Here is a 54,322-nt window from a genome sequence, read left to right as displayed (position 1 = left end):
CGATCGCCATCCTCCCTTGCGTAAAAACCGCCGGCTACTCAGCAGCATCAAGGGAGTTGGCCCGGTGGTATCCCGTGAAATGACCTGTTTGTTTGCCGGCAGGGTCTTCGTCAGCGCCAAGCAGGTGGCCGCCTACCTCGGCCTGATCCCCCGGCAGGTGGAATCGGGCAAGTTCAAGGGCTGCACCAGACTCAGCAAGTCAGGTCCGGCAAGGCTGAGGGCCAAGTTGTACATGGCTGCGGTCGTTGCTGGCACACATAACCTGGATATAAAGGATCAAAAGCAACGTCTGCTAAAGCAAGGTAAAAACAAGATGCAGGCGCTGGGCGCAGCGATGCGCAAGCTGGTGCAAATTTGTTATGGAGTTATCAAGCACCAGCAGGAATATCGGCCTCAAGCAAGCATGCAAGTGAGCGCTTGAGGCCGGTTATGAGAGATGGTATCTACATCAAGTTAGTTCAGTTTTCCAGCGTGGCCAGAATAACCTGATCCGGGCTGAAGCAGGCGGTGGCGCGCTCGCCTTCAGCGGGCAATGGCTCGTTAACGGGGCGCAGGGCGCAGATGTCGCCGCCCTGATCCAGAGTGAGTATTACTTCATTAAACCGGTCACCGGCAATCACCTGCTGCACTACACCCGACAGGCTGTTACTGCTGTGCACCGGATCCCTTTCAATGCTGACCCAGGGCGCCTTGATCAGCGCCAGCACCTCCTTGCCCGGCGCCAGCCCCAGACGCTGGCAACTGCGCTCGGTAACATCGGCCAGAATATGTGCACCGCCATTCAGCGTCAGGCTCACTTGATGGCTGAGGTCGTCTCGTCCCACCGACTGCACATAAGCAAAAAACTGGTTGCGGGCACTGGTTTGCAGGCCAAAGCGGGACACCACCGCCAGCAGGCTGTCGAGAGACGCATTTTCATCCTGCAGGGCATCCACCGCCATGCGTTCAATGCGGTTCAGCAGTCCGTAGATTTTCAGAACACGGTTGCCATAATCGGTTAACCGGGCACCACCGCCGCCCTTGCCGCCGGCCCCACTGGTTACCAGAGGCTGATCTGCCAGCTCGTTCATCTCTTTAACCGCATCCCAGGCGGTTTTATAGCTGATGCCAGCCGCTTTGGCCCCTTTGCTGATAGAGCCTTCCCGCTGAATTTCTTCCAGCAGGCGTACTCGTCTTGGAGTAATAAACAGGCGGCCCTGCTGTTGCAGGCTCAGCAATATATCCAGTTCCACGGTGCTCCTCGTGTTGTTCGGCTGACGAGTGGCCATGATACTCCAATACCGTTGTATTTTTGATTATATAGCGATACATTTATATCGCTGTATAACAAATTACATAACCCTGAAGGACCAAACCTTATGTCAACGCTTCGTACCGCATCTGTGCTGATGTGCGCCCTGGGCGCGTCCATGCCGGCTCTGGCCGATGAAATCAAGGTAGCGGTGGCCGCCAACTTTCTCGATGCCATTACCACCCTGGGAGAGCAGTTTGAGCAAATGTCCGGTTACAAGGTGCTGATCTCGTCCGGCTCTACCGGCAAGCTGTATGCCCAGATCCAGAACGAAGCGCCCTTTGATGTGTTTTTTGCCGCCGACGACAAGCGTCCCGAGCTGCTGGAGCAGGAGAACGCCATTGTGCCCGGCTCGCGCTTTACCTATGCCACCGGCACTCTGGTGTTGTGGAGCCCCGATGACAAGCTGATCGATAATGATCTGACGGTGCTGAAAAACGGTGATTTCAGGTTTCTGGCGGTGGCCAACCCGGTGACCGCCCCTTATGGACGCGCCGCGCAGCAAGTGCTCACCGGTATGGGGCTGTGGCAAGACTTCAGCAAAAAAATGGTACGGGGCGAAAACATCGGTCAGACCTACCAGTATGTCTACAGCCGCAATGCCGATCTGGGCTTTGTGGCCAAGTCTCAGGTATTCAGCCAGGGCGAATATGCCGGCGGCTCCTGGTGGGAAGTGCCGGCAGAGCTGTATTCACCCATAGTACAGCAGGCGGTACAGCTGACCGACTCTGCCGCGGCCACCGAGCTGCTGGAGTTTGTGCGTTCCGAACAAGGCCTCAAGGTGATCCACGCCTACGGCTACGGCACGGAAGCGGCCAACTGAGATGCTGGCCCCTCAGGATATGGCAGCGTTGACGCTGACGCTGCGGCTGGCAGGCGTCACTGTGCTGGTGTTGCTGGCGCTGGGCACGCCGCTGGCCTGGTGGCTGAGCCAGACCCAAAGCCGGCTGAAAACCGCCATTGAGGCGGTGGTGGCACTGCCGCTGGTATTGCCGCCCACCGTGCTGGGGTTTTATCTGTTGTTATCACTCGGCCCCCATGGAGTGATTGGCGGTTTGTCCAAAGCCATGGGGGGCAGCAGTCTGGCCTTTACCTTTACCGGCCTGGTGATTGGCTCGGCGTTTTATTCACTGCCCTTTGTGGTGCAGCCGCTGCAGGGGGCTTTTGAGTCGTTGGGGCGGCGACCGCTGGAAGTGGCCGCCACCCTGGGTGCTTCGCCGCTCAATCGGTTTATGACCGTGGCCATACCGCTGGCCCGCCGTGGGTTTCTTACCGCCATTGTGCTGGGTTTTGCCCACACACTGGGGGAATTTGGCGTGGTGCTGATGCTGGGGGGCAATATTCCCGGTGCCACTCAGGTCATTTCCATCGCCATTTATGATCATGTGGAAATGCTGCAATACAGCCAGGCGCATTTGCTGTCGGGGCTGCTGCTGGTGCTGTCATTCAGTATTCTGATGGCGGTATATATGCTTAATCGTCGCTTTTCGGTGGTACACCCATGATCAAGGCGCAGTTTCAGCTTGCGCGGCCGGGGTTTCGCCTGGATGCCGCCTTTGCACAGCCGGCCACTGGCGTGACTGCGCTGTTTGGCCCTTCTGGCTGCGGCAAAACCACGCTGCTGCGCTGCCTTGCCGGGCTGGAAAAAGCCGAGGGCGAGCTGTGGCTGGGGGAGCAGTGCATACAGCAAGGCAGGCGGTCGGTGCCGGTGCATCAGCGTCGTTTTGGCTATGTGTTTCAGGAGGCCAGCCTGTTTGCCCATCTGTCGGTGCGCAACAATCTGGCTTATGGCTGGCGGCGTTTACCCAAGGGACAGCCGCGACCGGACTTTGATGAAGTGGTGGGCTGGCTGGGACTGGAGCACTTGCTTGACCAGAGTGCCGCCTCGCTTTCTGGCGGTCAGCGTCAGCGGGTGGCCATTGGCCGGGCTTTGCTGACGGCACCGCGCTTGCTGCTGCTCGATGAGCCGCTGTCGGCGCTGGATACGCAGGCCAAGCGGGAGATACTGCCCTGGATTGAAGGTCTGGCAGAGCGCGCCGGTGTGCCGGTATTTTATGTCACTCATGCGCCGGAAGAGGTGGAGCGACTGGCTGACAGGGTGATTTTTATGCAGGACGGACGCACCACCCGCATGGAGTCATTGCAGCAGGCCATGGCACGGCCCGATTCACCGCTGTTTGTGGAGCAGGGCGCGGCCAGCATGATTGACGGCCATCTGAACGACGAGCTGGCCGATGGCCGTACGCCTTTTGTGTTCAACGATCAGACCCTGTGGCTGGTGCATGCACGCAAGCCCGGCGGCAAGGGGGCCAGAGTCAGGGTGCTGGCGTCGGATGTGAGCCTGGCGCTGGCGCCGGTAGCAGGTATTTCGGTGCTGAACCAGTTGCCGGTGACTTTGCGGGCACTGCACAGTGTGCAAGAGGGCAGGGTACTGGCCGACTGTGAGCTGAACGGCGGCCAGCGGCTGCTGGCCGAGGTATCTGCCTGGTCGGCAAATCAGCTGGGCCTGCATCAGGGCATGAGGTGTTATGCCCTGATAAAAGCCGTGGCACTGGTGAACTGATATCAAGCGTTCTTGCGCACCACGCCGTCGGCGGTGCCGATCAGCAGCACATCGGCACCGCGCTCTGCAAACAGGCCGTTGGTGACCACACCCACAATGCCATTGATGCGGGTTTCGAGCTCACGGGGCGCGGTAATGCGCAGACCATGCACATCCAGAATATGGTTGCCGTTATCGGTTACTACGCCTTGCCGGTAAACCGGGGTGCCCCCGAGACGGGCGAGTTCCCGGGCCACATATTCCCGGGCCATGGGGATCACTTCCACCGGCAGGGGGAATGTTCCCAGCACGTCCACGGTTTTGGTGCCGTCCACAATGCATACGAACTTGCCGGCCACAGCGGCCACAATTTTTTCCCGGGTCAGGGCCGCACCGCCGCCCTTGATCATGGCCATGGAGCCGTCGATTTCATCGGCACCATCCACATAGACGTCGAGCTCGCTGATGTCGTTGAGATCAAATACCGGAATGCCTAGATCTTTCAGGCGCAGGGTGGAAGCCTCTGAGCTGGAAACGGCACCCTTGATTTGATCCTTGATAGAGCCGAGGGCATCGATAAAGTGATTTACGGTAGAGCCGGTGCCCACACCAACAATGCTGCCCGGGGTTACGAACTCGAGTGCCGCCCAGCCGGCGGCTTTTTTCATTTCGTCTTGTGTCATGGCTGTGCTGTTCTCCTGCATAAGTGGCGCGCATTATAGCAAAGCCGGCCCCTGAGAACACCGCAGCCGGGTTACCTCCTTCGACATGCTTCAAGCACATCAATGTGTCGCTCGGCAAATGCCATCCATGGCATTTGACGGTCGAATACGGTAATCCCGCCTGCGGTGCCTTGGTTAAGGAGGCCTAGAGCCTCACCAGCGCCAGTGCCGGCCTGGAGTCAGCAGCTCGGGCAGGGGCACGTCCCAGTGGTCGACAGGAATGGCGGATAACTGCTGGCAGTCGTGGGCCAGGCCCACCGGGCGCGGGCCTGTGCCCTGATGCCAGCCGGCCAGGGTGCGGTCATAAAAACCGCCGCCCATGCCAATGCGGTTGCCGGCAGCGTCAAAGGCCACCAGGGGGGTGTAAATCACATCAAGCTGTTGCTTGGGCAACAGCAGGCGAATATCGAGGCGGGGCTCGGGAATGCCAAAGCGATTGGCGATCAGCTGAGCGTCCGGATCGTAACGCAAAAACATCAGATGCCCGGGGCTGAAGTGATGCAGCACCGGCAGGTACACCTGAGCGCCCTGAGACCAGTACCAGTTGATTAAAGGATGAGGATCGAGCTCACCGTCATTGGCCAGATACAGCGCCACCTTGCCGGCCTGTGCCAGGTGTGGCGTGGCGGCAACTCTGTCTTTGATGGCATGAGCAGCAGCTTGTTGTTCGGTACGGCTCAGTCGGCGGCGGGCTTCCCGAATCTGCTGGCGAATATGGTGGCGTTCAGTCACTGTCTCACTCCAATATATCAACGGTTCCAGGGGCTATTTTTAAGATGAAGATACAGGGTTTCCACCTGAGTGCGGGCCCAGGGCGTGCGGCGCAAAAATTTCAGGCTCGACTTGATGCTGGGATCGTTTTTAAAACAGTTGATATTGACCCGGCGGGCCAGCTCGTCCCAGCCGTATTTTTCTACCAGCTCTGTCAGCAGGCGTTCAAGGGTAATGCCGTGCAGGGGGTTGTTGGGTTGTTGGTTCATGGCCGCGGCCCTGTTGAGAAACATAAACAAAAAGACCGGCAAGCCGGTCTTTTTAAATAGGGTCCCAGGGTGCCGTTGCGAGTGTTAGTCCTTGAACCCGTCGGTTCAAGGCGGAACTCCGGTATCCGCCGCAGGCGTCTCGGTCGGGCCGAGCATGCTCAATAGCGAATAACACGGCGTTCCTGTGCTGTTGATATCGGCTCAGGGACACCACTCACTGACGCACACCCCAGGGAAAACAAATTGTACGGACCTCAGCCAACCTTACTGGCCAGTGCCTCTTCAATAGTATGCTGAAGCATCTTGATGCGTTTGTCCATGGCGTCAGCATATTGGTGGTTTTTGTCTTTTTCAAGCTCAAGCTCGTGGCAGACATTCAGTGCCAGCATAATGGCAATTTGTTCATTGGATGCCGGCTTGCCGCTTTCACGGAATTTGCGAATACGCTCGTTGAGCATATCAGCTGCCCGGTGCAGTGAATCTTCCTGCCCGGCAGGACAGGCCACCTTATAAGGGCGCCCGAGAATAACGATGTCGATTGCCGCTGTGGTCATGTGGTCCTCAGGTGGCTTGCAATGAGCAAAATAATGTCCCGCGAATATATAGTGGCACACCAGAACTTTCAAGGGGTTGCTGGTCTGCATCCGGTGACGGTGCTAGGATCTGCATTAATTCTAGTACTTATGGTCGAGTAAACAATGAACAATAGCGCCCGCCTTAATTATGATGCCTTTACCACTCTGCTGGAGCAGCACAATATGGTGGTGACCGCCGCCGAAGTACATGGCGTCATTTGCGGCCTTATCGGGGGAGGCATGGCACGGGACGATGTGCGCTGGCAACAGCATTTCAACGACCTGCTCAATGACGGCTTCGGCCTGCCCGCCGAGCTGAAAAAAGCCGTTAACCTGCTGTTTAACCGGGTTTATGATGATCTGCTTGATCAAACCCGCTTTGAACTGCTGCTGCCCGACGATGAAGAGCCGCTGGATGATCGCCTTGATGCCATGATGGAATGGGCCGGTGCCTTTCTGGCCGGTTTTGGCGTGGTGCAGCAGGAGCTGAACAAGGCTTCTGCCGAACTGCAGGAAATGATCCAGGATATCAGCAGCATTACTCAGGTATCCGGCGAGTTTGAACAGGAAGATGAAGAAAGCGAGGCGGCTTTTGTGGTTCTGTATGAGCACCTCAAGCTGGGCGCTACGCTGGCCTTTGAAGAGTTTGGCAAAGGCAGCCCCAAGCCTGAGCAACCCACACTGCACTGATTTGTTCAATATGGCACACCCATGACTCATTATGATGTAGTAATCAATGGTGCCGGCATGGCCGGTGCTGTGCTGGCGTTAAGCCTGTCCGGGCTGCGCCGGCCCGATGGCCGCCGGCTCGATATTGCAATAGTTGAGGCACAGGTGCCTGACCATGGGCAGCATCCCGGCTTTGATGCCCGCAGCATAGCGCTGGCCTGGCACAGCTGTGAGCAGCTCGACCGGCTGGGGATCTGGCCGGCACTGGCACCCCTTGTTACTCCCATTACTCAGGTTCAGGTCTCCGATCAGGGGCATATTGGCCGGGTTGAAATGAACGCGGCCGAATATGGCGTGCCGGCCCTGGGCAATGTGCTAGAACTTCATCTGGCTGGCCGGGAGCTGCATCGCCGTCTGGCAGAGTGCGACAATATACGGCTGTTTTGTCCCGATCAAATTGCAGACATTGAGCAGCAACTGCATCAGGTGATGGTAAAGCTGGACTCGGGCACAACACTGACGGCGGCTTTACTGGTGGCTGCCGATGGCAGCCGCTCTCCCGTCAGCCGGCAGCTTGGGCTGCCCCGGCAGCAGCTGGATTATGGCCAGAGCGCCATTATTACCAATATTGTCACTGCCATACCCCATGCCGGCCGGGCTTTTGAGCGTTTTACACCTCAGGGGCCGCTGGCGCTGCTGCCCATGAGTGAAGGCCGCAGCTCGCTGGTGTGGTGTGTGACGCCAGCGCGGGCAGAAACATTAATGGCAATGGACGATACCGGCTTTCTGGCAGCACTGCAGCGGGAATTCGGCTACCGGCTGGGCAAAATGCAGCGCTGTGGTGAACGCTTTCGTTATCCGCTGGTGTTGGACCAGGTGTGTAAACCCTGGCATCACAGGGTAGTGTTACTGGGTAATGCGGCACACTTGCTGCATCCTATTGCCGGCCAGGGCTTTAATCTGGGGCTCAGGGATGTGGCAGCACTCACCCGGCACATTCAGGCGGCGCTGCTGGCTGAACAGGATATTGGCAGCCACAAGGTGCTCAGTGGTTATGGCCGCTCGCGGCAGCCGGATCAGAGTGGCACTGTTGGCCTGACCACGGCGCTGGCACTGCTGTTTTCCAATGATAACCCGGCGCTGGCAGCCGGGCGAAATCTGGGGCTGTCGGTAATGGCGGCCTGCGCGCCGCTGAAGAGTCAACTGGCCTGGCGGGCCATGGGCAAGAGGTAAGCAATGCAAGCAGCAGATGTGATTATTATTGGCGGCGGCATGGTGGGGCTGACCCTGGCACTGGCACTGAAGCCCAGCGGCCTGAAAGTGGCCGTGGTGGAAGGCAAGGTACCGGACGATACCTTTAATGAGGTGGCCGACAACCGGGTCAGTGCCATCAACCTGGCCTCTCAGACTTTGCTGGAGCGGCTGAATGCCTGGCCTGCGCACAGCAACCGGCTGGGGCCCTACACCAGCATGGAAGTATGGGAAGCCCAGAGCCGTGGGCGCATAGGCTTTTCTGCCGGGCTGATGCACCAGTCTCACTTGGGTCATATCGTGGAAAACCGGCTGCTGCAGCACCATCTGCTGGAGCAGGCGCGGCAATGTCCGCACATCAGTCTGCACATGCCGGTCCGGGCGGCGAGCGTGTCGGCCAGTGACAGCGGTGCTTTTGTGCTGCTGGATAACGGCACTCCCATTACCGGCCGGCTGCTGGTGGGCGCCGATGGTGCCCGCTCCTGGCTGCGCGGCCAGATGCAGCCGGGCATGGTTGAATGGGACTACGACCACAATGCGCTGGTGGCCACCATCGAAACCGATGAGCCCCATGAGCAGTGTGCCCGTCAGATATTCAGCGGCAATAATATTATCGCCTTTTTGCCCCTGGCCGGTGCGCACCGCTGCTCACTGGTCTGGTCCTGTACGCCGGAACGGGCTCAGGAACTGCTGGCACTCAGTGACGACGACTTTAACAAGCAACTGGCCACTGCCTTTGATCTGCGCATGGGCCTGTGCCGGGTGCTGGGGCCGCGCATGGCTGTTCCGCTCAGGGCCCGCTACAGCCAGCAGTTCTGTGGTACACGCTGGGCACTGATTGGCGATGCGGCTCACACCATACATCCGCTGGCAGGGCAGGGAGTAAACCTGGGCCTTCAGGATGCTGCCGCCCTGGCTGATACCCTGATGACCCGCCATGCCGAAGGTCAGGATATTGGCGAGCTGGCGGGGCTGCGTCGTTTTGAACGCTGGCGCAAGGCCGAAGCCACCACCATGCTGGCAGGCATGGAAGGGCTCAAGCGGCTGTTTGGCAGTGAGCTGGGGCCGGTTAAAGGCCTGCGTGCGTTTGGACTTGGGCTGACTGACCGGCTGACTCCGCTCAAGCGCCGGCTGGCCGCTCATGCCCTGGGCGTGGGTGGCTTGCAGCCGGCCTTGTCGCGCCTTCATGAAAATGAATGAGAAAAACTAATGCGATCAGGTTTTGTGATTAGTTTTTTTAAGTAATGCGAAAGAGGCTGAAAAGCCTCTTTTTTTCGCTTGTACTGAAATGAGCGCATATTATCGCAGTATTGTTTAAATGATTGTTAATTTTTGGTTTTAATTGCAGTGTTTGTTGCTTTCTTTACGTTGAAAAAGCTGTCGTGGTACAGCTCACATTTTGCACCGAAAGGTTTACGGATTAGTTTTTTTTAACAGCTGCGCTGTGTTATCCCAATACCGCATGAGTATAATCGAACGGCACTACCGGATTATCGCTCGCTGGCCGGGCCCGCAATATTAAGGAAGCGTCATGACTCAGCAAACAGTTTTGCATCCGCAGCACCTGGAAGCCGGTGCCAAAATGGTGGATTTTCACGGTTGGCATATGCCCATCAACTATGGCTCCCAGCTGGAGGAGCATCACGCCGTGCGTCAGGACGCCGGCATGTTCGATGTGTCGCACATGACCATTGTTGATGTGAAGGGTGCCGGGGCCAAGGCCTTTCTGCAGCGCCTGCTGGCCAACGACATTGCCCGTGTCACTCAGCCGGGCAAGGCCATCTACAGCGGCATGCTGAACGAGCAGGGCGGTGTGATTGACGATCTCATCACCTATTATTTTGCCGAAGACGATTACCGCATGATCGTCAACTCTGCTACCCGCGAAAAAGATCTGGCGTGGATGGCCAAACAATCCGCAGGGTTTGATGTGACCCTCACCGAACGCCCCGAGCTGGCCATGATCGCGGTACAGGGCCCCAACGCCAAGGCCAAAGCCGCTGCCGTATTTACTCCAGAGCAAAACGCTGCCGTGGAAGGCATGAAGCCCTTTTTTGGCGTGCAGTCAGGCGATTTGTTTATCGCCACCACCGGCTACACCGGTGAAGACGGCTATGAAATTGTGGTGCCAGCCGAGCAGGCGGCCGCCCTGTGGAATGCCCTGAAAGACGCCGGTGTGCGCCCTTGCGGCCTGGGTGCCCGTGACACCCTGCGCCTGGAAGCGGGCATGAACCTCTATAGCCAGGACATGGATGAAGACACCTCGCCGCTGGCCGCCAACATGGCCTGGACCATTGCCTGGGAGCCGGCAAATCGTGACTTTATCGGCCGTACCGCCCTTGAAGCCCAGCGCGCAGCGGGGACTCAACCCAAGCAGGTAGGACTGGTGATGAAGGCGAAAGGTGTGCTTCGCGCCGGTACCCCGGTACGTTTTACCGATGCCGATGGCAATGAGCAGCAGGGAGTGATCACATCCGGTACCTTCTCGCCTACACTGGGCTTCAGCATTGCCCTGGCGCGGGTTCCGCGCTCCATTGGCGACAATGCCGAAGTGGAACTGCGCAAAAAATGGATGCCGGTGTCCGTGGTAAAACCGACTTTTGTACGTTTCGGCAAAGCGGTCGCCGAGTTTTAAGAACCAAGAGGAACAACAAAATGAGCAATATCCCCAGTGAACTGAAATATGCCCGTACTCACGAATGGGTCCGGATTGAAGAAAACGGTGAAGTGGTGATCGGTATTACCGAACATGCGCAGGATCTGTTGGGTGATATGGTGTTTGTTGAGCTGCCCGAAACCGGTCGCACCGTAGATGCTAACGAAGAGTGCTGTGTGGCCGAGTCGGTCAAGGCCGCTTCAGACATCTATGCCCCGGTCAGTGGTGAAATCATTGCGGTAAACGACGATCTGGAAGACAGCCCCGAGCTGGTGAACTCAGACCCTTACGGTGATGGCTGGCTGTTCCGCATCAAGCTGACCGATGAATCCGAACTGGATGAGTTGCTTGATGCCGAAGGCTATGAAAACAGCATCGACGAAGACTAAGTTCACCTGTGCCCCCTGCGGGGGGCATTGCCGTTGACGTGCCATTCCACCGCCAGACTTTAGCCGGCCAGTACCCCCCATTTGCCGGTCGTCTGTTCACCCTCGGGCCAGCCCCGAAGAAGGAAGTAAGAAAAATGACCCAGTCTTTGTTTGAACTTGAGCAGAATAACGCCTTTACCGGCCGTCATATCGGACCTTCCGAGCAGGAAGTGGCTGCCATGCTGGCAGCAGTCGGGGCCGAGAGCCTGGACGACCTGATTAAACAGACGGTACCGGCGAGCATTCTTAATGACCAGCCCCTTGGCATTGGCGCTCCGCGCACTGAGCAGGAAGCCCTTCGCTACCTGAAGTCGCTGGCCAGCCAGAACAAGGTGTGCAAGAGCTATATCGGCATGGGCTATCACGATACCCATGTGCCCCTGGTGATTCAGCGTAATGTGCTGGAAAACCCGGGCTGGTATACCGCCTATACCCCGTATCAGCCGGAGATCGCTCAGGGTCGTCTAGAAGCCCTGCTCAACTTTCAGCAAATGACCCAGGATCTGACCGGTCTGCCCCTGGCCAGCGCCTCGCTGCTGGATGAGGCTACCGCTGCTGCCGAGGCCATGGCCCTGGCCCGCCGCGTCAGCAAGAACAAAAAAGCCAATATTTTCTTTATTGCCGACGACGTGCACCCCCAGACCATCGACGTGGTGCGTGAGCGCGCCGAGCACTACGGCTTTGATATCAAGGTGGCTCCCGCCGAAGCAGTGGTGGAGCACGACGTCTTTGGTGCTCTGTTCCAGTATCCGTCCACCACCGGTCAAATTCGTGATCTCAAGGATTTGATTGCTCAGGTTCAAAGTGGCAAAGGCATTGCCTGTGTGGCCGCCGACATTCTCTCCCTGGTGCTGCTCAAGGCCCCGGGCGAGCTGGGCGCCGACGTGGTACTGGGCAATGCCCAGCGCTTTGGTGTGCCCATGGGCTACGGTGGCCCCCACGCTGCTTTCTTTGCTACCCGCGATGAGCATAAACGCTCCCTGCCGGGCCGCATTATTGGTGTGTCCAAAGACACCCGTGGCAAGCCGGCCCTGCGTATGGCCATGCAGACCCGCGAGCAGCACATTCGCCGTGAAAAAGCCAACTCCAACATCTGTACCGCCCAGGTGCTGCTGGCCAACATGTCCAGCTTCTACGCCGTGTATCACGGCCCGGAAGGCCTGAAGCGCATTGCCGACCGGGTTCACCGCCTGACCGACATTCTGGCCCTGGGCCTGAAGAGCAAGGGTGTGGCACTCAAGCACGACACCTGGTTCGACACGCTCACCATTGAGACCGCCGACAAGGACGCCATTATCGCCCGCGCCCTGGCCAAAGGTGCCAACCTGCGCACTGATCTGGCCGGTGCCCTTGGGGTATCCTTGTCCGAAACCACCACCCGGGGTGACGTGGCCGAGCTGTTCGACATCTTCCTCGGTGACGGCCATGGCCTGACCGTGGACGCGCTGGATGCCAAGGCTGCCGCCGGTATCGATTCCATTCCCGCCAGCCTGCTGCGCGACAGCGCCATTCTCAGCCATGAAGTATTTAACAGCTATCACTCCGAAACCGAGATGCTGCGCTACATCCACAAGCTGGAGATGAAGGATCTGGCCCTGAACTACGGCATGATTTCGCTGGGCTCCTGCACCATGAAGCTGAACGCCACCGCCGAAATGGTGCCGGTGAGCTGGCCCGAGTTTGCGCAAATTCACCCCTTTGCGCCGCTGGATCAGACTCAGGGCTATCAGGCCATGATTGGCGAGCTGGAAAACTGGCTGGTCAAGGTCACCGGTTACGACGCCGTGTGCATGCAGCCCAATTCCGGTGCGCAGGGGGAATACGCCGGTCTGTTGGCCATTAAAAAGTACCATGAGTCCCGGGGTGAAGGTCATCGCGACATCTGTCTGATCCCGAGCTCCGCTCACGGCACCAACCCGGCCTCGGCCCAGATGGCCAACATGAAGGTGGTGGTGGTGGCCTGCGACAAGCAGGGCAACATCGACATGGTCGACCTCAAGGCCAAGGCCGAGGAAGCGGGCGAGAACCTGTCCTGCATCATGGCGACCTATCCGTCCACCCACGGCGTGTATGAAGAAAACATTCGTGAAGTGTGCGAGATCGTGCACGCCTACGGCGGTCAGGTGTACATGGACGGAGCCAACATGAACGCCCAGGTGGGCATTACCTCACCGGGTTTCATCGGCTCCGACGTGTCGCACCTTAACCTGCACAAGACCTTCGCCATTCCTCACGGTGGTGGCGGTCCGGGCATGGGCCCCATTGGCGTAAAAGCGCACCTGGCACCTTTTGTGGCCGGCCACAGTGTGGTGAAAACCGACAAGGAAAGCCGTAACAACGGCGCCGTGTCGGCCGCTCCGTTTGGCTCGGCCAGCATTTTGCCCATCAGCTGGATGTACATTGCCATGCTGGGCGACGAAGGCCTCAAGCGCTCCACCCAGCTGGCCATTCTGAATGCCAACTACCTGATGCGCAGCCTGGCCGAGGATTACCCCATCCTCTACACCGGCCGTAACGACCGGGTAGCCCATGAGTGCATTGTGGACATTCGCCCGCTGAAAGAGTCCAGCGGCATCAGCGAAATGGACGTGGCCAAGCGTCTGAATGACTTTGGCTTCCATGCGCCGACCATGAGCTTTCCGGTAGCGGGTACCCTGATGATTGAACCCACAGAGTCCGAGTCCAAGGCCGAGATCGACCGCTTTATTCACGCCATGAAGCAAATTCGTGCCGAAATGCGCAAGGTGGAAAGCGGCGAGTGGACTCTGGAGGACAATCCCCTGGTACACGCCCCGCACACTCAGGACGACATCATGGATGCCGAGTGGAACCGCGCCTACAGCCGCGAGCTGGCGGTGTTCCCGTCGAGCGAGGTACGCCGCAGCAAGTTCTGGCCTACCGTCAACCGCATCGACGATGTTTACGGTGACCGCAACCTGTTCTGCAGCTGCCTGCCCACCGAAGCCTACGGCGAGTAACGTAAAAGCCCTGCTGAAAAGCGGGGCTTTTTTGTGGTGTCATTCAGCCCCATGCAAATTGTCAGAAATCGACAATACTTAGACTATTCACCAACTTGTTTGGCCTTTCACCATCAAAGGAGGTTTGCTATGCCATTGCCAGACTGGATTGTGGTTGCCGATGCCGCCAAGGCGGTTGTATACAAGCAGGACTGGGTAGAAAACACAGGAGAGGAAGTGCTGGATCTTGCTCACCCGGAAGCAAGGCTGAAGGCCAGTGATCTGACAACGGATGTTTCAGCCATGCCCGAGAGAACCGAGCCCGGCCACACTGAAAATCAGCGCTTTGCCCGCGATATCATGGCAAGAGTGCGTCATGCCCTGGATCATAATGAAATTGGCGGTTTTTATATGGCGGCCCCGCCCCAGTTTCTTGGCCTGCTGCGTGAGGCCATGGATGACAGGCTGCGCAAGGCACTGCAAAAGGATCTGGATAAAAACCTCAGTGGCGCATCTCACAGCGAGGTGCTGGCAGCCTTTAAAAATGGCAAATAAGCCCGCTGAGTCAATGAAAACCAGCAGCCGCAGTTTATCACTGCGGCTTTTTACTATTGCTTGTTCAGACTCAGCACAAAGTTCACCGGCACGGCGCGGGTAATGGAAGGCAGCCCCGCCAATTCCTGCAGTTTGTCGATGCCTGCTGTCAGGGCAAAGTCCTGCTGATGCACTATGACCGGATCCCAGCTGGATACCAGCAAATCGCCATTGCTTTTGCGACTGACCAATACAGTAACCGGCATGGCTTTGTCCTGGCCGTGCAGGCTGAGGGTGGCGCTGGTTTCAACCAGGCTGTCGTTGCTGCTGTTAATGGTATCCAGGTGTTCAGACAAGTCGGCGCTTAACCTCAGCTCGGGATAGGTTCCGGTTTCAAACAAAAACTCACCCAAACGCTCATTACGAATGGGAATACCGGTTTCCACACTGGCCAGATCTATGCTCAGCGTAAACTGGCCATCGTCGGTCAGATTGCCGGATACTCGCTGAAAATGGTTGGGCTCACCCACACTTTCATTTTTAATCGTGACAAAGCTGACCCGGCTGAGCTCGTTGTTCAGCTGCCAGTCGGCCAGCGCCGAGGTGCTGACAACGCAGAGTGAGGTGAGTAACAGTTTCTTTATCATGGCGTTCTCCTTTATTCATGAATAAAACGAGTATAGAGCAGCAGTCTGCGTGATAAATACGACAGTTCCGTTCGCAACTGTTTATTTAATGCATAGGATCACTGGCCAATGACCATGCAAGGGAATAAGGTAGTAAAGCAAGTGTTGAGTTTTATTCTTATTAATGAAACAAGGAGGCACTATGGCCGCTAAATATGAAGCAGAACGCGCAGCCCTGATGAAGGATGTAAAACAACTGCTGAAAGACGCAGAGGCCCTTTATCATGCTGCTGCTGATGACGGCACTAAAGAAGGCAAGGCGTTAAAAGAAAAACTGAAATCCCAGCTCGACAAGGCTCAGCAGCAATACTCCGAGATGGAAGACTCGGTGATTGAGCGTACTCGCCAGGCTGCCAGCCAGACCAACGATCTGGTGCACAGCAAACCTTATCATGCCATGGGGGTGGCGGCGGTAGTGGGTCTGCTGCTGGGTGCCCTGCTGTGCCGGGGCCGTTAATTCCATGAGCGGCAAACCACCCCTGAGAGACGTGCTCGATACCATTATTGAACTCTTGTTTGTGCGCTTCAGGCTGGCGCGCATTGAATTCATTGCCCAGAAAGAACGTATGGTGCGCCTGGGTGTGCTGGCGCTGGCCATGGTGGCGCTGTTCTTTATGGCCTTTATCAGCCTGTTGTTTGGCCTGAATGAAGTGCTGTCGCCGGCGGCCAGAATATGGGTGTTCTTCGGGCTGGGGGTGGTCTTACTGGTGTTAATGGCAGTGGCGTGTGTGGCCATGGTACGCAACCTGGCCGGACAACGCCGCTTTCTGGAGCAGACCCTGAAAGATGTGCAGGAAGACGTGGCCTATCTGCGTGGCCGGCGCGATATGGACGACTGGTCCAACAAAGGCTGAGGAGAACAAATGCACAGAAACCTGCAGGAAGAGCAGCAGATGCTGCAACTCAAGGCCGAAGCACTGCGGCTGAAACTGTTAACCCAGCAGGCCCAGCGCCGTCAGCACAGCCAGGTAGACTGGCTGGCACTGGCCGATCAGGTGCCTAAAGTAAGCCTGGCCTGGCGACTGGCCAGCAGCCCGAAGCGCTTGCGCAACAAGTTGCTGCTGGGAGCGGGATTACTGGCGCTGGTGTGGTGGCGGCTTTAACTGTGATAGTCACCAATGTCCGGCCGGCGGCTGGGGCCGCGCAGGGCAATGTCTACCGGATGAAATGCCTTAATGGCCTCAAAGCAGAAATCACCCACCGCTCTGTGCAGTGACTGGGGATCATGATTACTGATAATAACAATGCTTTTTGACAGGTTGCGCCGGCGACGCAGCAGGTGCCCAAGAAAACTGGACTGGCTTTCTGCCAGCCGGCTGCGGTTGGCAGCTACTTCATCCAGCACCAGCAAGTCTACTTCTTCCAGGGCGCGGCGATACTGATTGCGGCTGTCCTGATCTTCTATTACGCCAAAAAACAGCCGGTCTACCACTGACGCCCACTGCTGAAAGATCACTGACTTCTGGTGCTTGTGGATCAGCTCATGGGCAATGGCACCGGCCAGGGTGGATTTGCCAGTACCAAAATCGCCATACAGCAAAATACCGGTCCCCCCTTTTTGCTCCCAGTGATCAAACGCATTAATAAAATGGTGGGCGGTTTCAATATGATGAGCCAGCGCCGGATCATTGACGTCCATCTTGTCAAAGGTCCAGTCGGCGTTTAAGTCCGCCTGGGCCAGCAGTTTTTCGGTGCGATGTATTTTGGCTTCCTGCTGCAGCTGCTTTACATCGGCATTGGCCTGTTGCTCATACTGACGGCGTAGCGTTTCGTAGTCGTAGCGGGGCAGTTTGCCGCCGGCCCGCAATTGCTGCAGTTGCTGCAACACATGCTGTACATCACCTTTGGCGGCGGCCGGGCTGGTATCTTTTTGCGGGCGCTGCTGCTGACGACGACGGCGGGCAATATCAGCCATGTCGGCGGCAATTTCTTCAGGTGTTTTCTTCATCATGGCTCTCCTGTTGCTTGTCGCGCAGGCGGCGCGCCTCTTCCATCATTTCCTGTGCCCGTTTGCTGGGGCTGCCATCAGCTTTGGCCGGCGCCGCCGCTTGCTGATAACCGGTTACCGGCGCCGTTGGATCGCGGCGCAGGGCACGGCGATTTTTCAGCTGGCGCACAAAACGCAGCATCCACTGATGCTGATTTTCAAATACTTCCGGCCGGCCCAGCCAGTAGGCAATGAACTCGCCCAATTCGGTTTCATCAAAATGGCTGTCGAGCAGACCACACAAGCGGGCCAGGCTGTCCAGCTGTTCATCGGGCCGCCATTCGGGATACATGGCAAACTGACGGGCAGGCAGGGGAGCCAGCCCTTGCAGGTTTTTTAATGCCAGCCTAAAGCGGGCACCATGATAATTCTGCGGATGAGTGCGCTCCGTCAGACTCAGCAGTCCGGCTTGCTGCAGCTCGTCTATCAGGGCGGTCAGTTCAGCGGGAGTGACCCGGTAGCGGTAGTCACCTTTTCCCTGCACAGCCAGTGCCCGGCCCAGCTCAGGGTAATCCAGCGGTTGGGTCAAGTCGGCTCTGGCCTGATATCTGAGGTACAACAGATAAAGGCTGCGGGCGGGGTGCGACAGTTTTGAAGAGGTCAGCGCCTGATATTCTGCGGGAGTCATGGTGCCTGAATGCTGAAATGGTGTGGGCATTATCCAATAAAGTGCCGGCAGAATACAGCCATGCCCTGCTGCCGGGTGAAAATCAGCTAGGCTCAATTTAAGTATGACTATCCTGCGGAACCATCCATGTATATTAGACACTCAAACATTTTGCTGATAGATGACGACAGCCTGTTCCGCCGGCAATTACTGGCATGGCTGGAGTTGTGGGGGGCTCAGGTGCAGGAAACTGACAGTGCTGACGAAGCCCTGCTGCTGGCAGCGAAAAAACCGCCTGATTTGGTGCTGGGTAACCTGATGATGCAAACCGCCCGGTCTGTTGCTGTGCTGAGCGTTTTTCGCCAGCAGTTTCCCGCTTTGCCTTTTGTGGTGACATCCAGTGCCAGCAATATGGCCGAGGTGGCAGCGGCATTGCGCGCCGGTGCGGTGGATTATCTGATAAAGCCCGTTACCGACTGGAGCGGGCTTAAACACCGGCTGGCGGTCAGCCTGTTACCTTCCGGTTATCGTACTCAGCAGGAGCTGGCGGAGTTTCACTCCCATCTGGCCTTTTATCGGCGTCAGGATATGGCCGCCTCACGCCTGCTGCGGGATCTGGTCACTTCTGGAGACCGGCAGCTGGGTAGCTGGCGGCTTAGTCTGAAACACAGCACCCCCTGGGTGCTGACCCAGTCGGTGCGACTTGAGCAGGATTTGCTGTTAATGGTGGCCGAGTTTGATCCGCTGCACCCGGATACCCCCATGTTGATGGTGCTGGTAGCGTTTTTGCTGAATGAGCCATTGCGGCGCTTCAGGCAAGGACAAGACAGTCTGTTGAACCATCCTGCGCGTACTCTCGAATATATCAATCAGCAGCTCTATGAAGCCGGGCTTAACGCCAGAGTAAGCCTGATGTTGCTGCGGCTGAACGCTGATAACAACACGGTGGAGGTGGCCAATGGTGGCATGACGGGATGCGACTGGCTATGCAGCTGTAATGCCGGGCCTCTGGGGCAAGCCCTGTTCAGAGCCAGCCCCAGGCGGCAATCCTGTCGTTTTCCATTACAGCTGCAGCTTTGCGGCAGCCATGGCGGGCGCATTGAACTGACCGCCAGCCGCGAAGCATGATCAGGGCTTTAGTTGTTTCAGGTAGCGGCTAAAGTCATTACCCAGCTCACTGTGGCGCAGGCCATATTCCACGTTGGCCATCAAATAACCCAGCTTGCTGCCGCAGTCGTGGCTTTTGCCGGTAATATGGTGCGCATCTACCGGCTCCCGCTCCATCAGCATGGCAATGGTATCGGTCAGCTGAACCTCATCGCCTTTGCCCAGCGGGGTTTTTTGCAGCAGTGGCCAGATGCTGGCGGGCAGCACATAGCGGCCCACCACCGATAAATTGGACGGCGCTTCATTCCGGGCCGGCTTTTCCACCATGGCAGTAATGGGAGCAGACTCGCCCTGAGCCAGACTGTTGTCACCCAGATCTACTATGCCAAACTGATCTACCAGCTCTTGTGCCACCGGCTCTACCAGGATCTGGCTGTGGCCGGTTTCGGCAAAGGCGCTGATCATGGCGGCCAGGTTGTCTTTGCCCAGGTCACAGGCAGCGTCGTCAATCAGCACATCGGGCAGCAAAATGGCAAAGGGGGCATCGCCTACCAGTGGTCTGGCGCATAAAATCGCGTGTCCCAGACCGCGGGCTTCACCCTGACGCACATGCATAATGGTGACATCGGGCGGACAGATTTTCTGAACTTCATTCAGCAGCTGGCGCTTGACCCGCTTCTCCAGCGTCGCCTCCAGTTCAAAACTGGTATCAAAGTGGTTTTCAATGGAGTTTTTACTGGCATGAGTGACCAGTACAATTTCCTTGATGCCAGCCTGCACGGCCTCATTCACCACATATTGAATGAGGGGCTTGTCGACCACAGGCAGCATTTCCTTGGGAATGGCCTTGGTGGCGGGCAGCATGCGGGTGCCAAGGCCGGCAACGGGGATCACGGCTTTACGAATGGAGGCTTGGTATGACATTGAAAAAACCAGTGGCTTGAAAAGTGCCTTATCATAACCAAAGCTGCCCCGAACGACCATGGGCCAAACGGGGCAGAGGATTATACCGAGTGCTCATTAATTGCTTAGCAGGTGACGGTTTTTCTCCACCGTAGCTTCACCAATACCCCTTACCTGCACCAGATCGTCAACGGATTCAAAAGGGCCGTTTTCGTTCCGGTACTGCACAATGGCATCTGCCTTTGCCGGCCCGACACCAGACAGCTGTGCCAGCTGGTCGGCATTGGCAGTATTGATGTTAATGCTGGTAACCACAGCACTTTGCGCTTCTGCGTTTTCTTCATTGGCAAACGCCGGTGCACCTGTGGCTATCAGCAATGACAACAAGGCAGGGGCAAGTAGTTTCTTCATGCCGTGTCTCCTTCTTTACATTGATATTCAGATAACGCCTGCAATGCAGGGACATCTAAAGGGTTGGTCAGGAGACCGGTTAAAGCAAACTTTTGACTAAAAATTAATCAGGGTAGCACTTTCTTGAAGGGCTTGACGATGACCTGGGCATAGACACCAGCGGCCACATAAGGGTCGGCATCGGCCCAGGTTTGTGCTGCTTCCAGCGAATCAAACTCGGCGATTACTGTGCTGCCGGTAAAGCCGGCATCGGCCGGATCGTCGGCGTCGATGGCGGGATTTGGGCCGGCTACCAGCAGGCGACCTTCGTCGGCCAGTGCCTGCAGGCGGGCCAGGTGAGCGGGGCGGGCTTCCTTGCGCAGGGGCAGGCTGTTGGCGTTATCTTCACTAAAAATTACATACCACATTTTGTTTTTCCTTAATCGGTATTATTTGGTGGATTGTGCCGGTTGCTGGCGATAAAGATACAGTACGGTGGCCAGAGTAAACAGCAGGGTCAGGCCAAGCAGGCCAAACACCTTGAAATTCACCCACCAGGCTTCGGGCAGACTGAACGCCACATACACATTGAGCGCACCACAAAAGGCAAAAAAACCGGCCCAGGCGAGATTTGCCTTGTCCCAGACGGCATCGGGCAGCGTCAGCTCCTTGCCCAGCATCTGCTGAATAAGATTTTTGCCAAAGCCGTAACGGCTGACCAGCAGGCCCAGGGCAAACAAACCGTTCACTGCCGTAACCTTCCATTTGATAAAGGCATCGTCATGAAAAAACAACGTCATGCCGCCAAAACCCAGCACCAGCACCAGAGTAACAAGGTGCATTTTTTCCAGGGTTTTATGGCGAACCCACTGCACCAGCATCTGCACACAGGTAGCGGCCATCAGAGCACCGGTAGCGGCATAGATATCTACGGTTTTGTACACCACAAAAAAAATGATGAGGGGAATAAACTCGGCAAATTGCTTCATGGGTAATATCCGAATAGTTTAGATAACGGCAGTTTACTCATTACCAGAGTGGCTGGCAAAGCCACTCTGGTCGTCAGCATTATTGATGGCGACGATCTATTTCCTTGCGCCAGCGGCTTTCCAGGCTTTCAGGGTGGGTCGGACCGTAGCAGGCTTGGGGCTGGCCGCTGTACCAGGCCCACAGCTGGTTGCCAAAGTCGTAATGCCACCACTCACTGGGCAGATTGGTAAATCCGGCACCGGTCATGGCCTGGTAGAGCAGCCGGCGGTTGGCAATGACCTTTTGCTCATGGGCCGTGGGCGTGTCCAGTTGCTCAAAGGCGGCAGTATGTGACCAGGACGTGGCTTCGTCAAATTGCGTGCCCATATCCAGCATCAGTCCATGTTCATCGACCAGCGTCACATCGACCGAGCCTCCGGTCAGGTGGGGGCTGGGGGCACTCGGGTCGGTGCTGGGCAACGACACAAATTCCCGGGTCAGTTGCTCCAGTTCCGTCGCCGGTTTGTCGGGCCAGTGGTTTTCTATGGCGTTATACAGGGTGTCGTACAGATATTGCTGCACCGAGTAAGGCCGCCAGCTGTCCAGTACCAGCAGTGTCAACCCTGCTGGCAGACTGCGGGATGCCGTCAGCAGACGTTGGTATACTCCCCGTCGCATATGGCATTCAGGCACGGCATTGGGAATACCCAGCTTGTAATAGGCCGGATAGCAATGCAGGCCGCTTGAAGCCAGGCTGGCGGGTACCAGAGCTTCATTGTTTTCGTGGATGGGAAGCGCCGAGACGCGCCTCCAGTCAGGATCATTCAGCAGAGGGATAGTCTTGTTCATGCTTGTCCTCCGAACAGACCGGGCAACCACAGAACCAGTCCGGGAAACAGGATCAGCAGTATCAACACCAGCAGCGCAATGGCAACAAAGGGCCAGATGGTTTTGAACAGCTCGGTAATCTCAAGCCGGCTGACAGCCGCAGCGACGAAAACGCAAGCCCCCATGGGTGGTGTGATCAGGGCAATGGTGATGTTCAGCGTAATAATAATTCCCAGGTGTACCGGATCCACCCCTGCGGCCATAGCGACAGGCATGAAAATAGGCGTCAGCAACATCAGCGCGGACACTTCTTCCATGAACATGCCGGTGACAAAAGTGATCAAGCTGAGCAGCAGCAACACCAGTATCGGTTGTTCAATAATCGGATCAAACAGTGTGATAAAGGCCTTTGGCACCTGAGCGTATGACAGCAGCCAGCTGACGACTGCAGACGCAGCCATGATCAGGAAAACGGCGCTGGTCAGGCGGGCAGTTTCTACCAGTGCGCTCCACAGCCTGCGCCAGCTCAGCTGTTTGTTGCACAGGCCGATAACCGCCACATAGGCGACCGTCAGAGCGCCTGACTCGGTGGGAGTGACCACCCCGAAGACAATACCACCAACAATAATAAAGGGAGCCAGCAGTGCCGGCATGGCACCCCATAACGCCTGCAGGAACAGCCCCATGGTAGGACGCTGGCCAGACACCGGCAATTGCGCCTTGCGAGCATACAGCCAGTTCATCACCATAAATACCAGGCCCAGCAGTAAACCGGGAACAACGCCGGCCAGGAACAGATCTCCCACCGACGTATTGGTGAGCGAGGCATAGAGGATCATGAAAATGCTGGGGGGAATGATGGGGCCGATAAGTGAACTGCCCGCGGTCAGACCGGCCGCATAGGAAGGGGAGTAGCCTTCCTTTTTCATGGCTGGCACCAGTAAGGAGCCCAGCGCCGAGGTATCGGCTACTGCAGAGCCATTCACACCGGCAAAGAACACACTGGATACGACATTGACATAGCCGAGTCCTCCCCGTAAGTGTCCTACCAGGACGCGGGCAAGGGTCATCAGCTGTTGTGTCAGGCCCGCACTGTTCATCAGGTTACCGGCCAGGATAAACAGCGGAATGGCCATCAGGGAAAAAACGTTGATGCCGCCAAAGAACTGCTGCGGCACGATACGTCCCAGCATGGACGGATCGATAAACATGAAACCGATCACTGCGGTGACCAGCAGGGCAATGAACAGTGGCAGTCCCAATAAAACATGCACAATGAAAGAGGCAAACATGGCCAGAGTCATGAACGGGCTTCCTTGCAGCCAAAGGGGCCGCGTAACAGATTAAACACAAACAGCAGGCCAAAGCCCAGGGGCAGGCTGAGCACAGGCCAGGTACGGCTGATACCCAGTCCCATGGTGGTAAAGCGGCTGACCGAGAAGGCGTAATGCCAGGAATACCAGCAAAATCCGGCGCTGATGATCAGGATCAACAGCCATTGATACAGCTTGAGGATACGGGACAGGGTGGCAGGCAGGCGCTGCTCCAGCAGGCCAATCCGCATGTGTTCATTGCGTACCAGCAGCACACCGGCCATCAGCAAGGCACAGGCGATGATCAAAAAGCGTGACAGCTCGTCCATCCAGATAGGTGAACGGCCCAGTAAATAACGGGCAGCTACACCATAAAGCAGTACCAGCAGGTTGGTCAGGACCAGAGTGCCGACCACCGCTTCAACCAGTCGGCTCATCAGGGTTATCAGTCTTTGTTTCATGGCGAAAAAGGGCGGCCGTCAGGCCGCCTGAAAGGTAGGATGTTGAAGAAAAAATCAGAGCTTGCCGGCGTCTTCCAGAGCAAGGTCTACCCATTTCTGCTCAATGTTTTGTTCCTTGAGCCAGCTAATGTAGGAAGGCTTGGCCTTTTCCTGGAACTGCGTCAGCTCTGCGGCTGTCGGGCGATACACTTCCATGCCCTTATCGGCCAGGAATTTAACGCGCTCTTCTACTTTAGACTCGACTGACTCGCGGTTGAGCTGGTTGGCTTCAGCCACGGCTTCTTCCAGTGCCTGGCGCTGTGCCTCGGGCAGCGACTCAAGCAGCTCGCCATTGGCGACCAGGAACTGGTCGGAATACTGAATATTGGCCAGGGTCAGGTGTTGCTGCACTTCGTGCAAGCTGCCCAGAATAATGTACATGGGAGGGTTCATCTGACCATCGGCCACACCGGTTTTCAGTGCCATGTAGACTTCGGTCCAGGGAATGGGGGTACCGGAAGCACCAAAGGCGTCATACAGAGCTACTTGGCTTTTATCCATGGCACGGAAGCGCAGACCGTTAAAGTCATCCGGTGACTTGATTGGGCGCTTGTTGTTGGTAAATGCAAGGAAACCACCCTCTTCTACCACTGCCAGCAGGTGAGTTCCGGTGCGGGCGGTAAACTCCTGCTGGGAAGCCTTCCAGTATTCGCCTTCGTCAAAAAAGCGGCGGGCATGATCAAAATCGCGGAACAAAAAGGGAATCGAGCTGGCATAAATTTCCGGGAATACAGGAGAAATGCCGGCAAAAGAGGCAATGTTCAGGCCGGGAGCAGCCATCACTTGTTCCATCCGTTGCACTTCTTCCCCCAGCATGCTGTTGGGATACAGGGTGAGTTCCAGTTCACCGTCGGTTTTTTCTTCCACCAGTCGTTTCAGGTTGCTGGCAAACAGGTGAACCGCATTTTTTTCTGCATCCGGGGCGCCATTGTAAGACAGATCGATGGTAGTGGCAGCCTGAGCTGCACTGGCCATCATCAGGCTGCCGGCACCCAGAAGGGTGACCATGGCCTTGCGCAGGGGAGAGAGAGTAAAGGATACGTCCATTGAATGATCTCCATATCGTGATACAGGTTGGTGTACAGATTCAGGTTAGGTGTTGAGATGTTGACTTTTCAATAGTGAAAGTGTTGATATTTAGACAACACTAACAGCGGTGGTGGTTATTTGATCTGGCTGAAGAACAGCATTCCCTCGCTCAGATGCCGGAGCAGGCGTTCGCCAGCCACTGTCAGCTCGCGGCCTTTGTGGCTGACGATATGGGCTTTGGCTTCTGCCAGCACCGGGTGTGGTGCCGGTAAACAGACAATTTTCCCTGCCAGCACTTCCTCATGCACGGTGAGCCTGGGCATGAATGTCAGCCCCATACCTGACAGAACAAAGTTTTTGAGCACGGACACCGAGTTGGTTTTTAGCTGGGGTTTGAAACGGATGTGCTCCAGTTGTTCAACCAGCATGGGCAGTTGCCCCATGCCAAACTGTTGATCTATCAGCGCCAGCGGATAGTTCAGGATGTCGTGAATGTCGGGCCGCCCCTTACGTGTAATCGGATGTCCTGGTGGGGTGATCAGGTCCAGTGGACGGTTTCGGGTTACGTGAGAGACGAGCTCGGGATCCGGCTGAGGTGCGTAGACCACCGCCAGATCAACAACATCTTCTTTTACCAGTCTGACGGCTTCATTGGCCCCGGCCATTTCCACCGAAATAGCGATATCCGGGTAATGCTGCATAAAGCTTTGCAGCGGTGCCGAGATAAGATCCGCAATAAAGCCTTCTCCCACCGCCAGGGTGACCTGACCACGACGCAGATCCTGTAATGCTTCGATCCGGGACAGGGTCGCGTCTTCACTCGCTTTTTGCTGACGATACAGGGAGATCAACTCTTCGCCGACCTCGGTTGGCATAAAGCCTTGGCCGCTTCGATAGCCTATCGGCAGGCCTATTTCCTCTTCCAGCTGATGCAGTTGCCGGCTGATGGCCGAGACGTCAATGTTCAGTCTGGCGGCGGCCTTGCGCAGCGAGCCCTGACTGGCGACTTCATTGAGATAGCGAAGTGCCCGCGGGTTGAGTTTCCACATGAAAAACGATCCTTGATCAGGCCCGCACGGGGGCGGAATTGAATGAGCGGCGGTCCAGTATAATTTTGGCGACCATGGCCAGCAGCACAATGGCTCCGCCCAGCAAGCCCAGGTTGCCTGGCCGCTCGCTTAAGAACAACCACACCAGCAGGGTGCCGAACACGGTTTCCAGCAGCATCAACAGGCTCACTTCCGCCGAGGGCAGATAGAGCGGCCCGCGTTGTATCAGCGTAAAGCCAATGGGCAGTAATATCAGGCACAGTAATATCAGCCAGCCCATGTCAACGGCTCCGGGCAGCATGACCCGGCCGCTCCATGCAAAAAGCAGCAAAAAGGTGAACAGGCCACTTAATGCCAGCATGGGGCTCATGTCTGTGCCGGGTTTGCTGCGGGCCAGAGTCAGGTTGCCTGCCAGCCCCAGAGCGGCCATGAGTGCCAGCAGGTTGCCGGTGGTGGAGCCGGATCCGGCATCGTCCAGCACAATCAGACTGATGCCAAACAGGCAGGCGATAATGGCCAGCCAGGTGTGCAGCGGCAGTCGTTCACCTAAAAATACCCGGCTCAGCAGGGCAGCAATCAGCGGTGAGCTGGCCAGGATCACCAGCACATTGCCGGCCTTGGTAAAATGATTGCCCAGCACAAAGCCCAGGGTACTGAAGGTAAACAGCAAGGCGCAGCCCAGGCCGGTCTTGCCACAGGCCAGATAGGAGCGAAACCAGTGGCGGCGGTAGCGTGCCACTACAATCAGCCAGAAGCCGATGATATTCAGCAGCCCCCGCCACAACACCAGCTGCTCCGGCGGTATATCAATCAGCCGCAGCAGCAGGGCATCGGGAGAGATAATTAACACGCCAAGGGCGGTGAGCAAAAATCCTTTCTGTCGTGCGTCCATCGTTCACCAGTTTAACGGCAAAACCCAGAGGCTAACGCTACGGGGATTAAATGGCCAGTCTGGCAGTACTTTCCCGTACAACCAGAGCTGGTGCCAGGGGCAGTACCCGTCTGGGCACCTCGGGATGATGAATGCGTTCCAGCAGTGTATCTACCGCCAGTGCACCAAGGGCAGCTTTGGGCTGCTCTATGCTGCTGAGCCGGGGTACCAGAAAGCCGGCCAGTTCAATATTGTCATAACCGATCACCGATATGTGTTCCGGCACCCTGATACCGGCATCGGCCAGCGCCCGCAGGGCACCGGCAGCCATCATGTCGTTGCAGGCAAAAATGGCGCTGGGGCGGTTGGCTTGCTGCAGAATACGTCCCATGGCCTGCTCACCGCCTTCCAGCTCAAAACCACCCTGCTGAACCCAGTCGGGGTTAACAGCCAGGCCGGCTGCGGCCATGGCGGCATAAAAGCCGGCCAGTCGTTCATCACTGGCACGCTGACCGGACGGGCCAGTGATGCAGCCAATGTGGCGATGGCCCAGTGCCAGCAAGTGTTCGGTAGCCAGCCGGCCGCCTTCGTGACCCGAGTCTTTGATTAAATCGGCATTCAGTTGTGCCGGCCCCCAGTCTGCCATCACCATGGGCATGCCGGCGCGATGTTCAAAGGCGCTCTCATCCGGGCTTGCCTGAGTACACATCACTATTATGCCGTCTACCCGTTTTTGCTGCAGCATATCGAGGCCGGCCTGCAGGCGGCTGACATCACCGCCAGTGTTGCACAGCACCAGACTGTAGCCCAGCTCATAGCAGCGCTGCTCCACACCCTGTACCACTTCGGCGAAAAACGGGTTGGTGCTGGACGTGACCAGCATGCCCAGTGTGCGGGTATGATTGACTTTAAGACTGCGCGCCAGTGCCGAAGGCGTATAGTGCAGCTCATGAATGGCCTGCTGCACCCGCTGCGTGATTTCTGTACTGACAAAACGGGTTTTATTCAGCACGTGGCTGACAGTGGAAGTAGACACTTGTGCCCGTTTGGCCACGTCCTTGATGGTGGCCATTAATTACTGCTCCAGCATGGCGTTGATGTCGGCCTTGTAAGGAATGGAGGTCTGAGCGCCGGGGCGGGTCACGGAAATGGCCGCGGCGGCCTGGGCAAAGCGAACTGCCTCGGACAGCGGCAGCCGCTGCTGCAGCGCGGCCATCAGGGCACCATTAAAGGTATCGCCGGCGGCAGTGGTATCCACAGCCTTGACGGCAAAACCGGGAATGCGCCGGCCATGGCCCTGCTCACTCAGCCAGACGCCGCGGGCCCCCAGCGTAATCATCACGATGGCAATGCCCCGGTCGTGCAGCGCCCTGGCGGCGGCCCCGGCACCGGCCTCGTCGCTGACCGCTATACCGGTGAGGCGCTCGGCTTCGGTTTCGTTGGGGGTAATGATGTCTACCAGGTTCAGCAGCTCGTCAGGCAGTGCCTGAGCGGGGGCAGGGTTAAGAATCACCTGCGCACCCTGGTCGCGGGCGGTTTTGGCTGCGGCCAGATTGGTTTCCAGCGGAATTTCCAGCTGCAACAATAGTTGCCGGCAGTGCAGGGCGCTGCTGTGGCGTTGCAGCTGTGCCGGAGTCAGTCCGGCATTGGCACCGGGAGCCAGGGCAATGGTATTTTCACCATTGTTGTTAACCTGAATAAGGGCAACGCCTGTGTTGACACCCGTTATGGTATCTATGGCCGTTATGTCTATGCCATCCTCAGCAAAGCCCTGTATCAGGCTGGCAGCGAGAGCATCCTCGCCCACACAGGCCACCAGCCGGGTGCGGGCACCCGCTCTGGCGGCAGCAACCGCTTGGTTGGCTCCTTTGCCGCCGGGCACAATGCGATAGTCACTGCCGGTGAGCGTTTCCCCGGGGCGGGGAAACTCGGGCAGGCGGATCACATGATCGATATTAATACTGCCGGTTACGGTTAACGTCATGATATCAGTTCCTGAATTACTTGCTGATCACCTGCAGTGGCACCGGAATATGGTCGGCCACGGTATCGCCTTTCAGTATTTTGTCGGCGGTTTCAATTGCAATGGCACCAATTTCACCAGGCTGCTGAGCAATGGTCGCTGCCAGCCGGCCGCCCTGCACGGCCTTGATGCCGTCTTCGGTGCCGTCAAAGCCTACAATCAGCACGTCTTGCTTGTTGACGGCCTGCAGCGCACGCAGAGCACCCAAAGCCATTTCGTCATTCTGGGCGAATACCGCCTGTACATTCGGGTTGCCGGTCAGCAGGTTTTCCATCACGTTCAGACCTTTGGTGCGGTCAAAGTCGGCAGGCTGGCTGGCCAGCAGCTGAAAGTTGTGTTCGCTGACGGCTTGAGCAAAGCCAGCCCCGCGTTCCCGGGCGGCACTGGTGCCGGCAATGCCTTCCAGCTGAATGATTCTGGCGCTATCGCCGATTTGCCCGGCAATAAAGTCACCGGCCATTTTGCCGCCGGCCACGTTGTCGGAAGCAATGTGAGAGACCACATCCCCCCGGTTGGCGGCGCGGTCCAGCGTCAGCACCGGCAGGCTGGCGCGGTTGGCCAGACGAATGGCGTTGGCCACGGCATCGGAGTCGGTGGGGTTGATCAGCAGCACTTTGGCACCGCGCACATTGAGATCTTCCACATTGGCCAGCTCTTTGGCCGGATCGTTCTGGGAGTCGAGCACAATCAGGTTATAACCCAGCTCGGCTGCCTTCTTTTCCGCCCCTTCCTTCATGGTCACAAAAAAGGGATTATTAAGAGTGGAGATCACCAGTGCAAGCGTATCCTGAGCATAGGCACCGGCGGTCATGGTGGCGCTTACCAGGGCGGCGGACAGCAGTGTGGTCAGTTTTTTCATGATGACGTTCCTTTTCAGTGTGTGAGTTACTTGTTTTTGGTGTCGACCAGTACCGCCAGCAGGATCACCGATGCCTTGGCGATCATCTGATAGTAGGAGGAGACATCAAGCAGGTTCAGTGCATTGTTAAGAAAACCGATAATGAGTGCACCAATCAGGGTGCCCATAATGGCACCCCGGCCACCGGCCAGACTGGTGCCGCCCAGCACCACGGCAGCAATGGCGTCCAGCTCATAGGAGGTGCCGGCAGTAGGCTGAGCCGATGACAGCCGGCTGGTGACGATAATGGCAGCCAGCGCCGACAGCATGCCGCAGATGGCATAAACCCCCATTTTGACTCTGTCCACATTAATGCCAGACAGCCGGGCTGCCGCTTCATTACCGCCTACGGCATAAATATAGCGACCAAAGCGGGTGTGATTAAGCAGGTACCAGGCACCCAGAAACGTGATGGCCATCAGCCATACCGGCACCGGAATACCAAATACATAACCGGTGCCAAACCAGGCAAAGAGATCGCCGGCATCAGTGAAGCCGGTGGAAATGGGGCGGCCGTCGGTATACACCATGGTTATGCCGCGCAACAGGGTCATGGTGACCAGGGTAGCAATAAAAGCCTGAACCCGGCCCTTGGCAACAATGACACCACTTACGCCCCCTAGGGCAAAACCTGCCAGCAGCACGGCCGGCAGCGTCACAAAAACAGGCAGTTCCATGGCCACCATACTGGCAGCAAATGCACCGCACAGGGCCAGCACCGAGCCCACACTGAGATCGATGCCGGCGGTCAGGATGACCAGGGTCATGCCCACGGCAATAATGGCGTTCACCGAGGTCTGGCGCAAAATATTAAGCATATTGTCCAGGGTGAAAAAATGCGGATTGATCAGTGATACCACCCCAATCAGCAGGATCAGGGCAATCAGCGACTTCTGGGCAATCAGCCATTCCTTGCTGAACCAGCGACGGCCGGGGTTGAGAGTGGAGTTCATGCCTTTTCCTCTTGTTGCGTCTGGCCCACGGCGGCGGCCAGCAGTTGTTCCTGAGTGGCCTCGGCGGCCTTGAATTCACCGGTGACCCGACCTTCGTGCATCACCAGAATACGGTCGCTGATGCCCAGTACTTCCGGCATGTCCGACGACAGCAGCAAAATGGCCATGCCCTGCTGTTTGAAGCGGTTAATCAGCTGATAAATCTCTTTTTTGGCACCCACGTCTACGCCGCGGGTGGGTTCGTCCAGGATCAGTACGCGGGGATGGGTCATCAGCCCCTTGGCAATGGCTACTTTTTGCTGGTTACCTCCGGAAAGATGACCAATCAGCTGCTCCCGGCCCGGTGTTTTGATATTGAACAGACCGATAAACTCGTCTACTGCCTCGCGCTCGGCTCCGTGCAGCAGCTGTGGTCCCTTACTGAACTCTCCCAGCGCCGACAGGCTCATATTGGCCAGTACCGACAAACCCAGCACCAGGCCATCGCCCTTGCGGTCTTCGGAAATATAGGCAATACCGGCATTCAGGCCCTGATGGGGCGTGCCGGCCCGATAGGGCTGGCCGGCCAGTTGGGTCCGGCCGCCAGTGCGGGGCACAGCACCATAAAGAATGCGGGCAAGCTCGGTACGGCCGGCACCCATCAGGCCGGAAAAGCCGACAATTTCACCTTCATGCAGCGTAAAACTCACGTCACTGACGCCGGGGCCGCTGAGTTTTTCCACTCGCAGTACTTCCTTGCCGGCCGGCTGCACCAGACGCGGATATTGCTCGTCAAGGCGGCGGCCCACCATCATTTCAATCAAGGTATCTTCATCGATTTCGGCCACCGCTTTTTCACCAATCCATTTGCCGTCACGCAGCACGGTAATGCGATCGCAGATTTCAAAGATTTCAGCCAGCCGGTGAGAGATGTAAACAATGCCACAGCCATCCTGACGCAGCTCTTCAATCACTCGAAACAGAGCGCGGGTTTCCGTGTCGGTGAGAGCGTCAGTTGGCTCGTCCATAATGATGACATCGGCGTTAAACGACAGTGCCTTGGCAATTTCCACCATTTGCTGGGCTCCGATGCTCAGATCGCCAACCCGGGTTTTGGGGGAGTGTTTTATTTGCAGCCGGTCCAGCAGGGCCTGAGCATCGGCATACAGTTTGCGCCAGTTAATTCGACCCAGCGCTGCTGTGGGCTCGCGCCCCAGAAAGATATTTTCGGCAATGGTGAGGTGAGGCAGCAGGTTCAGCTCCTGATGAATAATGCCGATGCCTGCTTCCTGAGACTCACGAGGCCCCTTGAAATGACAGTGCTGGCCCCGGTATTCAATGGTGCCGGCGTCGGCCTGATAAATACCGGTCAGCACTTTCATCAGGGTGGACTTGCCGGCGCCGTTTTCTCCCATCAGCGCCATGACCTGACCGGAATAAACATTTAAACCGGCCTGATCCAGTGCCTTGACGCCAGGAAAGGCTTTATCAATGCCGGAAAGGGACAATATCGGATTCATAATTTTCCTCAGAAGGGGACACCGGCGCACAAAATAAGGTTAGCGTAGGGAGTGCACTCGCCGGTGCGAACCACTGCCCGGCTATGGCCGGTGCGCTGCTTGAATTCAGTATGGCTGATGTAGCTCACAGTAATATCGCGACCCTGCGCAGAGGCGGCGGTGGCAATGTGAGCTAACAGACGCTGATGCAACCCGGGGCTGACGGATTTTATTTCTGTGGCCAGCACCACGGCTTCCAGCTGCAGCTCGGTGAGCAGGGCCGTCAGAGTGTCTTCAATACCCGGCAGGCCGGGGCAGATAGCCAGATCAATGCGTGGCACATCGGCAGGCACCGGCAGGCCGGCATCGCCCAGCGTTACTTCATCGGTATGGCCAAGGCTGGCCACCAGGGCAGAGAGCTGACTATTCAGCAGAGTGGTCTTTTTCACGACTGGGCCTTTTCTGGGAAATTATTCGGCGAATCGGTTACGCAAACGATTCGATAGCTGAATTTTAGGTAAAACCCAAAATAATGTTAGGCGAAAAATCATGTTTCGCTAAAAACCGTGATCAAAGTCAAATTTTTTTTGGCTGTGCCGGAAGACTAAAAAATCCGGTATCGGGCTGCCTTGAGAAAAGTGAATTGGTACACTGCGGGCCGCCGTGTATTGCACTTAACAGGTAACATAGTGAACGCCAGATCAGTTAATGCCGAATACAGCCAGTTACTGGCCCCCATTGATGACTTTCTGCATTGCGCCACCCCCAAAGCCTGGCTGGATGAAGCCCGAAAGCCGGAACGGTTACCGGTGTTGCTGGTGGATCATGCCAACTGTGAAATGAAAGCGGCCATGAGTGCCCACAGCCTGGTGAGACGCTATTGTCTGCCCAGGGAGCAGCGCAAGTTATTGCCTAACCTGGATTTTTATAAGTCACTGGATGCGCTGCCGGAAAAGGGAGAGGTGCTGGGCAAACAAACTCAAACAGCGGATAACCGCCGGGTGTTTGACGAGCTGGCTAAAAACGACCTGCTGGTAAAAATGGTGCGGTTAATTCAGGAAGAACTACACCATTTTGAGCAGGTACTGGAGATAATGGAGTCTCGTCATGTGCCTTACAGTACGCTGTCAGCGTCTCGCTATGCCAGGGGTATGCTGGCGCATGTGCGAACCTTTGAACCGGCAGCGATTGTAGACCGCCTGATCATAGGCGCTTATATAGAAGCGCGCTCCTGTGAGCGTTTTGCCCGGCTGGCACCTTTTCTGGATGAAGAGCTGAGCCGCTTTTATGTGTCATTGCTGCGCTCTGAAGCTCGCCACTATCAGGACTATCTCACACTGGCCCGGGACTATGCCGGAGCATGCATAGCGGATCGAATCGCCTTTTTTGGCGAGCAGGAAGCGGCGCTGATTCAATCGCCTGATCCCCTGTTTCGTTTTCACAGTGGTGTGCCAGGTTCAAGCGCACAGGGCGGCCGCTGATCGAATGTTAAAGACTATCGTCTGCACACTCTGAATCATGCCGGCAAACCAGTACCTGAATAACGCCTTGTATCCGACCAAGGTTTAATACTGTTGGCAGATGTCTTCTGATAAGGTCGCCCGCTTTGCTGTGCGGCGAAATCATGTTTTACTCTTTTGCCCATTAGTGTTGTTGTATTTTGGTTAAAGAAGGGACAGGCAGACGATCATGTGGAATATCATCAAAATCGCCAGTGCATTTATTGGCATCATTGTGGGAGCAGGGTTTGCTTCCGGGCAGGAAGTGCTGCAGTACTTCACCAGCTTCGGTTACCTGGGAACAGCCGCGGCCGTGGTAGCCACTGCGCTGTTTGCCTATCTTGGCATGATGCTTACCTGGCTGGGCAGCCGCACTCAAACCCGTTCTCATAAAACCGTGGTATATCAGATTAGTGGCCGCTATCTGGGCGTGATTGTGGATGGCGTTATCATCTTTACCCTGTTTGGAGTGGGTGTGGTCATGATTGCCGGTGCCGGCTCCACACTCAATCAGCAATTTGGCTTGTCACCTGTGGTGGGCAGTGTGCTGATGACACTGATGATGGGGACTACCCTGATGCTGAATGTAAAACGGGTAGTGGGTCTGATTGGCAGCATTACGCCGTTTTTGGTACTGGCGCTTATCCTTATCTGTATTTACAGCCTGTTTACCATGGAGCGCAGCTTTGAAGAGCTGGCCCCCATTGCCGAAGGTATTGAGTCGACTCTGCCGCACTGGCTGGTGTCGGCGGTGAACTATGTGTCGTTTAATATTGCCGTGGGTGCAGCCATGTCACTGGTTATGGGCGGTGCCGAGCCCAATGCCCGTATCGCCCGCTGGGGCGGTCTGCTGGGGGGAGCCGGTGTGGGCGTGATGATCATGATCAGCCATTTGGCCATGTTCTCGCAAATTGATGTGGTGGCAGGCTATCCGTTACCGCTGCTCAAAATCATAGACGGCATTTCACCCTGGCTGGCCAAGGCCATGGCCTTTGTGCTGTTTGGCATGATTTTCAGTACGGGTGCCAGCATGTTCTATGCCTTTGTTGCCCGTTTTGTAGAAATGCGTACGCCGGCGGCAAACCGTTTCAGCATGGTAACCATGGTGGTGGGCTTTGTGGCCAGTTTTGCCGGCTTTACTCAGCTGGTGGCGTTTTTCTATCCGCTAATCGGCTATCTTGGCCTCTTTCTGGTGGGCGCACTTATCTATGCGCCACTGCGACTGAAGCGTGCCGGTGACAAAATATTGCAGCCGGTCTCCGACACCCAATAAGCAGATAAAAGGCCCGGTTTTACCGGGCCTTTTTATTGTATTGCTTCCGGTGACTCGGGGAGTATCTGTCCACCATCCACAATCAGGGTTTGACCGGTAATATACCGAGCTTCTCTTGATGCCAGAAAGCAGGCGGCATGGCCAATGTCGTCAGGCGTGCCCAGAGTATGAGTGGGAATGGCCGCCCTCATTTGCGCTAGGTAGTCCTCACCCTGGGCCTGCAGTCCTTCGGTGAGAATATTACCGGGCATCACAGCATTGATGGTAATACCGTCACGGGCACACTCCAGCGCCGCGCTGCGCATAAAGCCCAGCTGGCCGGCCTTGCTGGCGGCATAATGACTCCAGCCGGGAAAGCCGGTTACCGGTCCGGTAATGGAAGAGGTGATCACAATGCGGCCGTAGCCCCGGGTACGCATCACCTCCAGTGCTGCCTGCACCATAAAGAAAGTACCCTTGAGGTTGATATTGTGCATTTCATCCCAGTGCTGCTCTGTCATGGTGGCCAAGTTGCACTGAGGAAAGATCCCGGTGTTGGAGCACAGAATATCAAGTTGCCCAAAGTCCAGCTTAACCGCAGCAACAACCTGTTTGCAGCTTTCCTGGTTGGATACATCCAGATAAAAATAATGCGCACCCAGCTCCTTGGCGCTGGTCTTGCCGGCGGCCTCATCAATATCGGCGATCACCACGGTGGCACCAGCGTTGACCAGTACTTGTGCAATCCCCCTGCCTATACCTTTGGCTCCGCCCGTGACCAGGGCGACCTGTCCGGTTAAATCAAACATTTGCTCTCCTTGATTTGTTTGAAACATAAACAGCCATGCAAGCATAAACCGAAAATAAAAGGGGTGAGGCTGATCGACTTTTAAATTTTTAATTTCTTCAGTACCTTGAATAGCAGACTCATAAATTACTGCGAGGAGGTAAGCATGACCATATTCGAGCAGGATCTGCGCCATTTGCGTCGTTGTGTGGAGCTGGCCAAAGAGGCCCTGAGTGAAGGTGATATGGCCTTTGGCTCTGTGCTGGTATCCGCCGAGGGGAAAGTACTGGCGGAAGACCGCAATCGCATTCATACCTGTGAGTCCACCTGGCACCCCGAAATTGCCCTGGCCCGCAGGGCTGCGGAAAACCTGAGCGAAACCGAACGAGCCCGCGCTACGCTTTATACCTCAGGGGAGCACTGCCCCATGTGCTCCGCCGCTCATGCCTGGGCAGGTCTTGGGCGCATTGTATTTGCCAGCTCCGCCGGCCAGTTTGCAGCCTGGTGCGAGCAATGGGGCCAGGGTGCCTCACCGGTAAAGGCGCTGACCATTAACGACGTGGCCCCCGACATTCCCGTGGCCGGTCCGGTACCCGAGCTGGCCGAACAAATCCGCGAGCTGCACAAGCGCTATTTTGAGGGTGGTGGCCCGATCAGATAATGCCCCTTTGTGGCCGATCATTGGAGCGCAGGTCTTGTCTCTGAATAGGGGGCGGCCGCCCGTATTAGCGCCCGTCAGGGCGCTTTCTTTTTATCCTTTCAACACACTGAATTCCCTGAGCAACCACAACGGTAGCGGACAGCCACTACTGGAAAAATGATCATACTGTACGATACTGTATAAAAGATCAGGGCAAGGTTGACAGAAAGGGAGGAACGAGTGATCATGCGTCACACATTTTTCCCTTTCGGGGGAAGCAGTCATGGAGCAACTACCTTTGGATATACAGTCCTCAGAAGATCGCAGTGGCAAAGAGCTGATAGAAAAGCTGCTGGAGATTTATGATCAGAAATTTCTTGGTGAGTACCTGAATGGGTACTCTCCTGGCCATTGGTGCCGGGAGACCATCAATCGCTGGATGAAGGGGAAAGCCAATCCGGGGCTGAATATCGGTGAGTATGAACATCTGAAGAAGTTGCTTCCTGAAGAAAAAGTTACACCAGATACCGCAGACTTCCGTTTTATCGATCTGTTTGCCGGTATCGGTGGTATTCGTAAAGGTTTTGAAGAGCAGAATGGCCTGTGTGTGTTCACCAGTGAGTGGAACAAATATGCAGTCCGTACTTATAAAGCAAACTATGCTTGCAATGAAAAGTATCATGCTTTCAATCAGGATATTCGCGATATCACCTTAAGTAACGATGATGACGTCTCTGAGGAAGAAGCTTACAAAAACATAGACAGAATGATTCCTGATCATGATGTCCTTCTTGCTGGCTTTCCTTGTCAGCCTTTTTCTATTGCCGGAGTTTCTAAAAAAAATGCCATGGGGCGTGCTCATGGGTTTGAGTGTAAGACCCAGGGAACATTGTTCTTTGATGTTGCCCGGATTATTTCTGCAAAGAAGCCTGCAGCGTTCGTTCTTGAAAATGTTAAAAACCTTAAGAGTCATGATAAAGGAAAGACTTTCCGGGTGATCATGGAAACTCTGGATGAACTGGGCTACTGGGTATCTGACAGTGAAGAAATGGGCAGCGATGATCCAAAAGTAATTGATGGTAAACACTGGTTGCCTCAGCACAGAGAGCGTATTGTTCTGGTAGGATTCAGAAAAGATCTTGGTGTTCACAATGGTTTCACCCTGCGTGACATCAGGAAAATGATACCGGAAAGAAAGCCGAAGCTGGGTGAACTGCTTGATACAGATTACACACCTAACTATATACTTACGCCTAAGCTGTGGAAGTATCTGTATGATTATGCGGCCAAGCATAAGGCTGCTGGTAATGGCTTCGGCTTCGGTCTGGTAAATGAGGATACTACAGCCACCAGAACACTTTCAGCCCGTTATTACAAAGATGGATCTGAAATATTGTTAGATCGTGGCTGGGATTTTGAGAAAGACTTTGAAGATGAAGTTAATATGGCTAACAGGCCTCGCAGACTTACACCGGTAGAGTGCTCTCGCCTTATGGGCTTCAGCGAACCGGGAGAGGAAAGCTTCAGAATACCGGTTTCTGATACACAGGCTTATAAGCAGTTTGGTAACTCTGTGGTTGTTCCTGTATTCCGTTCAGTGGCTGAGCTGATGAAAGACCGGATTATGCAAGCTGTACAAATCAGCAACAGTAAAAATGTAGCCTGAGTTATATGGCTGATGTTCACTCCCCGGAAGTCAGAAGTAAGAATATGCAGGCTATCCGGGGACGTGATACAAAACCAGAGCTGATTATAAGAAAAGGTCTGCATCATCTTGGTTTTCGATATCGCATATCTCCGCCAGAGTTGCCCGGAAAACCAGATCTTTATTTCCCTAAATATAGGGCAGTTATTTTTGTTCATGGATGCTTCTGGCATGCTCATGGATGTTATATGTTTCACCTGCCTGCCACAAGAAGAGAGTTCTGGAAAGAGAAGCTTAATAAAAATATTCAGCGGGATAAAAAAGTAACTCAGTCGCTTCTTGATAAAGGGCTCAGAGTTCTTGTAGTGTGGGAATGCGCTGTTAAAGGTAGAAAGAAAATAAAAAAAGAATTGCTGCTGGACTGTATAGCCAGATGGGTTCGTTCGGGAGGCATACACTCAGTGGCTAATATAAATGGAGTAAGGGATGTTCGAGAAACTGAAGGATGTGTTCATAACTGCTGCGGAAAAATATCTGACGAGTGTTGATGCTGATCCTAAAAAATCAAATCAGCATGAAGTCGGGGGATTAAAAGGTGCAGGGTTTTCTGATTTCTTGGGGTATCCTGAGAATGGAGATAAATGGTATTTTCCTGTAACCATGGTCTACATTACGGATGATGACAGTGACCCTGTGATTTGTGAGGACACCATGTCATGGTACGATACTCGTTACAATCAACCGCACCGTTCAGCCGAGTATCGTTTATATTACCGAAGCAATGAAGTCACTCGCTTAATGAGGGCAGGTGATTTATTTATTATTGCGATGACTAAAGATAAAACGTTGTTGACTGTCTGTACCCCTGCCGGTAGTCAGTCAGAGTCACAGTTAAGAAGTATTTTTGGTTCGGCAAAAGAAGGAGAGGGTAACAGTCTGAAGCCTTTACCCGTGGGTGAGGGGTTAGTTGTTGCTCCGGTGAGATTAATGCTGGCCGAGTTGGGGATAGAGTTTTATATTCAGTCAGATTCCGATAAGGTTCTTCTGGAACGACTGATAGAGAAATTTGACTCCAAATTTCCGACCACAAAGAAGTTTTCAGATTTTTCAAGAAAACTTATTAAGGATAAAGTATCTGAGACAGATGATCCAGATAACACGTTACTTACATGGATGGGGAATGAAGAAAAGCTTTTCAGAATACTGGAAAGACATATTGTGTCTGAAAAACTGAAGGAGGGCTTTGGTGATGATGGAAATGATGTTGATGAGTTTATCAGGTTTTCTTTAAGTGTTCAGAACCGGAGGAAATCAAGAGTTGGTCATGCATTTGAAAATCATATCACCGAGATATTTCTAAAAAATAAAGTGCTGTTTGAGAAGGGGGTTTATACAGAAGGGAAACAAAAACCGGACTTTCTTTTCCCTTCACAAGTGGCGTATCTGGATCCTGGTTTCGATAATAAAAAACTTCATATTCTTGCTGCGAAAACGACTTGTAAAGAGCGGTGGCGACAGGTTCTGGCTGAAGCTGACAGGGTAAAAAACAAACATCTTATTACGCTTGAACCAGCTATATCCCGGGATCAGACAGAACAAATGATCAAGATGAATGTACAGCTTGTCGTACCCCAGGCATTGCATCAGACGTATTTGCCTGAACAGCAAGATGGTTTGTTGACGTTTAAAGAGTTTATAAACGTAGTCATATAGTAAGCGAGATATTTTTATCAACTATCATATACAGCAGTTTTCATGATGAAAACGATGAGCTACTGTCTGCTTCAGAGCGGAGTTGATTCTTGTCTATACTCAGTCATCAAGAAGTATATTATCCCTGTGCCATCTGATTGCATCTATATGTGGTTGAAGGCTCGTATCTTTTGGCTGGTAAATTTTTTACCGTCAAAAGCGGTCAATGAGTCATTTTGAGGAATGGCTTGTACAGATGCAGGTACAGTAACTGTAAGAGCATCAGTCAGGCCCCACATGCCACGATCAAAAGCCCAATGGTGCTTTCTGCATAATGTTAAACCGTTTCGAACATCATCTGGGCCGTTCGAGGCAACAGGGATAATGTGAGCCGCTTCAACTTCAGTATTGCTGCCAGCTGGAGAGCATAATCCTTCTCCGCATAAAGCACATTTATAGTTGTATTGATTGTTTACTGCCATAGCAAAGTCTTTTGAGCGTGCATTGCTTGTTGTCGTGATAGTAACTTTATTATTATAAGTTTTCGCTCGGAATGGATAGTTTTGTAGTTGTTGGCGTTGGTCTTTTGCTGCTTGGAGTCCTTCAGGTGTGATCGGATTATAATTTTTTAAGTCATGGGCATTTCTGTTTCCTGTTTCTATTGTATCATTTGGGAGAATAACAAGGCGAAGAAATTGATCATTAGCAAGGTTTTTCTGAACAATTAGCCAGTCACCAATTTCGGCCTCACTTAACCAATCTTTGATGTTTGTAGTAATTCTATATTCAGGAGAACGTTTAAGACCACGAGTTTCACAACGGAATTTAGAATTTAATTGTCCCCAGAATACATTTCCAACCCAAAGTTCTAGGTTTAAATCTATACTGAAACTAGCTGATTTGAGATCAGATTCTGGAAACTGTGGCATGTAATCCTTGAATCTAGAATTAATAAGTGGGCCACTTTGCTTGCTTTTTCTTCCATCAGCACCTTTTCGCCCCAGATCAGTCTTTGTCAGTTTTTTGTAGAAAGGATAGTCCCATTTAGAAGAAGAACCCAAGAAGCTCTTTAGGTTAGGAGTATTAGGGATTGATCTCATTATTTATTCTTCCTGAATTATAGTAATGCTTACGTAACCTAAAACGGCGCCGGATTAACCCGAGCGCCGTTTCTTCACGTCTCACGTCTTTCGTCTTACTTCCTTGTGGCCGCCTTCATTTCCTTCACAAAGGCGGTGAGGGCGTCTGTCATGGCCTGGGGCTGGTCCAGATGCTGCTCAATGATCTTCACCACGGCGGAGCCGGAGATGGCACCGGCGGCACCGGCCTTGATGGCGTCGCGCACCTGCTCGGGGCTGGAGATCCCAAAGCCGAGCAGCGACGGCGGCGCATCGTACTTGGCCAGGGTGGCCAGCAGGGTGTTCACCGGCGCGCCGGCCCTGGTTTCGGTGCCGGTGACGCCGGCGCGGCTCAGCAGATAGGTATAGCCGGAGCCAGCCTGTGCAATCGCCTTGAGAGTAGCTTCACTGCCGTTGGGCGGGGCGATATAAATACTTTCAATACCGGCCTTGTCGGCGGCAGCCTTGAAGGGGCCGGCCATTTCCAGTGGCACGTCGGCCACCAGCACAGAGTCTACCCCGGCGTCGGCGGCGCGGGAGTAGAAGCTGTCCATGCCCGGTGCGTATACCAGGTTGGCATACACCAGCAGGCCAATAGGCAGCTCGGGGTATTTTTCCCGCACCTGTCTGAGCATGTCAAAGCAGGTTTGTGTGCGGGTGCCGGCTTCCCGGGCGCGCAGGGTGGCAGCCTGAATGGTGGGGCCGTCGGCCACCGGATCGGAGAAGGGAATGCCCAGCTCCAGCGCATCGGCACCGCCGGCCACCAGGGCGTCAATCACCTTGAGCGACTGCTCAGGCGTGGGGTCACCCAGGGTTACGAAGGGCACAAAGGCCCCTTCATTGGCGGTGTTCAGGCGCTGGAACAGTTGCTGGTAGCGGCTCATTTCATTTCTCCTTTTTGCTCCAGAATATCGGCCACGGTAAAGATGTCCTTGTCGCCACGGCCGGACAGGTTAACCACCAGGACTTGTTCTTTTTCCGGCTCGGCTTCGGCCAGTTTCAATGCATAGGCCAGGGCGTGGGACGACTCCAGCGCCGGAATAATACCTTCGTTACGGGCCAGGGCCTGAAAGGCATCCAGAGCTTCATCATCGGTCACCGACACATACTGAGCCCGGCCGGTAGTGGCCAGGTAGGCATGTTGCGGGCCAACCGAGGGAAAATCGAGGCCGGCAGAGACGGAGTAGGACTCTTCCACCTGACCGTCGGTGTCGTGCATCATCAGGGAGAGCATGCCAAAGAACACGCCCTTGGTGCCTTCACCCAAAGTGGCACCGTGTTCGCCGGTTTCAATACCCTTGCCCGCCGGCTCCACGCCAATGAGTTTGACGTTTTCTTCTTCAATAAAGTCGGCAAACATGCCAATGGCGTTGGAGCCGCCGCCCACGCAGGCGATGACTGCATCGGGCAGGCGCGCTTCGTGCTCCACAATCTGCACCTTGGCTTCTTCGCCAATCATGCGCTGAAATTCCCGCACTATGGTGGGGAAGGGATGGGGGCCGGCGGCGGTGCCCAGCATATAGTGGGTGGTGTCGTAGTTGGCGGTCCAGTCGCGCAGCGCCTCGTTACAGGCGTCTTTCAGGGTAGCGGAGCCGGCATGCACCGGTATTACCTTGGCACCCATCAGCTGCATACGAAAGACGTTGGGCTTTTGCCGCTCGCAGTCTTTGGCACCCATATAGACGATGCATTCCATGTCCATCAGCGCGCAGGCCAGCGCCGTGGCCACGCCGTGCTGGCCGGCACCGGTTTCGGCAATAATGCGTTTTTTGCCCATGCGCTTGGCCAGCAGCGCCTGGCCCAGTACCTGATTGGTTTTGTGGGCACCGCCGTGCAGCAAATCTTCCCGCTTGAGATAGATGCGGGTCTTGGTGTTGCTGGCCAGATTACGCACCCGGGTGAGCGGGGTAGGGCGGCCGGCATATTCCGCCAGCAGCTCGCGAAACTCGCGGTCAAATTCCGGATCCTGCTGGGCATCCACAAAGGCCTGCTCCAGTTGCAGCAGCGCCGGCATCAGGATCTGCGGCACATACATGCCGCCAAAATCACCAAAAAAGGGGTTAAGTAAGCTCATTTTTGTGTCCTGTGTCCGTAATGTCTGATGGTGGCAAAGGCCGCCTTGAGTTTGGTAACGTCTTTTTGGCCGGGGGCGCTTTCTACGCCGGAGTTAAAGTCCAGGCCAAGGCAGCCCTGGCTTGCTGCGGTGGCGGCGTTATCGGGGGTGAGGCCCCCGGCCAGCATGGCAGTGGCCTTGTCGATGTCGTTCAAAAGCGCCCAGTCAAAGGTCAGGCCGGTGCCGCCGCTTTGGTTGCCGGCTTTGGTGTCGAACAGCAGCCGGTCGGCGTGCTCGGGCAGAGCCGGCAGCGCATCGCTGACTGCCACCGCTTTCCAGATGGCCACGCCGGGTAGCCGGGCTTTCAGCGCATCTATAATGGCGTCGTTCTCATCGCCGTGCAGTTGCACCGCAGAAAGGTTCAGCTCCTGCGCGGTAGCAACCACCTCGTCTATGGGATGATTCTGAAATACGCCCACATAGTGAAGCGGGGCACCGGCCATTACGCGGCGGGCCTGATCAAGGCTTACGCAGCGGGGGCTTTTGGCCACAAAAATCAGGCCGCCATACACGGCACCGGCATCAAACGCGGCGGCGGCGTCTTCGGGCTGAGTCAGGCCGCAGACCTTGTTGTCACCCAGGATCAGCCGGCGCACCGCCAAATCCAGATCGTCTTCGGCCATCAGCGAGCTGCCCACCAGAAAGCCGTCGGCATGGGCCGAGAGGGCCTTGGTCTGGCCGTGGTGATAAATGCCGGACTCGGAAATCACGATACGGTCGTCGGGGATCAGCGCCGCCAGCCGTTTGGTGCGGTCGAGGTCGATGCTGAGGTCCCGCAGATCCCGGTTGTTGATGCCAATCACCCTGGCGCCCAACTTCAGGGCGCGGGCCACTTCATCTTCGTCGATCACTTCGGTGAGCACACCCATGTTGAGGGACTCGGCCACGGCGGCAAGCTCGGCATACTCCTCGTCATTCAGTACCGACAACATCAGCAGAATGGCGTCGGCCTGGTGATACCGGGCCAGCTTGATCTGATAGGGGTCGATAATAAAGTCCTTGCAAATCACCGGCTGGGTCACCTGGTTGCGCACTTGCGTGACAAACTCAAAACGGCCCTGAAAGTATTTCTCGTCGGTGAGCACCGAAATGGCCGAGGCGTAGCGGCTATAGACGCCGGCAATGGCGTCCAGGTCGAACACTTCGCGAATCAGGCCTTTGGACGGCGAGGCTTTTTTGCACTCCAGAATAAAGGCCGGCTTGCCGGCGGCCAGGGCCTCGGCAAAGGGGCGATCACTGGGGGTGAGGCCGGCTTCAAAGCTTGCCAGCGGCTGGCTTTGCTTGCGCGCTTCCACCCAGATTTTTTTGTCGGCAACGATTTTGCCGAGCACTGTATTCAGCATTGACTCAACTCCGCCAGTTGTTTGGCTACATCCATGGCACGGCCGGATCTTAACACGGACAGCGCCCGCTCCACGCCCTGCTTGAGATTTTCCACCTGACCGCTCATTACCAGCAGCGGTGCTACGTTCATGGCAATCACGCTCTGCTGCGCCAGGGTGCCTTCGCCGGCCAGCAGTGCCTCGGTGATCAGGCGGTTTTCTGCCGGTTCACCGCCTTCAATGGCGCTGATATCATGACGCTCCAGCCCCAGCGCTTCCGGGGTGATGTCATATTCGGTGATGTCACCCTTATTGATCTCGGCAATGTGAGTGCTGCCGTGAATGGCAATTTCATCCAGACCACTGCCGTGCACCACCATGCCGCGCTCAAGGCCCATGGCCACCAGGGTGTCGGCAATGGGGCGCACCAGTGCCGGGCTGTAGACGCCAAGCAGCATAAAGCCGGGGCGGGCCGGGTTAATGAGCGGGCCCAGCACGTTAAAGATGGTGCGGGTTTTCAGGGCCTGGCGCACCGGCATGGCGTGGCGAATGCCGCCGTGGTAGTGAGGCGCAAACAAAAAGCACACATTGGTGTCGTCCAGGCAGCGACGGGCCTGTTCCGGATTTAAGTCCAGGCGAATGCCGAGCTGCTCCAGCAGATCGGACGAGCCGGACTTGGACGACACGCCCCGGTTGCCGTGCTTGGCCACCTTGATGCCGCAGGCGGCGGCCACCAGCGCCGAGGTGGTGGAGACGTTAATGGTGTTCATGCCGTCGCCGCCGGTGCCCACTATGTCACAAAAGGCATAGTCGGGGCGCGGAAAGGGTTTGGCAGCGGCCAGCAGAGCGCTGGCGGCACCGGCGATCTCGTCGGAGGTTTCACCTTTCATTTTTAATGCGGTCAGCAGGGAAGACAGCACTATCGGATCCATATCGCCGCTCATCACTTGCTCAAACAGGGCGTGGGCCTGTTCCCGGCTGATGTTTTCGCCCCGGTAAAGTTGCTCCATGGCCTGGCTCATGCGGCATTCTCCTTGTTGCTGATAAATGTCAGGCTCTGGGCCAGCAGGCGCGCCCCGTCCGTGGTCATAATGGATTCGGGATGAAACTGAAAGCCCAGCACCCGGTTGGCCTTGTCCTGCACCGCCATGGTCATGCCATTAAAGTCGGCAATCACCTCCAGGCCGGCGGGAATGTCGGTGCCCACCAGGGAGTGGTAACGGGCCACCGGCAGCGGATTGGCAAGGCCTTCAAAGGCACCGTCACCGCTGTGGCTGATCATGGAGCTTTTGCCATGTTTGATTTCACCGGCGCTGGTTACTTTGCCGCCGTAATGCTCTACCAGCGCCTGATGGCCAAGGCAGATGCCAAGAATGGGAACATGACCCAGACATTCCTTGATGAGTATCGGCATATTGCCGGCGTCACTGGGCTTGCCCGGACCGGGGGAGAGCACCAGCACCGGGTTTTCGGCCTGCTCCATGGCGGTGAGCAGCTGGGCCACCGGCACTGTGTTGCGGTAAATGTTGACGGTGGCACCCAGCGAGCGGAACTGATCCACCAGGTTGTAGGTAAAGGAGTCGTAGTTATCGAGCAGGAAAATGATCGGGCTCATGGGCTCACCTCCGCCAGTGTGGTGCCGTGGGAAAGAGCGATGGCATTGAGCACTGCCGCCGCCTTGTTGCGGGTTTCGTCGGCTTCTGCCTGCGGATCCGAGTCATACACCACGCCGGCACCGGCCTGCACATGGGCCTGGCCGTTACTCACAAAAGCAGAGCGAATAACAATACAGGTGTCCATGTCGCCCAGGCCGTTGACATAACCCACGGCACCGCCGTAGCTGCCCCGGCGCTGGCCTTCTACCTCACGAATAAGCTCACTGGCGCGAATTTTGGGCGCGCCGGTCAGGGTGCCCATGTTCATACAGGCCTGATAGCCGTGCAGGGCGTCGAGATCGGCACGCAGAGTCCCTACTACCCGGGACACCAGATGCATCACATGGCTGTAGCGATCCACGCTCAGCAGATCTTTTACATAGCGGCTGCCGGGCTCGCTGATGCGGGCAATGTCGTTGCGGGCCAGATCCACCAGCATCAGATGCTCGGCGGTTTCCTTTGCGTCCTGGCGCAGGTCCAGCTCAATACGGCCGTCCAGATCCAGGTTGATGCTGCCATCGGGGTTGAAGCCCCGGCGGCGGGTACCGGCAATGGGATACATTTCCACCTGACGGCTGGCATGGTCAAACTTTACCGAGCTTTCGGGGCTGGCACCAAACAGAATAAAGTCTTCATCGTTCACATAGAACATGTAGGGGCTGGGGTTGGTCTGCTTGAGCCTGCCGTAGGCCGCCAGCGGGCTGGGGCAGGGCAGGGTAAAGCAGCGCGAGGGCACTACCTGAAAAATGTCGCCGGCCACTATATTGCCCTTGAGCCGCTCCACATCGGCGCGGAATTCGGCGTCGCTTTTACTGGCCTGCACCTTGCCGCTCAGGGTTGATTCGGCCTTGGGGCTTTCATGGCGCTCGGCGCAGGCAGCAGCCAGTTTGTTCAGACGCTCCTGCAGGCGCGTTTGTTCGCCGGCATCAAAGGCGCAGGCGGCCAGATGGCATTGCTCGTTGACGTGATCCAGGGTGATCAGGGTTTCCGCCAGATAAAAACAAAAGTCGGGGCAGTGGTTAATGCCCTCGGTCACGTCGGGCAGACGCTCGGTGGCGGCAATCAGATCGTAGGCAAAGGTGCCGGCCATAAACAGATGCTGCTGGCCGCGGTCGGCGTCAAAGCGGGTAAGAATAAGACGTATGGTTTCCAGCACGGAAGGCGCTTTCAGGCGGCTGTCTTCGTCCAGGTTGGCATCGGCTTGTGTCAGGGTCACGGTAAGCCGGGTGTCGCTGCGTTCGCCGCCCAGTTCGCTGTGAACCAGCGCCAGTGCCGGCAGGCCATTGGCATTCAGGGCAGTGAGCGTGACGGTGCGGCCGTGGCATACCAGACGCACACAGGCGTCGAGCATCAGTAAACTTTGGGTGCCGGCCTTGGTGTCAATTTCGGCAGACTCAAACAGCAGGCTGTTATCGCCGGGCTGGCTGAGGGCGGCGTATAACGCCAGAGGATCATCGGTATAGGGTGCATCGTGCAATAAAACGTGGAGCTGACCTTGCGCCATTGGGTGTTCCTTTTAGTTAATGCTGATCATCAGGAATCTGTCTGATGACCTGGCTGGCAATGTCGTCGTCGGTAACAGACGCGAATGCCGGTTGTTGTTCAGACCGGTTGTCGAATTGCCATCGCCAAAAATTCATAAAGGTCGGTTTCATCGCGTTACCTTTTGCTGGATAATAAAAAAGCCCGCATGGTTGCGGGCTTTCATGTTTCGCTGAGACTGTTAAGCGCACACAGCAAATCACACCCGCGTCAGGGAGTGTGCCACCACCGAATGGTAATAGTGGAAATTTGCTGAAACATGCCGCTCATCTCGCTAATCGAAAAACTGGATATAGTTAAACGATTTTTGCGGGTTCAAGTCAAGTCTGAACACAGGATTTTTTATGCGTATCGATCTGCACAGCCATTCCACTGCCTCTGACGGCAGCCTCACGCCGGCTGCACTACTGGCCCGGGCTGCCGAAAAAGAGGTGAATGTGCTGGCGCTGACCGACCACGACAGTACCGCCGGGCTGGCGGAGGCTCAGGCCGCGGCCAACGAGCACGGCATACGGCTGATAACCGGGGTGGAAATCTCGGCGCTGTGGGAGCACAAGGAAATTCATGTGGTGGGTCTGAACCTGGATCCGGGTCATGCCGGCCTGGTGCGATTGCTGGGCGAACAGGCAGCACGCCGTGATGCCCGGGCCCGGTTAATGGGGGAACGGCTGGAAAAGGCCCGCTATCCGGGTGCCTATGAGGGGGCCAAAGCCCTGGCCGGTGACGCCGCCATTACTCGCACCCACATGGCACGCTGGCTGCTGGAGCAGGGCGCGGCCGACTCCATGGCCAAGGTGTTTAAGAAATTTATCAGCCGGGGTAACACCGGCTATGCGCCACCGGACTGGTGCTCATTGCATGAAGCCATCGGTGCCATTCAGGCGGCGGGAGGCGTGGCGGTGCTGGCCCATCCCACCCGTTACGACTTGTCCAACAAGTGGATCAGAAAAATGTTAATCGCCTTTGCCGAAGCCGGTGGCGATGCCATGGAAGTGTCCATGGCCCAGCAAAGTCCGCACGAACGTGCCACGCTGGGTAAATGGAGCCGGGAATATGGCCTGGATGCATCCGTGGGCTCCGACTTTCATTTTCCCAGCCAGTGGCGGGAGCTGGGCCGTCAGTTATGGCTGCCCAAAGAAGCTACCCCCGTATGGGAACGCTTTTTATAAATCATTCCGGGAGGAATCATGAGTCAGTTTTTTGAAATTCATCCAGACAACCCGCAGCCACGGCTGATCAATCAGGCGGTGGCCATCGTGCGCCAGGGAGGGGTGCTGGTGTATCCCACCGACTCGGGCTACGCCATCGGTTGTCTGGTGGGCGACAAGAACGCCATGGAGCGTATCTGCCGCATTCGCCAGATCGACAAGGATCATAACTTCACTCTGGTGTGCCGGGACTTGTCCGAGCTGTCGGCTTACGCCCGGGTAGACAATACCGCATTCCGGCTGATGAAAAACAACACACCGGGGGCCTATACCTTTATTTTGCGGGCCACCAAGGAAGTGCCCAAGCGGCTGCAGAACCCCAAGCGCAAAACCATTGGCCTGCGGGTGCCGGATCATGCCATCAGCCTGGCGCTGCTGGAGGCGCTGGGTGAGCCGCTGATGTCCTGCAGCCTGATATTGCCCGGTGAAAGCGAGGCGGAATATGATCCCTTTGAAATCCGTAACCGGCTGGAAAAGGTAGTAGATTTAATTATTGATGGCGGTGTGATCGATTCACGGCCCACCACAGTGGTGGATCTTTACGATGACACTCCGGTGATCGTGCGCGAAGGTGCCGGCGATATCACCCCTTTTGAATAAGTGAACAAAATGACTGAAAAACTGCAAAAAGTGCTGGCCCGCGCCGGCAAGGGCTCGCGCCGGGAAATTGAAGCCATGATCAGCCAGGGCCGGGTGAGCGTGGACGGCAAGATAGCGGTGCTGGGCGACCGGGTCACCGGCAGCGAGAACATTCGTCTGGACGGTCATGTGGTGGAAACCCAGGCCGAAAGCGATATCGTGTGCCGGGTGCTGGCCTACCACAAGCCGGAAGGTGAGGTAAGCACGCGTAAGGATCCGGAAGGCCGCCCTACTGTATTTGATCGTCTGCCCCGGTTGCAGGGGGCCCGCTGGGTGGCGGTGGGCCGACTGGATGTGAACACCTCCGGTCTGCTGCTGTTCACCACAGACGGCGAGCTGGCCAACCGGCTGATGCACCCGCGCCATGAAATTGACCGTGAATACGCGGTGCGGGTGTTTGGTGAAGTGGACGAAGCCATGCTGCAGCGGCTGCGCAAGGGCGTGATGCTGGAAGACGGCGAGGCCCGCTTTGACACTCTGAAATACACCGGCGGCGAGGGCATGAACCTCTGGTTCCACGTTACCCTGAAGGAAGGCCGCAACCGGGAAGTGCGCCGGCTGTGGGAGTCTCAGGGCATGCAGGTAAGCCGGCTGATGCGGGTACGTTACGGCAAGATTGAAATGCCCAAAAACCTGCCCCGGGGCGGCTGGGCCGAGCTGGCGCTGGATCAGGTGAACTACCTGCGCAAGGAAGTGGGACTGCCGCCGGAGCAGGAAAGCAAGGTGGATGTCAACGCGCCAGACCGTTTCAAGCAGGTAGCCCGCATTCGCAAGGCGGTGCGCAAGCACAACACCCGTGTTAAAGGGGCCGGCACCGGCGCAGCCCCTAAAAAACCGGCTCCCACCGGTGCCCGTGGCCCCAAGCCGGGCCAGCGGCAAAAGCAGAAGCGCAAAACGCGGATGTAATTTTCGACTTGATTACATTGTTCATCGTAAATAAAAACGGCGCCGGGCTTAACCCCGACGCCGTTTTTTTCAGGTAGTCATTCCGGCCTTGAGCCGGAATCTTCTTACAGAATGCACTATGCTGCTTCGATTGCACAAAGTCAGGGTATCTTGCCTATGCTTCTCTATCATTCCCAAGAAATAACTCTGCCATGGATAAATTGCCGGCTGTCTACATCATGTCTAACAAGGCTCAGGGCACCTTGTATATCGGAGTGACAAGCAACCTGGTTCGACGTGTGTGGCAGCACAAGCATGGAGTTGTTGTTGGGTTTACGACTCGCTACCACCTGCATCGTCTGGTGTATTTTGAAGTGCTTGAAGATATGTATGGAGCAATTTCACGGGAAAAGCAGCTTAAAAACTGGAAAAGGGACTGGAAGATCCAGTTAATCGAATCCTTGAACCCACAATGGGATGATTTGTGGGAAATGATAGTTGATGGTGGCACTCAGTCTGAGAGGTAGTGGCTCTTACCAGCTAACAGAGTGATTTGAAGAAAGATGCCGGGTCAAGCCCGGCATGACAAGGTTTGGTTACAGTTCGCTGGCAAATTCCCGTCGTGAAAATGCCACCCGCTCGTCCGGAGTCATGGTGATCTTTTTGCCCAGCTTTTCAATTTTGCGCAGCCTTGGCACCAGGCCGGCGGCGTTGGCGGTTTGAATGGCAAGGCCGGGGCGGGCATTCAGCTCCAGCAGCATGGGGCCTTTTTTCTTGTCGAGCACCATGTCGGTACCGATATAACCCAGCCCCGACATCTCGTAGCAGGACGACGACAAATTCAGCAGCTGCTCCCAGTAGGGGACCTTCAGCTCAAACAGATCCCGCCCGGTATCCGGATGGTGGCGCACGGCGGCGTTGAACTGCACCGCCCGAATGGCGCGGCCGGTGTTAATATCCAGGCCCACGCCTACCGCACCCTGGTGCAGGTTGGCCTTGCCGTCGGATGCCTTGGTAGACAGCCGCATCATGGCCATAATGGGAAAGCCCTTGAACACAATCACCCGGGTGTCGGGCACCCCTTCATAAGAGAAGCCGTCAAACACATCGTCGAAGTTGATCAGCGCTTCAATCAGTGCCACGTCCGGCTTGCCCCCAAGAGAATACAGGCCGGCCAGAATGTTGGATACATGACGTTCCAGATCCTCTATGGTTTCGGCCTTGCCGCTGGGCTTGGTAAAGCGCTGACGATCATGATCCACTATTACCGTAATGCCCTTGCCGCCGGAGCCCTTGGCGGGCTTGATGCAAAAGCCCGGCCAGTCCTTGACCATGTCCCACAGCCGGGTGACCTGATGCTGATATTCAATCACACCCACCAGATCCGGCACGGTTACCCCCGCATCCAGGGCAATTTGCTTGGTCTTTAGCTTGTCATCCACCAGCGGATACAGCCGCCGCGGGTTGTAGCGGCTGATATAGGAAATATTGCGCTGGTTCATGCCCATAATGCCATGCCGGCTCAGCTCAAAGGGCGAGGCATAGTTGTCCAGCAGGTTCTTGATCATTGTTTCAGCTCATCTACCAGGGGCTTGAACCGCTTGAGCTCGGTCAAACGATAGCCGGTGTAGTTACCCAGCAGCAGTACGGCCGCCATCACAATCAACTGCAGACCCAGGAAGTTAAAGGTGAGGTGACGGATAACCTCGTTATTCATGGCCAGAAACGCCATCACTGCCACCACCAGGGAGCCACCGCCCTGTTTGACCACTTCCTTGGGGCCTTCTTCTTCCCACAGCACCGACATGCGCTCTATGGTCCAGGCCAGAATAATCATGGGGAAGAAGGTGATCTTCATGCCCTCGGTCAGGCCCAGCTGATAGGCAACAATGCTGAAAAAGCCAATCATGCCGATCACCATAATGATCACCGCCGATATACGGGCCACCAGCAGCAGGTTAAGGTGAGACAGGTAAGAGCGCAGCACCAGACCCGTGCCCACAATAATCAGAAAACCCACCAGACCGGTGAGCAGGCTGGTCTGAATAAAGGCCATGGCAATCAGCACCGGCATAAAGGTGCCCGAGGTTTTCACCCCTATGATGATGCGAAGAAACACCACCGCCAGCACCCCGATGGGGATCAGCAATATGCCCTTGAACAGTGCCTGCTCTTCCAGCGGCAGGTTATACAGTGAGACGTTAATCCATTCGGGCTGATCAAACTTCTTGGCCAGGGCCACGTTTACCGGCTGCTCCTGCTCCAGCATGGAGAAGCTCACCCGGGAGTTGCTGCCGCCCACCAGATCCAGCACAGGGGCCGACTGATATTCCCACAGCAGCAGGTTCTCCTGCATACCCTGAGCGCCGGTTTGCGGGTTGAAAATTTCATAGCGTTCGCCGTCAAACACCTGAATCACATCCACCAGCTGCTGGCGGCGGCGGCCGTCTTCCAGCTGCAGGCCCTTCAGCAGGCGGGCAGGTACGGCAGCCCGTTGCAGCATGTCAACCAGCAGCGGCCCGGTAGACTTGTGCTGAGCCAGCAGCTCGGCGTTCTGGCCACCGCTGTTCAGCTCCTTGAGCAGTTCCCGGGTCAGGGTAATGTTGTCGGAAGAGCGCTCCTCGGCCAGGCTCAGCACCTGATCCATGGCGGTGGCATAGGGCTCGGCCACCTCCACTGTGGTAACCCGGGGCGGCGTGTTGGCAATGGGGCCGGTGGCAAAGGGATCGAGCATCATGTCGACCTTGTAATACAGCTCCTGATGGCCTGACGCGGAGCGTATGGACCACTCCGCCCGTGTGCCGCCATTGGCCTGCACAAACGACAGCCCATAGCCGGGAGAAGCGGCCGACTCGTTCATCAGGGTAAAGCCGGGCTGACTGCCGGGCACGGCCAGCGAGGCCTTGACCGGCTTGCCATTGGCCTCGAATTCCACCTTGGCTTCCACTGACCAGATCTGGCGTTTTTCACCGGGCAGCCAGGGCACTTCATACACAAAGTGACGGTGCAGCATTAATGCCAGCCCCACCAGAAACAGAGCCGCCACGATCAGATAAAAAGGTTTGCGTGAGTACATGAACTTTACTCGTCAGAAGGTATGGGGCGCTTGGGCTTGCCCTGCGCATTACGGCGGGCAATATCCACCACGGCGATATCTTTCAGAAACTCCCGCCCCAGCAGCACCGGGTAGGTCATCTGGGAGCGGTCAGCCAGGGTAAATTCGGTTTTCTCTGTCAGCCGGCCCATGCGCAGGGTCAGCTCCACCACAGGGCGGCGTTCAGGCTCTTCAGCCGAGGCCTGACGAATACGCACATGGCGTACCAGCGGCGCTTCCACCGGCAGTTTTTCGTCCACTCCTTCGTGGGCCATATTAAAGCTCACCCAGGCCTTGCCGTCGCGCTCGAACTCGGTGATGTCCTGAGCGCTCAGGGATGAGGTGGTGGCCCCGGTATCAATGCGCGCAGGAAACATGTCGTTTACGGCATCCAGCCAGATGTCTTCGGTTTCCCCTACTATCAATTTTCCATCCCGGGTTTCGTTATCCGGTGTGTTGTTGACTGCAGGCGGGTTGACCGGTGCTGGTGTGGTGGCCGGCTGAGTGGCGGCAATCTGTTTTTTGAGGTGGCGGATTTCCTGCTGCAGCGCCGTCATAAAGGCATGGTGGTTGGTGCTGAGCCGGGTGTTCTGCTGCTCCATGGCGGTGATCAGCCGCGCTTCCTGGTTGTTAAGAGCGTCGTTCAGCTCGGGGTGAGACACCGGCTGGGGTGGCGGTGGCGTATCGGCAAACTGACCGGCACAGGCACTCAGCAACAGGGGGGTAAGCAATGATAACGCTGCTTTTTTCATCCTTTACTCTCTTGTGGTCTGTATTGGGGGTCTACCGGCTTGTTGGCAATAATGATGGCGCGCTTGGGAGCCGGATAGCCTTCTATGGTTTTGCTGGCATCAACCGGGTCGAGAAAGTCTGCCAGTGATTCATTACGCATCCAGTCGGTGCGTCTTTGCTCGTCCAGGGTGGTGACGCTTTCATCCACTACCCGAATATGTTCAAAGCCGCATTTGGCCAGCCAGTTTACCAGGGCGGCCGAGCTTGGAATAAACCAGACATTACGCATTTTGCCGTAGCGCT

General features: G+C 56.1%; 61 protein-coding genes and 1 other RNA gene (2 of these 62 only partly in view). 25 read left to right on the top strand and 37 right to left on the bottom strand.

What is annotated here, in order from left to right; all coding sequences use genetic code 11:
• Positions 1 to 421, top strand: partial view of an IS110 family transposase gene (locus N2M06_RS10420; protein WP_346350728.1) — the 3' end only. It extends 611 nt beyond the left edge of the window; only the last 421 of its 1,032 coding nucleotides appear in the window; the start codon falls outside the window, past its left edge; its stop codon occupies positions 419 to 421.
• A gap of 37 nt (positions 422 to 458) precedes the next feature.
• On the opposite strand, the gene N2M06_RS10415 is transcribed toward N2M06_RS10420, so the two are convergent.
• Complete coding sequence (locus tag N2M06_RS10415) at positions 459 to 1,232, bottom strand: TOBE domain-containing protein (RefSeq protein ID WP_346350727.1); 774 nt, start codon at positions 1,230 to 1,232, stop codon at positions 459 to 461.
• A 126-nt stretch (positions 1,233 to 1,358) separates the two neighbouring features.
• Between N2M06_RS10415 and modA the strand changes: the two genes are divergently transcribed.
• From modA to modC, 3 genes are read left to right on the top strand one after another with little or no spacing between them, the layout of a single operon-like run.
• A complete protein-coding gene (modA, locus tag N2M06_RS10410; RefSeq protein ID WP_346350726.1) occupies positions 1,359 to 2,114 on the top strand; it encodes a molybdate ABC transporter substrate-binding protein in 756 nt (251 codons plus the stop codon).
• Position 2,115: 1 nt separating this feature from the next.
• Positions 2,116 to 2,796: a molybdate ABC transporter permease subunit gene (gene modB, locus N2M06_RS10405; RefSeq protein ID WP_346350725.1), complete on the top strand. Its 681-nt coding sequence runs from the start codon at positions 2,116 to 2,118 to the stop codon at positions 2,794 to 2,796.
• Positions 2,793 to 3,854, top strand: coding sequence for a molybdenum ABC transporter ATP-binding protein (modC, locus tag N2M06_RS10400; protein WP_346350724.1), 1,062 nt, complete (start codon positions 2,793 to 2,795; stop codon positions 3,852 to 3,854). Before modB ends, modC begins: the two co-directional genes overlap by 4 nt.
• 2 nt (positions 3,855 to 3,856) lie before the next feature.
• Here modC and rpiA read toward each other — a convergent pair whose 3' ends face one another.
• The 5 genes from rpiA to zapA all read right to left on the bottom strand — a co-directional run bounded on the left by rpiA (position 3,857) and on the right by zapA (position 6,089).
• The gene (gene rpiA / locus N2M06_RS10395; protein WP_346350723.1) at positions 3,857 to 4,516 is read right to left on the bottom strand and encodes a ribose-5-phosphate isomerase RpiA; all 660 of its coding nucleotides are present in this window, start codon (positions 4,514 to 4,516) and stop codon (positions 3,857 to 3,859) included.
• Positions 4,517 to 4,708: 192 nt separating this feature from the next.
• Positions 4,709 to 5,287 carry a 5-formyltetrahydrofolate cyclo-ligase gene (locus N2M06_RS10390; RefSeq protein ID WP_346350722.1) on the bottom strand — a complete coding sequence of 193 codons (579 nt, stop codon included), beginning with the start codon at positions 5,285 to 5,287 and terminating at the stop codon, positions 4,709 to 4,711.
• Between the two features lie 17 nt (positions 5,288 to 5,304).
• Positions 5,305 to 5,535, bottom strand: coding sequence for a VF530 family protein (locus tag N2M06_RS10385; RefSeq protein ID WP_026344905.1), 231 nt, complete (start codon positions 5,533 to 5,535; stop codon positions 5,305 to 5,307).
• 57 nt (positions 5,536 to 5,592) lie between these two features.
• Positions 5,593 to 5,774, bottom strand: a non-coding RNA gene (gene ssrS, locus N2M06_RS10380) — 6S RNA.
• A 15-nt stretch (positions 5,775 to 5,789) separates the two neighbouring features.
• Positions 5,790 to 6,089, bottom strand: a complete 300-nt coding sequence (gene zapA / locus N2M06_RS10375; RefSeq protein WP_019935575.1) for a cell division protein ZapA — start codon at positions 6,087 to 6,089, stop codon at positions 5,790 to 5,792.
• A gap of 144 nt (positions 6,090 to 6,233) precedes the next feature.
• Here zapA and N2M06_RS10370 point away from each other — a divergent pair, with 144 nt between their 5' ends.
• The 7 genes from N2M06_RS10370 to N2M06_RS10340 all read left to right on the top strand — a co-directional run bounded on the left by N2M06_RS10370 (position 6,234) and on the right by N2M06_RS10340 (position 14,626).
• Positions 6,234 to 6,800 (top strand): UPF0149 family protein, encoded by a 567-nt coding sequence (locus N2M06_RS10370; RefSeq protein ID WP_019935576.1) that lies wholly within the window; start codon positions 6,234 to 6,236, stop codon positions 6,798 to 6,800.
• Between the two features lie 21 nt (positions 6,801 to 6,821).
• Positions 6,822 to 8,012: a 2-octaprenyl-6-methoxyphenyl hydroxylase gene (gene ubiH / locus N2M06_RS10365; protein ID WP_346350721.1), complete on the top strand. Its 1,191-nt coding sequence runs from the start codon at positions 6,822 to 6,824 to the stop codon at positions 8,010 to 8,012.
• Between the two features lie 3 nt (positions 8,013 to 8,015).
• The gene (locus tag N2M06_RS10360; protein WP_346350720.1) at positions 8,016 to 9,230 is read left to right on the top strand and encodes an FAD-dependent monooxygenase; all 1,215 of its coding nucleotides are present in this window, start codon (positions 8,016 to 8,018) and stop codon (positions 9,228 to 9,230) included.
• A gap of 331 nt (positions 9,231 to 9,561) precedes the next feature.
• Positions 9,562 to 10,665: a glycine cleavage system aminomethyltransferase GcvT gene (gene gcvT / locus N2M06_RS10355; protein WP_317075321.1), complete on the top strand. Its 1,104-nt coding sequence runs from the start codon at positions 9,562 to 9,564 to the stop codon at positions 10,663 to 10,665.
• A gap of 20 nt (positions 10,666 to 10,685) precedes the next feature.
• On the top strand, positions 10,686 to 11,075 hold the full coding sequence (gcvH, locus tag N2M06_RS10350) for a glycine cleavage system protein GcvH (RefSeq protein ID WP_317075322.1): 390 nt from the start codon (positions 10,686 to 10,688) through the stop codon (positions 11,073 to 11,075).
• A gap of 134 nt (positions 11,076 to 11,209) precedes the next feature.
• Positions 11,210 to 14,092: an aminomethyl-transferring glycine dehydrogenase gene (gcvP, locus tag N2M06_RS10345; protein WP_346350719.1), complete on the top strand. Its 2,883-nt coding sequence runs from the start codon at positions 11,210 to 11,212 to the stop codon at positions 14,090 to 14,092.
• A 129-nt stretch (positions 14,093 to 14,221) separates the two neighbouring features.
• A complete protein-coding gene (locus N2M06_RS10340; RefSeq protein WP_019935582.1) occupies positions 14,222 to 14,626 on the top strand; it encodes a host attachment protein in 405 nt (134 codons plus the stop codon).
• A gap of 53 nt (positions 14,627 to 14,679) precedes the next feature.
• Here N2M06_RS10340 and N2M06_RS10335 read toward each other — a convergent pair whose 3' ends face one another.
• A complete protein-coding gene (locus N2M06_RS10335) occupies positions 14,680 to 15,252 on the bottom strand; it encodes a YceI family protein (protein ID WP_346350718.1) in 573 nt (190 codons plus the stop codon).
• A 181-nt stretch (positions 15,253 to 15,433) separates the two neighbouring features.
• On the opposite strand from N2M06_RS10335, the gene N2M06_RS10330 reads away from it, so the two are divergent.
• The 3 genes from N2M06_RS10330 to N2M06_RS10320 are packed head-to-tail and all read left to right on the top strand — an operon-like array spanning position 15,434 to position 16,394.
• Positions 15,434 to 15,748 (top strand): DUF883 family protein, encoded by a 315-nt coding sequence (locus N2M06_RS10330; RefSeq protein ID WP_317075324.1) that lies wholly within the window; start codon positions 15,434 to 15,436, stop codon positions 15,746 to 15,748.
• 4 nt (positions 15,749 to 15,752) lie between these two features.
• The gene (locus tag N2M06_RS10325; protein WP_019935585.1) at positions 15,753 to 16,145 is read left to right on the top strand and encodes a phage holin family protein; all 393 of its coding nucleotides are present in this window, start codon (positions 15,753 to 15,755) and stop codon (positions 16,143 to 16,145) included.
• 9 nt (positions 16,146 to 16,154) lie between these two features.
• Positions 16,155 to 16,394, top strand: coding sequence for a hypothetical protein (locus N2M06_RS10320; protein ID WP_317075326.1), 240 nt, complete (start codon positions 16,155 to 16,157; stop codon positions 16,392 to 16,394).
• On the opposite strand, the gene N2M06_RS10315 is transcribed toward N2M06_RS10320, so the two are convergent.
• Positions 16,391 to 17,239, bottom strand: a complete 849-nt coding sequence (locus N2M06_RS10315; protein ID WP_346352176.1) for an ATP-binding protein — start codon at positions 17,237 to 17,239, stop codon at positions 16,391 to 16,393. The two genes, N2M06_RS10320 and N2M06_RS10315, sit on opposite strands and share 4 nt — an antisense overlap.
• On the bottom strand, positions 17,223 to 17,906 hold the full coding sequence (locus N2M06_RS10310) for a DnaT-like ssDNA-binding domain-containing protein (RefSeq protein ID WP_019935588.1): 684 nt from the start codon (positions 17,904 to 17,906) through the stop codon (positions 17,223 to 17,225). The genes N2M06_RS10315 and N2M06_RS10310 overlap by 17 nt, the downstream gene beginning before the upstream one ends.
• A 126-nt stretch (positions 17,907 to 18,032) precedes the next feature.
• On the opposite strand from N2M06_RS10310, the gene N2M06_RS10305 reads away from it, so the two are divergent.
• A complete protein-coding gene (locus tag N2M06_RS10305; RefSeq protein ID WP_346350717.1) occupies positions 18,033 to 19,013 on the top strand; it encodes a response regulator in 981 nt (326 codons plus the stop codon).
• Here N2M06_RS10305 and galU read toward each other — a convergent pair whose 3' ends face one another.
• The 16 genes from galU to rbsD all read right to left on the bottom strand — a co-directional run bounded on the left by galU (position 19,014) and on the right by rbsD (position 32,645).
• Positions 19,014 to 19,916: a UTP--glucose-1-phosphate uridylyltransferase GalU gene (gene galU / locus N2M06_RS10300; RefSeq protein ID WP_317075328.1), complete on the bottom strand. Its 903-nt coding sequence runs from the start codon at positions 19,914 to 19,916 to the stop codon at positions 19,014 to 19,016.
• A gap of 96 nt (positions 19,917 to 20,012) precedes the next feature.
• Positions 20,013 to 20,306, bottom strand: a complete 294-nt coding sequence (locus tag N2M06_RS10295) for a helix-hairpin-helix domain-containing protein (protein ID WP_346350716.1) — start codon at positions 20,304 to 20,306, stop codon at positions 20,013 to 20,015.
• Between the two features lie 107 nt (positions 20,307 to 20,413).
• Positions 20,414 to 20,713 carry a YciI family protein gene (locus tag N2M06_RS10290; RefSeq protein WP_317075330.1) on the bottom strand — a complete coding sequence of 100 codons (300 nt, stop codon included), beginning with the start codon at positions 20,711 to 20,713 and terminating at the stop codon, positions 20,414 to 20,416.
• Between the two features lie 21 nt (positions 20,714 to 20,734).
• Complete coding sequence (locus N2M06_RS10285; protein WP_346350715.1) at positions 20,735 to 21,274, bottom strand: septation protein A; 540 nt, start codon at positions 21,272 to 21,274, stop codon at positions 20,735 to 20,737.
• A 79-nt stretch (positions 21,275 to 21,353) separates the two neighbouring features.
• On the bottom strand, positions 21,354 to 22,103 hold the full coding sequence (locus tag N2M06_RS10280; protein ID WP_346350714.1) for a M15 family metallopeptidase: 750 nt from the start codon (positions 22,101 to 22,103) through the stop codon (positions 21,354 to 21,356).
• Positions 22,100 to 23,386, bottom strand: coding sequence for a TRAP transporter large permease (locus tag N2M06_RS10275; RefSeq protein WP_346350713.1), 1,287 nt, complete (start codon positions 23,384 to 23,386; stop codon positions 22,100 to 22,102). Before N2M06_RS10275 ends, N2M06_RS10280 begins: the two co-directional genes overlap by 4 nt.
• A complete protein-coding gene (locus N2M06_RS10270) occupies positions 23,383 to 23,832 on the bottom strand; it encodes a TRAP transporter small permease (RefSeq protein WP_346350712.1) in 450 nt (149 codons plus the stop codon). Before N2M06_RS10270 ends, N2M06_RS10275 begins: the two co-directional genes overlap by 4 nt.
• Positions 23,833 to 23,910: 78 nt before the next feature.
• Complete coding sequence (gene dctP / locus N2M06_RS10265; protein ID WP_208321660.1) at positions 23,911 to 24,942, bottom strand: TRAP transporter substrate-binding protein DctP; 1,032 nt, start codon at positions 24,940 to 24,942, stop codon at positions 23,911 to 23,913.
• A 116-nt stretch (positions 24,943 to 25,058) separates the two neighbouring features.
• Positions 25,059 to 25,973 (bottom strand): LysR family transcriptional regulator, encoded by a 915-nt coding sequence (locus N2M06_RS10260; RefSeq protein ID WP_346350711.1) that lies wholly within the window; start codon positions 25,971 to 25,973, stop codon positions 25,059 to 25,061.
• Between the two features lie 16 nt (positions 25,974 to 25,989).
• A complete protein-coding gene (locus N2M06_RS10255; RefSeq protein ID WP_346350710.1) occupies positions 25,990 to 26,865 on the bottom strand; it encodes a DMT family transporter in 876 nt (291 codons plus the stop codon).
• 46 nt (positions 26,866 to 26,911) lie between these two features.
• The gene (locus tag N2M06_RS10250) at positions 26,912 to 27,916 is read right to left on the bottom strand and encodes a substrate-binding domain-containing protein (RefSeq protein WP_346350709.1); all 1,005 of its coding nucleotides are present in this window, start codon (positions 27,914 to 27,916) and stop codon (positions 26,912 to 26,914) included.
• Positions 27,917 to 27,919: 3 nt separating this feature from the next.
• Positions 27,920 to 28,831, bottom strand: coding sequence for a ribokinase (gene rbsK / locus N2M06_RS10245; RefSeq protein WP_346352175.1), 912 nt, complete (start codon positions 28,829 to 28,831; stop codon positions 27,920 to 27,922).
• A 13-nt stretch (positions 28,832 to 28,844) separates the two neighbouring features.
• The gene (rbsB, locus tag N2M06_RS10240) at positions 28,845 to 29,726 is read right to left on the bottom strand and encodes a ribose ABC transporter substrate-binding protein RbsB (protein ID WP_346350708.1); all 882 of its coding nucleotides are present in this window, start codon (positions 29,724 to 29,726) and stop codon (positions 28,845 to 28,847) included.
• 26 nt (positions 29,727 to 29,752) lie between these two features.
• Complete coding sequence (gene rbsC, locus N2M06_RS10235; RefSeq protein ID WP_019935598.1) at positions 29,753 to 30,718, bottom strand: ribose ABC transporter permease; 966 nt, start codon at positions 30,716 to 30,718, stop codon at positions 29,753 to 29,755.
• Positions 30,715 to 32,217 carry a ribose ABC transporter ATP-binding protein RbsA gene (gene rbsA / locus N2M06_RS10230; protein WP_019935599.1) on the bottom strand — a complete coding sequence of 501 codons (1,503 nt, stop codon included), beginning with the start codon at positions 32,215 to 32,217 and terminating at the stop codon, positions 30,715 to 30,717. Before rbsA ends, rbsC begins: the two co-directional genes overlap by 4 nt.
• Before the next feature lie 8 nt (positions 32,218 to 32,225).
• Entirely contained in the window at positions 32,226 to 32,645 is a 420-nt protein-coding gene (gene rbsD, locus N2M06_RS10225; protein ID WP_317075338.1) for a D-ribose pyranase, read from the bottom strand.
• A 240-nt stretch (positions 32,646 to 32,885) separates the two neighbouring features.
• Here rbsD and miaE point away from each other — a divergent pair, with 240 nt between their 5' ends.
• Complete coding sequence (gene miaE, locus N2M06_RS10220; RefSeq protein WP_317075339.1) at positions 32,886 to 33,677, top strand: tRNA isopentenyl-2-thiomethyl-A-37 hydroxylase MiaE; 792 nt, start codon at positions 32,886 to 32,888, stop codon at positions 33,675 to 33,677.
• 208 nt (positions 33,678 to 33,885) lie between these two features.
• Positions 33,886 to 34,968, top strand: coding sequence for a hypothetical protein (locus tag N2M06_RS10215; protein ID WP_346350707.1), 1,083 nt, complete (start codon positions 33,886 to 33,888; stop codon positions 34,966 to 34,968).
• A 32-nt stretch (positions 34,969 to 35,000) separates the two neighbouring features.
• On the opposite strand, the gene fabG is transcribed toward N2M06_RS10215, so the two are convergent.
• Positions 35,001 to 35,756, bottom strand: a complete 756-nt coding sequence (gene fabG / locus N2M06_RS10210) for a 3-oxoacyl-ACP reductase FabG (protein ID WP_346350706.1) — start codon at positions 35,754 to 35,756, stop codon at positions 35,001 to 35,003.
• 144 nt (positions 35,757 to 35,900) lie between these two features.
• On the opposite strand from fabG, the gene N2M06_RS10205 reads away from it, so the two are divergent.
• The 4 genes from N2M06_RS10205 to N2M06_RS10190 all read left to right on the top strand — a co-directional run bounded on the left by N2M06_RS10205 (position 35,901) and on the right by N2M06_RS10190 (position 39,732).
• Complete coding sequence (locus N2M06_RS10205; protein WP_346350705.1) at positions 35,901 to 36,395, top strand: nucleoside deaminase; 495 nt, start codon at positions 35,901 to 35,903, stop codon at positions 36,393 to 36,395.
• A gap of 262 nt (positions 36,396 to 36,657) precedes the next feature.
• Positions 36,658 to 38,040 (top strand): DNA (cytosine-5-)-methyltransferase, encoded by a 1,383-nt coding sequence (dcm, locus tag N2M06_RS10200; RefSeq protein ID WP_346350704.1) that lies wholly within the window; start codon positions 36,658 to 36,660, stop codon positions 38,038 to 38,040.
• A 5-nt stretch (positions 38,041 to 38,045) separates the two neighbouring features.
• Positions 38,046 to 38,567 (top strand): very short patch repair endonuclease, encoded by a 522-nt coding sequence (locus N2M06_RS10195; RefSeq protein WP_346350703.1) that lies wholly within the window; start codon positions 38,046 to 38,048, stop codon positions 38,565 to 38,567.
• Positions 38,506 to 39,732 carry a type II restriction endonuclease gene (locus tag N2M06_RS10190; RefSeq protein ID WP_346350702.1) on the top strand — a complete coding sequence of 409 codons (1,227 nt, stop codon included), beginning with the start codon at positions 38,506 to 38,508 and terminating at the stop codon, positions 39,730 to 39,732. Before N2M06_RS10195 ends, N2M06_RS10190 begins: the two co-directional genes overlap by 62 nt.
• A gap of 143 nt (positions 39,733 to 39,875) precedes the next feature.
• Here N2M06_RS10190 and N2M06_RS10185 read toward each other — a convergent pair whose 3' ends face one another.
• From N2M06_RS10185 to N2M06_RS10155, 7 genes are all read right to left on the bottom strand, one after another.
• On the bottom strand, positions 39,876 to 40,811 hold the full coding sequence (locus tag N2M06_RS10185) for an HNH endonuclease (protein ID WP_346350701.1): 936 nt from the start codon (positions 40,809 to 40,811) through the stop codon (positions 39,876 to 39,878).
• Positions 40,812 to 40,906: 95 nt separating this feature from the next.
• Positions 40,907 to 41,713: a tryptophan synthase subunit alpha gene (gene trpA, locus N2M06_RS10180; RefSeq protein ID WP_346350700.1), complete on the bottom strand. Its 807-nt coding sequence runs from the start codon at positions 41,711 to 41,713 to the stop codon at positions 40,907 to 40,909.
• Positions 41,710 to 42,903 carry a tryptophan synthase subunit beta gene (gene trpB / locus N2M06_RS10175; protein ID WP_019935607.1) on the bottom strand — a complete coding sequence of 398 codons (1,194 nt, stop codon included), beginning with the start codon at positions 42,901 to 42,903 and terminating at the stop codon, positions 41,710 to 41,712. The genes trpA and trpB overlap by 4 nt, the downstream gene beginning before the upstream one ends.
• Complete coding sequence (gene trpCF / locus N2M06_RS10170; RefSeq protein WP_346350699.1) at positions 42,900 to 44,285, bottom strand: bifunctional indole-3-glycerol-phosphate synthase TrpC/phosphoribosylanthranilate isomerase TrpF; 1,386 nt, start codon at positions 44,283 to 44,285, stop codon at positions 42,900 to 42,902. Before trpCF ends, trpB begins: the two co-directional genes overlap by 4 nt.
• Positions 44,279 to 45,286, bottom strand: coding sequence for an anthranilate phosphoribosyltransferase (trpD, locus tag N2M06_RS10165; protein WP_019935609.1), 1,008 nt, complete (start codon positions 45,284 to 45,286; stop codon positions 44,279 to 44,281). Before trpD ends, trpCF begins: the two co-directional genes overlap by 7 nt.
• Positions 45,283 to 45,879, bottom strand: coding sequence for an aminodeoxychorismate/anthranilate synthase component II (locus tag N2M06_RS10160; RefSeq protein ID WP_317075347.1), 597 nt, complete (start codon positions 45,877 to 45,879; stop codon positions 45,283 to 45,285). Before N2M06_RS10160 ends, trpD begins: the two co-directional genes overlap by 4 nt.
• The gene (locus tag N2M06_RS10155; protein WP_346350698.1) at positions 45,876 to 47,423 is read right to left on the bottom strand and encodes an anthranilate synthase component 1; all 1,548 of its coding nucleotides are present in this window, start codon (positions 47,421 to 47,423) and stop codon (positions 45,876 to 45,878) included. Before N2M06_RS10155 ends, N2M06_RS10160 begins: the two co-directional genes overlap by 4 nt.
• A gap of 382 nt (positions 47,424 to 47,805) precedes the next feature.
• On the opposite strand from N2M06_RS10155, the gene N2M06_RS10150 reads away from it, so the two are divergent.
• The 4 genes from N2M06_RS10150 to N2M06_RS10135 all read left to right on the top strand — a co-directional run bounded on the left by N2M06_RS10150 (position 47,806) and on the right by N2M06_RS10135 (position 50,720).
• Entirely contained in the window at positions 47,806 to 48,630 is an 825-nt protein-coding gene (locus N2M06_RS10150; protein WP_346350697.1) for a PHP domain-containing protein, read from the top strand.
• Between the two features lie 18 nt (positions 48,631 to 48,648).
• Positions 48,649 to 49,269: an L-threonylcarbamoyladenylate synthase gene (locus tag N2M06_RS10145; RefSeq protein WP_346350696.1), complete on the top strand. Its 621-nt coding sequence runs from the start codon at positions 48,649 to 48,651 to the stop codon at positions 49,267 to 49,269.
• Positions 49,270 to 49,278: 9 nt separating this feature from the next.
• Positions 49,279 to 50,214, top strand: a complete 936-nt coding sequence (gene rluB, locus N2M06_RS10140) for a 23S rRNA pseudouridine(2605) synthase RluB (protein ID WP_040614648.1) — start codon at positions 49,279 to 49,281, stop codon at positions 50,212 to 50,214.
• A gap of 191 nt (positions 50,215 to 50,405) precedes the next feature.
• Entirely contained in the window at positions 50,406 to 50,720 is a 315-nt protein-coding gene (locus tag N2M06_RS10135; RefSeq protein WP_317075349.1) for a GIY-YIG nuclease family protein, read from the top strand.
• A gap of 69 nt (positions 50,721 to 50,789) precedes the next feature.
• Here N2M06_RS10135 and N2M06_RS10130 read toward each other — a convergent pair whose 3' ends face one another.
• The 4 genes in view from N2M06_RS10130 to cmoB are tightly spaced (at most 5 nt apart) and all read right to left on the bottom strand, a layout consistent with a single transcriptional unit that may run on beyond the window.
• A complete protein-coding gene (locus N2M06_RS10130; RefSeq protein WP_346350695.1) occupies positions 50,790 to 51,761 on the bottom strand; it encodes an alpha-L-glutamate ligase-like protein in 972 nt (323 codons plus the stop codon).
• On the bottom strand, positions 51,758 to 53,269 hold the full coding sequence (locus N2M06_RS10125) for an inactive transglutaminase family protein (RefSeq protein WP_346350694.1): 1,512 nt from the start codon (positions 53,267 to 53,269) through the stop codon (positions 51,758 to 51,760). Before N2M06_RS10125 ends, N2M06_RS10130 begins: the two co-directional genes overlap by 4 nt.
• A gap of 5 nt (positions 53,270 to 53,274) precedes the next feature.
• Entirely contained in the window at positions 53,275 to 54,039 is a 765-nt protein-coding gene (locus N2M06_RS10120) for an ATP-dependent zinc protease (RefSeq protein WP_346350693.1), read from the bottom strand.
• A protein-coding gene (cmoB, locus tag N2M06_RS10115; protein WP_019936138.1) for a tRNA 5-methoxyuridine(34)/uridine 5-oxyacetic acid(34) synthase CmoB crosses the window boundary here: on the bottom strand, positions 54,036 to 54,322 show its 3' portion. 721 nt of this gene lie beyond the right edge of the window; 287 of the gene's 1,008 nt are visible here — the last part of the coding sequence; its start codon lies beyond the right edge, outside the window; the stop codon is at positions 54,036 to 54,038. The genes N2M06_RS10120 and cmoB overlap by 4 nt, the downstream gene beginning before the upstream one ends.

This window comes from Oceanimonas sp. AH20CE76 (assembly GCF_039654065.1).
Taxonomy (GTDB): domain Bacteria; phylum Pseudomonadota; class Gammaproteobacteria; order Enterobacterales; family Aeromonadaceae; genus Oceanimonas; species Oceanimonas smirnovii.
This window is presented reverse-complemented; position numbering and strand designations above follow the sequence as displayed.

Excerpts from the sequence above, each read along its gene's own strand:
- modA (WP_346350726.1), top strand. The coding sequence starts at position 1,359 with ATGTCAACGCTTCGTACCGCATCTGTGCTGATGTGCGCCCTGGGCGCG.
- modB (WP_346350725.1), top strand. The coding sequence starts at position 2,116 with ATGCTGGCCCCTCAGGATATGGCAGCGTTGACGCTGACGCTGCGGCTG.
- modC (WP_346350724.1), top strand. The coding sequence starts at position 2,793 with ATGATCAAGGCGCAGTTTCAGCTTGCGCGGCCGGGGTTTCGCCTGGAT.
- rpiA (WP_346350723.1), bottom strand. The coding sequence starts at position 4,516 with ATGACACAAGACGAAATGAAAAAAGCCGCCGGCTGGGCGGCACTCGAG.
- N2M06_RS10385 (WP_026344905.1), bottom strand. The coding sequence starts at position 5,535 with ATGAACCAACAACCCAACAACCCCCTGCACGGCATTACCCTTGAACGC.
- zapA (WP_019935575.1), bottom strand. The coding sequence starts at position 6,089 with ATGACCACAGCGGCAATCGACATCGTTATTCTCGGGCGCCCTTATAAG.
- N2M06_RS10370 (WP_019935576.1), top strand. The coding sequence starts at position 6,234 with ATGAACAATAGCGCCCGCCTTAATTATGATGCCTTTACCACTCTGCTG.
- ubiH (WP_346350721.1), top strand. The coding sequence starts at position 6,822 with ATGACTCATTATGATGTAGTAATCAATGGTGCCGGCATGGCCGGTGCT.
- N2M06_RS10360 (WP_346350720.1), top strand. The coding sequence starts at position 8,016 with ATGCAAGCAGCAGATGTGATTATTATTGGCGGCGGCATGGTGGGGCTG.
- gcvT (WP_317075321.1), top strand. The coding sequence starts at position 9,562 with ATGACTCAGCAAACAGTTTTGCATCCGCAGCACCTGGAAGCCGGTGCC.
- gcvH (WP_317075322.1), top strand. The coding sequence starts at position 10,686 with ATGAGCAATATCCCCAGTGAACTGAAATATGCCCGTACTCACGAATGG.
- gcvP (WP_346350719.1), top strand. The coding sequence starts at position 11,210 with ATGACCCAGTCTTTGTTTGAACTTGAGCAGAATAACGCCTTTACCGGC.
- N2M06_RS10340 (WP_019935582.1), top strand. The coding sequence starts at position 14,222 with ATGCCATTGCCAGACTGGATTGTGGTTGCCGATGCCGCCAAGGCGGTT.
- N2M06_RS10335 (WP_346350718.1), bottom strand. The coding sequence starts at position 15,252 with ATGATAAAGAAACTGTTACTCACCTCACTCTGCGTTGTCAGCACCTCG.
- N2M06_RS10330 (WP_317075324.1), top strand. The coding sequence starts at position 15,434 with ATGGCCGCTAAATATGAAGCAGAACGCGCAGCCCTGATGAAGGATGTA.
- N2M06_RS10325 (WP_019935585.1), top strand. The coding sequence starts at position 15,753 with ATGAGCGGCAAACCACCCCTGAGAGACGTGCTCGATACCATTATTGAA.
- N2M06_RS10320 (WP_317075326.1), top strand. The coding sequence starts at position 16,155 with ATGCACAGAAACCTGCAGGAAGAGCAGCAGATGCTGCAACTCAAGGCC.
- N2M06_RS10315 (WP_346352176.1), bottom strand. The coding sequence starts at position 17,239 with ATGAAGAAAACACCTGAAGAAATTGCCGCCGACATGGCTGATATTGCC.
- N2M06_RS10310 (WP_019935588.1), bottom strand. The coding sequence starts at position 17,906 with ATGACTCCCGCAGAATATCAGGCGCTGACCTCTTCAAAACTGTCGCAC.
- N2M06_RS10305 (WP_346350717.1), top strand. The coding sequence starts at position 18,033 with ATGTATATTAGACACTCAAACATTTTGCTGATAGATGACGACAGCCTG.
- galU (WP_317075328.1), bottom strand. The coding sequence starts at position 19,916 with ATGTCATACCAAGCCTCCATTCGTAAAGCCGTGATCCCCGTTGCCGGC.
- N2M06_RS10295 (WP_346350716.1), bottom strand. The coding sequence starts at position 20,306 with ATGAAGAAACTACTTGCCCCTGCCTTGTTGTCATTGCTGATAGCCACA.
- N2M06_RS10290 (WP_317075330.1), bottom strand. The coding sequence starts at position 20,713 with ATGTGGTATGTAATTTTTAGTGAAGATAACGCCAACAGCCTGCCCCTG.
- N2M06_RS10285 (WP_346350715.1), bottom strand. The coding sequence starts at position 21,274 with ATGAAGCAATTTGCCGAGTTTATTCCCCTCATCATTTTTTTTGTGGTG.
- N2M06_RS10280 (WP_346350714.1), bottom strand. The coding sequence starts at position 22,103 with ATGAACAAGACTATCCCTCTGCTGAATGATCCTGACTGGAGGCGCGTC.
- N2M06_RS10275 (WP_346350713.1), bottom strand. The coding sequence starts at position 23,386 with ATGACTCTGGCCATGTTTGCCTCTTTCATTGTGCATGTTTTATTGGGA.
- N2M06_RS10270 (WP_346350712.1), bottom strand. The coding sequence starts at position 23,832 with ATGAGCCGACTGGTTGAAGCGGTGGTCGGCACTCTGGTCCTGACCAAC.
- dctP (WP_208321660.1), bottom strand. The coding sequence starts at position 24,942 with ATGGACGTATCCTTTACTCTCTCTCCCCTGCGCAAGGCCATGGTCACC.
- N2M06_RS10260 (WP_346350711.1), bottom strand. The coding sequence starts at position 25,973 with ATGTGGAAACTCAACCCGCGGGCACTTCGCTATCTCAATGAAGTCGCC.
- N2M06_RS10255 (WP_346350710.1), bottom strand. The coding sequence starts at position 26,865 with ATGGACGCACGACAGAAAGGATTTTTGCTCACCGCCCTTGGCGTGTTA.
- N2M06_RS10250 (WP_346350709.1), bottom strand. The coding sequence starts at position 27,916 with ATGGCCACCATCAAGGACGTGGCCAAACGGGCACAAGTGTCTACTTCC.
- rbsB (WP_346350708.1), bottom strand. The coding sequence starts at position 29,726 with ATGAAAAAACTGACCACACTGCTGTCCGCCGCCCTGGTAAGCGCCACC.
- rbsC (WP_019935598.1), bottom strand. The coding sequence starts at position 30,718 with ATGAACTCCACTCTCAACCCCGGCCGTCGCTGGTTCAGCAAGGAATGG.
- rbsA (WP_019935599.1), bottom strand. The coding sequence starts at position 32,217 with ATGAATCCGATATTGTCCCTTTCCGGCATTGATAAAGCCTTTCCTGGC.
- N2M06_RS10215 (WP_346350707.1), top strand. The coding sequence starts at position 33,886 with ATGTGGAATATCATCAAAATCGCCAGTGCATTTATTGGCATCATTGTG.
- fabG (WP_346350706.1), bottom strand. The coding sequence starts at position 35,756 with ATGTTTGATTTAACCGGACAGGTCGCCCTGGTCACGGGCGGAGCCAAA.
- N2M06_RS10205 (WP_346350705.1), top strand. The coding sequence starts at position 35,901 with ATGACCATATTCGAGCAGGATCTGCGCCATTTGCGTCGTTGTGTGGAG.
- dcm (WP_346350704.1), top strand. The coding sequence starts at position 36,658 with ATGGAGCAACTACCTTTGGATATACAGTCCTCAGAAGATCGCAGTGGC.
- N2M06_RS10195 (WP_346350703.1), top strand. The coding sequence starts at position 38,046 with ATGGCTGATGTTCACTCCCCGGAAGTCAGAAGTAAGAATATGCAGGCT.
- N2M06_RS10190 (WP_346350702.1), top strand. The coding sequence starts at position 38,506 with ATGTTCGAGAAACTGAAGGATGTGTTCATAACTGCTGCGGAAAAATAT.
- N2M06_RS10185 (WP_346350701.1), bottom strand. The coding sequence starts at position 40,811 with ATGAGATCAATCCCTAATACTCCTAACCTAAAGAGCTTCTTGGGTTCT.
- trpA (WP_346350700.1), bottom strand. The coding sequence starts at position 41,713 with ATGAGCCGCTACCAGCAACTGTTCCAGCGCCTGAACACCGCCAATGAA.
- trpB (WP_019935607.1), bottom strand. The coding sequence starts at position 42,903 with ATGAGCTTACTTAACCCCTTTTTTGGTGATTTTGGCGGCATGTATGTG.
- trpCF (WP_346350699.1), bottom strand. The coding sequence starts at position 44,285 with ATGCTGAATACAGTGCTCGGCAAAATCGTTGCCGACAAAAAAATCTGG.
- trpD (WP_019935609.1), bottom strand. The coding sequence starts at position 45,286 with ATGAGCCAGGCCATGGAGCAACTTTACCGGGGCGAAAACATCAGCCGG.
- N2M06_RS10160 (WP_317075347.1), bottom strand. The coding sequence starts at position 45,879 with ATGAGCCCGATCATTTTCCTGCTCGATAACTACGACTCCTTTACCTAC.
- N2M06_RS10155 (WP_346350698.1), bottom strand. The coding sequence starts at position 47,423 with ATGGCGCAAGGTCAGCTCCACGTTTTATTGCACGATGCACCCTATACC.
- N2M06_RS10150 (WP_346350697.1), top strand. The coding sequence starts at position 47,806 with ATGCGTATCGATCTGCACAGCCATTCCACTGCCTCTGACGGCAGCCTC.
- N2M06_RS10145 (WP_346350696.1), top strand. The coding sequence starts at position 48,649 with ATGAGTCAGTTTTTTGAAATTCATCCAGACAACCCGCAGCCACGGCTG.
- rluB (WP_040614648.1), top strand. The coding sequence starts at position 49,279 with ATGACTGAAAAACTGCAAAAAGTGCTGGCCCGCGCCGGCAAGGGCTCG.
- N2M06_RS10135 (WP_317075349.1), top strand. The coding sequence starts at position 50,406 with ATGGATAAATTGCCGGCTGTCTACATCATGTCTAACAAGGCTCAGGGC.
- N2M06_RS10130 (WP_346350695.1), bottom strand. The coding sequence starts at position 51,761 with ATGATCAAGAACCTGCTGGACAACTATGCCTCGCCCTTTGAGCTGAGC.
- N2M06_RS10125 (WP_346350694.1), bottom strand. The coding sequence starts at position 53,269 with ATGTACTCACGCAAACCTTTTTATCTGATCGTGGCGGCTCTGTTTCTG.
- N2M06_RS10120 (WP_346350693.1), bottom strand. The coding sequence starts at position 54,039 with ATGAAAAAAGCAGCGTTATCATTGCTTACCCCCCTGTTGCTGAGTGCC.